The following is a 55932-nucleotide window of genomic DNA, read 5'->3' as shown; positions in this document are numbered from 1 at the left end:
GAGGATCCGGCCGTCGTGGACGAAGAGCACGTCCGGGTCCAGCTCGACCTGCGGATACAGGGCCCGGAAGCGGTCCACGACCTGCCAGTGGGTCGTCGCGCGGCGGCCGTCGAGGAGTCCGGCGGCCGCGAGCACGAAGGCGGCCGTGCAGATCGACACGATCCGCGCGTCCGGGCGGATCCGGGCGAGCGCGGCGGCGATCTCGGCGGGCAGGCCCTCGGGGATGCGCGGGGTCGCCATCGAGGCGACCACGACCGTGTCCGCCGTCTCGAGGATCTCAGGACCGTGCTCCACCGCGACCGAGAAGTCGGCGTTGGTGCGCACCGGGCGGCCGTCGACCGTGCAGGTCAGCACCTCGTAGCGGCCGTCGGCGGCGCCGAAGATACGGCTGGGGATGCCCAGCTCGAAGGGGTAGACGCCGTCGAGCGCCAGGACCACGACCCGTTCCACATGCTGCATGGCACGATTCTATCGAAGGTTGGCCATCGTGCCATTTTCTTGTCGTGCGGGACCCGGCAGGCTCAATGACCATGAGCACTGTGAACACCATGCGCGTCATCACCCAGCACGTCCTCGGCGGTCCCGAGGTCCTCGAAGTCGCCGAGGTCGAACGGCCCGCGCCGCGCGCCAACGAGATCCTGATCAAGGTGCGGGCCGCCGGCCTCAACCCCACCGACTGGAAGCATCGCGCCACCGGCGGATTCCTCGGCGAGCCGCCGTTCGTCCTGGGCTGGGACGTCTCCGGCGTCGTCGAAGCCGTCGGTGTGGGCGTAGCCCGCTTCAAGGCCGGCGACGAGGTCTTCGGGATGCTGTCCTACCCGTGGGGCCACGGCTCGCACGCCGAGTACGTCGCCGCTCCGGCCCGCGCCCTCGTCCACAAGCCGGCCGCGGTCGACCACGTCCGGGCGGGCGCACTCCCCCTGGTCGCGCTGACCGCGTGGCAGGCGCTGGTCGAGAACGCCGATGTCCAGCCGGGCCAGCGGGTGCTGGTCCACGCGGCGGCCGGCGGGGTCGGGCATGTGGCCGTGCAGATCGCCAAGGCGCGCGGCGCCCATGTGATCGGCACGGCGAGCGCGGGCAAGCACGACTTCCTGCGCGAGCTGGGTGTCGACGAGGCGATCGACTACCGGGAGACCGACTTCGCCGAGGCCGTGAAGGACGTGGACGTGGTCCTGGACACGCTCGGCGGCGAGACCGGACTCAAGTCCCTGCGGGTGCTGCGGCCGGGCGGGGTCGTGGTGTCGATCATTCCGATCGGCAAGGACGACTTCCACGAGGAGGCCGAGCGGCTCGGTGTGCGGGCGGTCCGCATGCTGGTCGACGCCGACCGCGCGGACATGGAGGCCATCGCGGAACTCGTCGAGGCGGGGAAGCTGCGCGCGACGATCGCCGGGGCGTTCCCGCTGGCCGAGGCCGCCGAGGCACACAGGCTCGGCGGCACCGGCCGTACTGCGGGCAAGCTGGTGCTGACGGTCGACTGAGCAGGGGCCGATGCGTCAGAACGTGAGCACGGGCTTGATGGCCTTGCCCGCGCTCATGTCCCGTACCGCCTGGTCGATGTCCGCGAACGGATAGGTCGTGATCAGGCGGTGCAGCGGGAGCCGCCCCTCCTTCACCAGCCGCACGAGCGCGGGAATGAAACTCTGCGTCTCGCTGTCGCCGAGGGTGAGGCCCTCGATGCGCTTCCCGGGAATCAACCCGTTGACGTCCAGGGCGACTTCGCTGCCGAACGGCGGCGCTCCTACGACGACCAGGGTGCCCCGGGCGGCGAGGGCGTCGGCGCCCTGGCGGAGGACGGCGACACTGCCGGTGGTCTCGACGATGCCGTCGGCACCCTGTCCGTCGGTCAGTACCGCGAGGGTCTCGCCGAGGTCGGCCTCGCCCGCGTCGACGGTGTGGGTGGCACCCAACTCCTTTGCCAGCAGCAGGCGTTCGGTCACCTTGTCGACGGCGATGATCCGGGTGGCGGGGGTGAGGGCGGCGGCCATCACGGCGGACAGGCCGACCGCCCCGGCACCGAGTACCACGACCGTGTCGCCGAGCCGGGGCTTGAGGACGTTCCAGACGGCGCCGACCCCCGTCTGGACTCCGCACCCCAGCGGGGCGATCGACTCCAGCGGCACGTCCGGGTCGACCTTGACGAGGCTGCGCTCGTCGACCAACGCCCGCTCCGCGAACGACGATTGGCCGAAGAAGTGTCCGCCGAGGGGCTGTCCGTCCCGGCTGATGGTGCTGCTGCCGTCGGCGCGGCGACCGCCGATGAGGTTCAGCGGGAGCCAGGTCGCGCAGTAGGCGGGGTGTCCGCCCTGGCAGTTGCGGCAGTCCCCGCAGGATGTGAAGGACAGCACGACATGGTCGCCGGGTGCGACACCGGTGACGGCGGAGCCGACCTCCTCGACGACACCGGCGCCCTCGTGACCGAGAACTCCGGGGAGCGGGAAGGGCAGTCCGCCGCTCGCCACCCCAAGATCCGTGTGGCACAGGCCTGTTGCGACGACGCGGACGAGCGCCTCGTGCGGACCCGGCTCGGCCAGTTCGACGTCGGCGAGCGTGAAGGGTGCGCCGCCCGACTCGACGACGGCCGCGCGCGTGGTGGTGGACATCGTACGAACTCCTCTGTGTGCATGGTCGGTCGAGCGAGATGTGCGAGACACGGGCGGGGTCAGTCGAGCGAGACGACGACGGACTTGGTCCGGGTGTAGGCGGCGAGGCCCTCGGGGCCGTACTCGCGGCCGAAGCCGGAGTCCTTGACGCCCCCGAAGGGGACGTTGGGGTCGAGCATCGCCCAGTCGTTGATCCAGACGATGCCCGCCTGGAGCCGGTCCGCGATGCGGTGGGCGCGGGCGAGGTTGCCGGTCTGGACGCCCGAAGCCAGGCCGTAGGGCGTGGAGTTGGCGAGTTCGACGGCCTCGTCCTCGGTGTCGAAGGGCTGGACGGTGAGGACCGGGCCGAAGATCTCCTCCTGGATCACCCGGGAGTCGTTGGCGAGGTCGGCGATGACCGTGGGCTTGTAGTAGTAGCCGCCGTCGAGGTCGAGGCGTTCGCCGCCGCAGACGATGCGGGCACCCTCCTTGCGGGCGAGGTCGACGTACTCCTCGACCTTGCGCAGGTGCTTCTCCCCCGCCATCGGGCCGACGACGGTCTCGGGCAGCCGGGGGTCGCCGAGCGGAACGCCGGGGACGGCGTCGGCGAGGATGTTGAGGAGGGTGCTGTAGACGGGGCGGGCGACCAGGAGGCGGGGGCCGCCCATGCAGAACTGGCCGGTGTTGAAGACGAAGCCCTTGATGACCGCGCCGACGGCCTTCTCCAGGTCGGCGTCCTCGAAGACGATGTGGGCCGCGTTGCCGCCCAGTTCCATGGTGACCGGCTTGAGGTTCTCGCCGGCGACGCTCGCCGCGTGCCGGCCGACGGCGGTGGAGCCGGTGAAGGCGATCTTGTCGACGCCCGCGTGCCTCAGCAGGGCCTCTCCGGCGACCGGGCCGGAGCCGGTGACCACGTTGACGACGCCGTCCGGGACGCCCGCGCGCTGGAGCAGTCCGGCCATGTAGAGGGCGCTGAGCGGGGTCTCGTCGGCGGGCTTGTGGACCACGGTGTTGCCGGCCGCGAGGGCGGGGGCGAGCTTCGAACCGGCAAGGATCAGGGGGAAGTTGAAGGGGGTGATCGCGGCGACCACGCCCAGCGGCTCGCGCTTGGTGTAGGCGAGCGCGTTGAGCGGGGTGTCGCGGGTCGAGCCGTCCAGGGAGAAGGCCAGGGCGGCGTAGTGCTCGTAGTCGTTGGCGGCGTTCGTGATGTCGACGGCGTGGCACAGAGTGATGGGCTTGCCTACGTCGAGGCTCTCCAGGTGGGCGAGTTCGTCGGCGTTCTCGCGGATGAGTTCGGCGACGCGGTGCAGGATCCGGCCGCGTTCGCGACCGCTGAGGCCGGACCAGCGGCCACTGTCGAAGGCCTCGCGGGCGGCACGGACGGCCGCGTCCACGTCGGCGGGGCCGGCCTCGGCGACGGTGGTGACGACCCGGCCCCGGGACGGGTCGACCACCTCGGTGCGCGCTCCGTCGGCGGCCTCGCGCCACTGCCCCCCGACGAACAGGCGGCCGGGTTCGATCTCGAAGGCGGTCATCGCCACTCCTCAGCATCGTTGCCAAGATTTCAACCAACAGGATTCCTGTTGGTTTCTCGTCTGGTCCGCAGTCTCATTACAGACAGGTTTCCTGTCAATGCTCTAGGGTGAATCCATGGCTGAATCCCTGGTTGGCGCCCAAGCGACGAAGACACTCCCGTCCCTGCTGTACATGGTCAAGCAGGTGGAGCTGGTCGTCCGCTCGCGCCTGGACGAGCTGGTCAGGCCCTATGGCGTCACCGCACTCCAGTACACCGCGCTCACGGTCCTGGAGCGACACGACGGCCTGTCGGCGGCGCAGCTGGCCCGCGATTCCTTCGTCACCGCGCAGTCCATCGCCGACCTCGTGCGCTCACTGGAGGGCCGCGGGCTGATCCGCCGCGAGCGCAATCCGCGCAACCGGCGCGAGCTGCTGATCCTGCTGACCGGCGAGGGGCGCGAGCTGCTGGCGGGGTGCGCGGGGCCGGTGCGGGAGCTGGAGGAGCGGATGGTGCGCGAGCTCACAGCGCACCAGAGCGAGCAGTTCCGCCAGGCACTTTCCAAGGCCTGGCACGCGCTGTCGTAGTGCTACCCGGAACATCTCAGAAAGCTCTGGCTCGATTCGAAGACATATGTCAATCGAACATGCTCAAATTCACTCCATCGAGGGTAACTTGCAGGGCGGGGAACGGTTTTGTGCTCAACCCCGCTTCACCGAGGGCCGGTTGGAGGGGATGTGGTCGTGCAGCAGGAACCCGCGCCGCTCACCCGGCATCTGCGTATCCACCAGGACCGTGGGTTCACGGTCCTGGAGTTCCGCGGGGAGATCGACATCGTCGCGGCGATGGAGATCCTCCCGTCCCTGGACCGGGTGACGGGGCGGCCGGGTGCACGGATCGTGATCGATCTGAGGCAGGTCGAGTTCTTCGACTGCTCGGGGTTGCGCCTGCTGTACCGGGCGCGGCAGCGGATGCTGGAGCGGGAGGGCAGGCTGTATCTCGTCTGCACGCACCCGCTGACCCTGCGCATCCTGCGGGTCACCGGTCTGAGCCGGCTGCTGCCGCCGCAGCCGACGCTGGACGCGGCCCTGGAGCAGGCGGAGGCCACGCCTACCTGAGGATGCGGGTGACCTGACCCGCCCCCACCGTCCGGCCGCCCTCGCGGATCGCGAACTTCAGCCCCTCCTCCATCGCGATGGGTTGGATCAGCTCGACGTGCATGGTCGTGTTGTCGCCCGGCATGACCATCTCGGTGCCCTTCGGCAGCGTCACCACACCGGTCACGTCCGTCGTGCGGAAGTAGAACTGCGGCCGGTAGTTGTGGAAGAAGGGCGTGTGCCGACCGCCCTCGTCCTTGGACAGGATGTAGGCGCGGGCCTCGAACTCCACGTGCGGGGTGACCGATCCGGGCTTGATGACGACCTGGCCGCGCTCGACGTCCTCGCGCTTCACGCCGCGCAGCAGCAGTCCGACGTTCTCGCCGGCCCGGCCCTCGTCGAGGAGTTTGCGGAACATCTCGATGCCGGTGACGGTGGTCTTCGTCTTCTGCTCGTGGATGCCGATGATCTCGACCTCGTTGTTGACCTTCAGCACCCCGCGCTCGATCCGGCCGGTGACGACCGTGCCGCGCCCGGTGATGGTGAAGACGTCCTCGATCGGCAGCAGGAACGGCCGGTCCACGTCCCGCACCGGCTGCGGTACGAACTCGTCGACGGCGTCGAGGAGTTCGAGCACCGAGGCGGTCCACTCGGGGTCCCCTTCGAGGGCCTTGAGCGCGGACACCTTCACCACCGGGAGGTCGTCGCCGGGGAACTCGTACTCGGTGAGCAGTTCCCGCACCTCCAGCTCGACCAGTTCCAGGATCTCCTCGTCGTCGACCATGTCCGTCTTGTTGAGGGCGACGACGATGTACGGCACGCCGACCTGCCTGGCCAGCAGGACGTGTTCCTTGGTCTGCGGCATGGGCCCGTCGGTGGCCGCGACGACCAGGATCGCGCCGTCCATCTGGGCGGCGCCGGTGATCATGTTCTTGATGTAGTCGGCGTGCCCGGGGCAGTCGACGTGTGCGTAGTGCCGGCGTTCGGTCTGGTACTCGACATGGGCGATGGAGATCGTGATGCCGCGCTGTCGCTCCTCGGGCGCCTTGTCGATCTGGTCGAACGGCGTGAAGGGATTGAGGTCGGGGAACCGGTCGTGGAGCACTTTCGTGATGGCCGCCGTGAGAGTGGTCTTGCCGTGGTCGATGTGACCGATGGTGCCGACGTTCACATGGGGTTTCGTCCGCTCGAACTTCGCCTTCGCCACGGCGAGTCCTCCTGATCACCTCGGTGCTGCCGAGCGTTGCTCCGTCCCCTCATGTCTATTCGTTCGGCGGCGCGTCGAACAGGGCGCTGACGGACTCACCGTTGTGAATGCGGCGTACGGCCTCCGCGAGCGCCGGGGCGATGGAGAGGATGCGCAGCTTCTCGGTGCGCTCCTCCTCGGGCACCGGCACCGTGTTGGTGCAGACGATCTCCAGGACGTCGGGCTGCTCCCCGATCCGCTTCAGCGCGCCGGCCGCGAACAGGCCGTGGGTACAGGCCACTCGGATCGAGCGGGGTCCCAAGTCCCGCAGCCGGTCGAGGAGTTCGAGGACGGTGCTGCCCTTGGCGATCTCGTCGTCCAGGACGATGACGTCCCGGTCGGCGATGTCACCGATCACTGAGCTGATGACCACCCGGTCGTCGGCGTACCGCTGTTTGGCGCCGGCCGCCACCTGGGCGCCGATCAGCCGGGCGAACGCGGCGGCCTCCTTGGCGTTGCCGAGGTCCGGGGAGACGACGGTGGTGCGGGAGAGGTCGTACTGCCGGAAGTGCGCGGCGAGTTCGCGCAGCGCGTGCAGATGGTCGACCGGCACCGAGAAGAAGCCGTGCACCTGGGGCGAGTGCAGGGTCATGGCCAGGACGCGGCTCGCGCCCGCCGCGACCATCAGGTCGGCGACCAGCCGTCCGCCGAGCGAGATGCGCGGGGCGTCCTTCTTGTCGGAGCGGGCGTAGGAGTAGTGCGGCATGACGACGGTGATCCGTCCGGCGGAGGCGCCGCGCGCCGCGTCGCACATCAACAGCAGCTCCACCAGGTTCTCCTGAACCGGTTTGACGAGCGGCTGGATCAGAAAGACGTCCCGTTCCCGGCAGTTGGCCTGGAGCTGTACCTCCAGGCAGTCGTTGGCGAACCGGCTGACCCGGGTCGGGCTGAGCGGTACACCGAGATGCGCGCAGACCTCCTTCGCCAACTCGGGGTGGGCACTCCCGCTGAACACGGCGATGTCTCGCACGATCTGCTCCTCGCATGATCATTCCCGGCCGTGCCTCATGCTACTGACCCCGAAAACCGGTTGCGGACGCCCGGCCGCCGCACGTCATGATGGCCGCGTCCGTGCCCTCTCCCGTCAGGAACCCTCACATGCGCCGACTCCTCGGAATCCACCGGCCTTCCCACTGGACGACGGTTCTCGAGGACTCGACCACGCATGCACACCCTGAACATCGGAATTCTGGCCCACGTCGACGCCGGTAAGACCAGCCTCACCGAGCGGCTGCTGTTCGACCACGGCGCGATCGACCGGCTCGGCAGCGTCGACACCGGTGACACCCGTACGGACGACGGCGCGATCGAGCGACAGCGCGGGATCACCATCCGTTCGGCCGTCGCCGCCTTCACGTCCGGCGACACCCAGATCAACCTGATCGACACTCCCGGCCACGCGGACTTCGTCGCCGAGGTCGAGCGCGCCCTGGAGGTCCTCGACGGCGCGGTGCTGCTGCTGTCCGCCGTGGAGGGCGTCCAGGCGCAGACCCGCGTCCTGCTGCGGACCCTGCGGCGGCTGCGGCTGCCCACGCTCGTCTTCGTCAACAAGATCGACCGGGCGGGCGCCCGCGCCGACGACCTCGTCGCGGACATCCGGCGCCGGCTGACCCCGCACGTCGTGCCGCTGGCGGACGTGGCGGGCCTCGGCACGCCCGGCGCCCGCGTGCTGCCCCGCCCGCCCGGCGACCCGGACCTGGCCGAGGCACTGGCCGACGTCGACCCGTCCGTCCTCGCGGCGGTCGTCGACGGCCCGCACCCCACCCCGGACGACCTGAGCAAGGCCCTCGCCGCCCGCACCGCCGACGGCTCGATCCACCCGCTCCTCTTCGGCTCGGCCCTCGGCGGCCAGGGAATCCCCGAACTCGTCGCACGACTAGTCCAGTTGATCCCGCCCGCCGCTGCCCTCCCGGGCACCCCTCGCGGCACGGTGTTCGCGGTCCGCCCCGGTCCCGGCCGCGAACGGACGGCGTATCTGCGGCTCTACGACGGTGAGGTGGTCCCGCAGCAGCGGCTCACGTTCCGTCGGCACGGGGCGGACGGCCGGGCCGTCGAGGTCTCCGGACGGGTCACGCGGCTTGATGTGATCGGCCGGTCCGGCCCGCTGACCGCCGGGAACATCGGCGCGCTGACCGGTCCGAGGGACATCCGGGTCGGTGACCGGCTCGGTGAACTCACCGAGCGGGCACCGCAGTTCGCGCCGCCGACGCTGGAGACGGTCGTACGGGCGCGGCGGCCCGAGCAGGCGGCGGCGCTGCGCTCGGCGCTGCTGGCGCTGGCCGACCAGGACCCGCTGCTGCACGCGCGGCCCGCCGCCTCCGGGGCGACCGTGCTGCTCCTGTACGGCGAGGTCCAGAAGGAAGTGCTCGCGGCGACCCTCGTCCAGGACTTCGGCGTCGAGGCCGACTTCGAGCCGAGCCGGGTGCGGTTCCTGGAACGCCCGGCCGGGACCGGCGAGGCCTGCGACGAACTGCCGTGGCACGACGGCACCCGCTACTGGGCGACGATCGGGCTGCGCGTCGAACCGGGAGAGCGCGGCTCGGGCGGGGTCTTCGCGTACGAGACCGAACTCGGCGCGCTCCCCCGCGCGTTCCACCAGGCCGTCGAGGACACGGTCCACTCGACCCTGCTCGGCGGGCTGCACGGCGCGCCGGTGACGGACTACCGGGTCACGCTCACCCGGTCCGGTTTCGTCGGCCCGCTCAGCACGGCCGGCGATTTCCGGGGTCTCACCCCGATCGTGCTGCGCCGGGCGCTGCGGCTGGCGCGGACGCGGCTGTACGAACCGTATGTCGCGTTCGAGACGGAGGTCCCGCAGGACGCGCTCGCGCCGGTGACCTCGCGACTCGCGTCCTGTCGCGCCGAGTTCACGGGGACGACCGGGGGCGTCGGCTCCTGGCTGATCACCGGGGAGCTGCCGGCCCGGCGGGTGCGGGACGTGGAGTCGGCCCTGCCCGGGCTCACGCACGGTGAGGGGGTGTGGTGGTCGCGTCCGTCCGGCGACCGTGAACTGCGGTCGCCCTGAGGCGTGTTGGGGGCGTCCGCGACCAGTGTCACAACATGGATCGGACCGTGATCCGGATAGGTCACGGGACGCATGGGGCGGGGCGGCCGGGAAATGCTGTCTGCGCGGCCGACCAGGGCTTCTGGCAGGCCGAACAGTGACTTTTCACGCCTGTGCGCCCTCTGCGCCCCCGTCAGCGCGACCGTTCCACCAACGCGTCGGTCTGACAGGGCATTTGGGGGGCATGCGGATACCGAGGAAGGGAGGGCCGTCCCCATGACGACTTCCATCAGCCGTATACCCCGGCGCATGCCGGGCTGGGCGAAGGTGCTCACCGCCGTCGTCGTTGTGATCGCCGTGCTGTTCGCCGGGCTCCGGCTTGCCGTGCTGCCGGGACTGCGGGACATCTTCGGCACCGAGACCCACTACCGTTCGGGTCCGGCCCTGCTCAAGTCCATCCAGGACATGAGCCGTTACGACGCGGCCTCCGGCAACTTCCAGGTCGTCGTGGATCTGGAGAAGGACGCCAAGTTCCTGCCCCAGGCGATCCGCGGCACCCGCACGCTGTACGTCGGCGCGGGCACCGTGGAGGGTTATGTCGACCTGGGCAAGCTCGGCAAGCAGGACGTGACGGTCAACGGCGACCGCACCTCGGCCAGCATCAAGCTGCCGCACGCGACGCTCGGCAAGCCGGCGCTGGACCCGGACCACTCGTACACGGTCTCCAAGCAGCGCGGTCTGCTGGACCGCCTGGGCGACATCTTCTCCGACAACCCCAACAGCGAGCAGGCCGTGCAGAAACTCGCCTCCAAGCACATCGCCGAGGCGGCGAAGACCAGCGGTCTGACCACCCGCGCCGAGACCAACACCACCAACATGCTCAAGGGCCTGCTCGGCTCGCTGGGCTTCACGACCGTGACCATCTCCTACGCGTCCTGAGCAGCCGCCGGAGACCCGTGTGCGGGGTACGTCCACCGCGCACGGGTTCCGTCCGCCCGCCACGGCATCCTCCGCCGAATCGGGGGTAACCGCCCTGCGACACAGGGCAGTTGAAGACCGGAGGACCTCACGCATGGGCCGTACCGCCGCACGTCTGCGCCGCACCAGGACCGAGCCGAAGACCGAGGCCGGGCCGAAAGCGGCCCGCGCCCCGCGACAGTCGAAGCCCGCACCTCCCCAGCGCTACCGACTCCCCCTCCCGCTCCGTCTGTTGTCGATGCTGATCGGCTTCGCCTTCATGGTGGCGTTCGCCGTCGTGCTGGCCAAGCTGACCCTGGAGCCGTCCCCCGCGTCGAAGGCGCTCGTGCACACCAATCTGCACCCCGGCCGCTCCCTGAAGGCCTATCTCGACCAGCCGGCCATGCGGGACGCCGTGAAGCAGATCGGCGGGAACATCGTGCTCGGCATCCCGTTCGGCGTGCTGGTGCCCGTGTTCGCACCACGGGCGCGCGGCATCCTGAAGGTGCTGCTGCTGACGGCGACCGTGATGCTCCTGGTGGAGTTCGCGCAGGGCGCGCTGATCACCGGGCGGGCCTTCGACATCGACGACGTCATCCTCAACACCACTGGGGCGCTGGTGGGTTGGCTGCTGCTGGGGCGGCGGCTGGGCCGGACGGTGCACGCGCGGAAGCCCGCCACGAAGGCGGCAAGGACGTCAAAGGCAGCGAAGGCGTCCAAAGCGCCGAAGGCCACTTCGTAACGATCGACTACTGGCCCGTAACATTCAACTACTGGTCCGTACCAAGGTATTGACGCTCCCCTTATCTCACTTCTTAAATCAAGAGGCGACGCTTTCACCCCCCACCTCAGTCGGCGTGTCGGTCCCCACGTCCGCCGCACAGAAGGGAATGCCGTGGCCTCCCCACGATTCCTCCGCAGATGTCTGTTCGCCGCCCTGTCCGCCGCGTTGGTCGCGTCCGCCGCGATCGGTCCGGCGCAGGCGGCCTCCACGTCGGACGCCCAGGCCGACGCCGTCACGTTCTCCGACACCTTCGACGGAGCGGCCGGCAGTGCCGTCAACTCCTCGAAGTGGACGCAGGAGACCGGCGACAACGTCAACAACCACGAGCGCGAGTACTACACGTCCGGCACCAACAACGCGGCCCTGGACGGCCAGGGCCACCTGGTGATCACGGCCAAGAAGGAAAACCCCGCCAACTACCAGTGCTGGTACGGCACTTGCCAGTACACCTCGGCCCGGCTGAACACCTCCGGGAAGTTCAGCGCGCAGTACGGTCACGTCGAGGCCCGGATGCAGATCCCGCGCGGGCAGGGCATGTGGCCCGCGTTCTGGATGCTCGGCACCGACATCGGCTCGGTCGGCTGGCCCAACTCGGGCGAGATCGACGTGATGGAGAACGTCGGCTTCGAGCCCTCCACGGTCCACGGCACGATCCACGGCCCCGGCTACTCCGGCGCCAACGGGATAGGCGCCGCCTACACGCTGGCGAACGGCGCCGCCTTCGCGGACGCCTTCCACACGTTCGCCGTCGACTGGGCGCCCAACTCGATCAAGTGGTCGGTCGACGGTGTCGTCTACGAGACCCGTACGCCCGCCGACGTGGGCGGCAACACCTGGGCGTTCAACAAGCCGTTCTTCCTGATCCTCAACCTGGCGGTCGGCGGCGACTGGCCGGGCGACCCGAACAGCGCCACGGCCTTCCCGGCCAAGCTGGTGGTGGACTCGGTGTCGGTCACCACGAGCGACACGGCCACCGGGGTGGCCATCAAGGGCCTCGCCGGCAAGTGCGTCGACGTCAACGGCGCGAACTCCGCCAACGGGACCGCCGTACAGCTCTACGACTGCAACGGCTCCGCCGCCCAGCAGTGGACCGTGGGCTCCGACGGCACGATCCGCGCCCTCGGCAAGTGCCTGGACGTGAACGCCGGCGGCACCGCCGACGGCACGAAGGTCCAGCTCTACGACTGCAACGGCAGCGCCGCTCAGCAGTGGGCCGTCAGCTCGGCGAACGACATCGTCAACCCGCAGGCCAACAAGTGCCTGGACGTCACCGGCAACAACTCGGCCAACGGCACGCCTCTGCAGATCTGGACCTGCTCGGGCGGCGCCAACCAGAAGTGGACGGTCGGCTGATTCCGTAGGGGCTAGTGCGGCAGCCAGGTGAATTTGTCTCCGCCGACCCAGCGGACCACGTCCGGGTCGTCCAGGTCGCGGACCGTGATGCCGCACACGGCCGCGACCTGGAGGACGTCGGTGATCCCTTGGGCCTCGCAGACCATCTCCCCGTCGATCTCCACGATGCGGAACGGCGGGGTGCCGGGCTGCACCTTGAGCACCATGATCCGCGGGGTCGAGATGTGCGGGCTGGCGATTTCGGTCATGCAATAGAGCCTAGAACGCATCACGCGGTCGCGAGCGGTCCAAGGTTCCTGGCCGGGGGCCCCTCGCGGGAGGAGGCTCGATGGATCCCGTGCAGGCACTGGACCGGATCGCCTTCCTGCTGGAACGCTCCCTGGCCCCGACGTACCGGGTACGCGCCTTCCGTACGGCGGCCAGGATCCTGGCGGCGCTCCCCGAGGGCGAGGTCGCCGAACGCGCGGCGGCCGGGACGCTGGAATCCCTCAAGGGCATCGGCCCGAAGACCGCACAGGTGGCCCGCGAGGCCCTGGACGGACGGGTCCCCGCCTATCTGGAGCAACTGGAGGCCGAGGCCCCCGCCCCGGCCGGCCCCGGCGGCGAAGAGCTCCGGGCCCTGCTGCGCGGGGACTGCCACCTCCACTCCGACTGGTCGGACGGCGGCAGCCCGATCGAGGAGATGGGCCGTACGGCGGCCCGGCTCGGCCACGAGTGGGCCGTACTGACCGACCACTCGCCCCGGCTGACCGTGGCCCGCGGACTCTCCCCCGAGCGGCTGCGCGAGCAGCTGGACGTGGTGGCCGCGCTGAACGAGACCTGGGCGCCCTTCCGGCTGCTCACCGGCATCGAGTGCGACATCCTCGACGACGGCTCGCTGGACCAGGAACCGGAGCTGCTGGAGCGGCTCGACGTGGTGGTGGTCTCCGTCCATTCCAAGCTGCGCATGGAGTCCCGCGCCATGACCCGCCGCATGGTGGCAGCCGTACGGAATCCACACGCGGACATCCTCGGGCACTGCACCGGGCGGCTGCTCATCGGGCGGGACGGGGGTGCCGCGCGGCCGGAGTCGGCGTTCGACGCGGACGAGGTGTTCGCCGCGTGCGCCGAGTCGGGTACGGCCGTGGAGATCAACAGCCGTCCGGAGCGGCTCGACCCGCCGAGGCGGCTGCTGCGGAAGGCCGTGGACGCGGGGGTGCTGTTCTCGGTCGACACCGACGCGCACGCGCCCGGTCAGCTCGACTGGCAGATCAACGGCTGCGCGCGGGCGGAGGAGTGCGGGGTGCCCGCCGAACGGGTGCTGACGACCTGGTCCGCGGACGAGCTACTGGACTGGACCACTGGCAAGTGATGCACATCACCGCGTACGGCGACGCCCACAGGAACACTCGCCGGTAGTTCGCCGTTGAACAGACCGTGGGTGCGGAGGGAACAGTGTCCCCGGGCCTCAACCTCCGCCCACAGGGAAGATCGTTCGGCTGAAGCCCTGTGGAGCCTTTCGCCGCGAGGCGACCGCCTTCCGTGCCCACCACTTGGCCGCCCCGGCCGTGATTCCCCCGTCGCGGTCGGGGCTTCCCCATGTCCGGCCTCGCGCGGCTTCTCCGCTTGACTTCGAGCGCACTTCAATTCGTAGCGTTCCAGGTATGACCACTGCACAGCACAAGATCGGTTCCGGCTTCGACGCGCAGAGCACCGCCGACGACGTCCTGGAGGGCCTCGACCTCGGCGGGAAGCTCGCGATCCTCACCGGCGGCTACTCGGGCCTCGGCCTGGAGGCCACCCGCGCGCTCACCAGGGCGGGCGCCCGCGTGGTCGTCCCCGCGCGACGCCCCGACGCCGCCCGGGAGGCCGTGGCCGGGCTGCCCGGCGTCGAGGTGGACGAGCTGGACCTCGCCGACCTGAAGAGCGTGCGCGGCTTCGCCGAGCGGTTTCTCGCCTCCGGCCGGACCGTCGACTACATGATCGACAACGCCGGGATCATGGCCTGCCCCGAGACCCGGGTCGGGCCCGGCTGGGAGGCGCAGTTCGCCACCAACCACCTCGGCCACTTCGCCCTCGTCAACCGGCTGTGGCCGGCCATCGAGCCGGGCGGTGCCCGCGTGGTCTCGGTGTCCTCGCGCGCCCACCACTTCTCCGGGATGCGCTGGGACGACGTCCAGTGGACCCACGGCTACGACAAGTGGGAGGCGTACGGCCAGGCGAAGACCGCGAACGTCCTCTTCGCCGTCCACCTCGACAGGCTCGCCGCCGACCGTGGGGTACGGGCCTTCTCGCTCCACCCCGGCGGCATCATCACCCCGCTGCAGCGCCACATCCCCAAGGCGGAGATGGTCGAGCGCGGCTGGATCGACGAGCAGGGCAACGTGCTGAACCCCGCGGGCTTCAAGACCCCGCAGCAGGGCGCGGCCACCGAGGTCTGGGCCGCGACCTCGCCCCAGCTGGCCGACATGGGCGGCGTCTACCTCGAGGACTGCGACATCGCCGAACCCGCCCCCGACGGCGACGAGCGCTCCGGCGTCAAGTCCTGGGCGATCGATCCGGAGCAGGCGGCACGTCTCTGGAAGCTGTCTGCTGACCTAACTGGTGTGAACGCTTTCGCGGGTTAGTCCCGAGCACACCGTTCCTCAAGTGGTCTCCTTCGGTCCGTACAGGGCGGCGGGCGCACCGCTCGTCAGCGCCCAGTAGCGATCCCCGTACGACCAGTGCCACCACTCCGTGGGGTAGTTGACGAGTCCGGCCGCGCCGAGGGCCTTGCCCAGGACGGCGCGGTTGGCCTTGGCCTCTGCGGTGATGTTGTCGGCCTCGGTGTAGCAAGCTCCGTCGCTCTGCTCCGGGTTGGCGTTCATCGGGGTACCCAGATCGAGTTCACGGCCGTCGGTGTCGGCGAGGGTCAGGTCGACGGCCGCGCCGGCGGTGTGCGGGGCGATCTCGGGCGGGGACACATAGCGGCTGGCGGCGGTCCGGATCCGGTCGGCGGACCAGTCCGGGTGGGCGGTGCGCAGTTCGGCGCCGTAACTCTCGAAGTAGCGGCGTTGGAGGGCCGGTGGCCGGTAGCCCTCGACGAACAGCAGGCGCAGGCCGTCGGGCAGCAGGGTTTCCGCCTTCAGGAGGCGGTCCAACACGCCCCGGCGCAGGAGGAGTTCGGCGCCGCTGTCGGAGTCCTTGTTCTTGCGGTCGTCGACCAGCAGTACGCCGCTCACGTCGACGAGGGGCTCCCCGCACTCCTCGACGGGGACGGCGGCGACCCGCGCGTCGGACATCAGGATGATCTCGCTCATGGGGGTGATCATCCCCCGACCGGCGGTCGTCTCAGTGAGGTGCCCGCTCCTCCAGCGCCGTACGCCAGGCCGGCGGTGGGCCCTCCGGTTCGGGCTCGGCTCGGCGGCCGCCTCGGGCGAAGAAGTCGGCGAGGGGGAGGATCGCGGCGCCGACGGTGACCGCGTCGGGGCCGAGGCGGCCCAGGTCGATGGTCACGCGGCCGGCGGGGTGGCGCAGCGCGTAGGCGGTGGCGTGATGGCGTACGGCGGGGAGGAAACGTGAGCCGAGCTGGAGTCCGGCCCAGCCGCCGATGAGGATGCGTTCGGGCTGGAAGAGGTTGATCAGGTCGGAGAGGCCGGCGCCGAGGTATTCGGCGGTCTCCTCCAGGACGGCGAGCGCGACGGGGTCCGCCTCGGCGCCGTCCGCCGGGTAGGCGGCGACCAGCAGCGCGGTCATCGCCGTTTCCTCGTCGGTGCCCTCGGGCGGGCGTCCGCCCTGCTCGCGCCAGCGGTCGAGGAGCGACTCGGCGCCCGCGTACGCCTCCAGGCAGCCGAGGGCTCCGCAACGGCAGCGGCGCCCGCGGACCCGTACGGTCAGATGGCCCCACTCGACGGCCCGGCCGTTCTCCACCTCGGGGGTCACGAGGCAGGCGCCGACGCCGGAGCCGAAGAGGACGACGATCGCGTTGCGCGCGCCGCGCCCGCCGCCGAACCACATCTCGGCCTGGCCGAGGGTCTTGGCCCCGTTGTCGATGAAGTACGGGACGGCGTCGGGGAGTTGGGAGGTGGAGCGGAGGAGTTCTTCCAGGGGGACCGCGTCCCAGCCGATGGTCTGGCCGTGGACCACCGCGCCGTGGTCCGGGGTGTGTTCGACTATCCCGGGGACGCCGATGCCGACGCCGAGGAGCTGCCCGGGCGCGATGTCGGCGGCGGCGAGGACTTCGGCTATGCCGTCGCGGATGTGGCCGACGATGACCTCGACCTCGTACCGCTGCTGCTCCAACGGGCGTTCGGCGCGGGCGAGTTCGGTGAGGGTGAGATCGAACAGCTCGACGCGGACCCGGGTCTCGCCGACATCGACGCCGATCATGTGGCCACTGTGCGGGGCGACTTGGAGGAGGGTGCGGGGACGGCCGCCGTCGGAGTCGACGCTGCCGGCCTCCTCGACCAGGCCGTCGGTGACGAGGTCCGCGACGACATTGCTGACCGAGCCGGAGCTGAGTCCGGTCGCCGGGCCCAGTTCGAAGCGGCTGAGGGGTCCGTCGAAGTACAGCCGTTGCAGCACGGCCGTGCGGTTGGCCCGCCTGAGGTCGCGTACCGTGCGCCCGTTCCGCCCCGCCATGTGGCTCCCTCCGAACCCTGCACCCTCTTAATTCACGCCCTGAACTAAGGGGCGGTGGAATGCACACTACGTGGTGGAAGCCGTCCCGTCGATCTCGCCGAGGGCGGCGAGCAGCTCGGGGCCGACCCGCTCGCGCCGCCAGCGGTTCTCCTCCGCGTTGAACTCCCTGGGGACCGCCTCGGCGAGCATGATCAGGTAGAGGTAGCTGCGGTAGAGGGCGTAGCGGAGTCCGGCCGACCGGTCGAACTCTGCCCGGCCGCCCGCTTCCCGGTAGCCCGCGAGGAACGCGTCGTCCTTCCTGATGTCGCCGAGCAGCGCCAAGGAGACGAAGTCGGCGAGGGGGTCGCCCCAGAACATGCGCTCGCCGTCGATGAGACCGCCGATGCGGGGTGCTCCGTTCGTGCGGTCGACCAGGATGTTGCCCTGCCAGAGGTCGAAGTGGACGGCGCGGGGGACGGTGATCTCGTCCAGGGCCGCGTAGGCGGAGCGGGCCGTGCGGGCGATGTCGTCGGCGGGCAGCGGCAGCCAGGCCCGGTAGCGGCGGGCGTCGTCGAGGACGGCGTCGTAGAGCGTGGTGAACGCGGTCCGCCAGTCGGGGGCGAGGGGGCCGAGGGCGCCGGAGGGGTAGCCGAAGCCGGGGCCGGTGATCTCGTGCAGACGGGCCAGCCGGCGCCCCAACTCCGTGCGCAGGACGGGTACTTCGGTGTCCGTGAGGGAGTCGTCCCAGGGCTCGCCCGGGCAGAGCGTCATGAGCAGGGTGTCGCCGTCCAGGACCATCACGCGCGGTGCCGCCACCCCGGCCTTCGCGGCGGCGCCGTAGAAGTCGGCCTCGGAGACGAGGAGTTGGCGCTCGTGGGCGAGGCCGGGGGCGGTGGGTGCGGTCTTGAGGACGTAGCGGGTGCCGTCGGTGAGGGTGAGTTCCTCGACGGTGTTGTAGGTGCCGCCGCCCATCGGGCGGAGGTGGGTGAGGCGGTCCGGCGGGATGCCCGCCGAGCCGAGGATCTTCCGGGCCCGCTCCCAGGAGTCCGTCACCGTGCGCCCACCTCTCCCGTTCGGTCAGCCTGCGGCGTACACGTCCTCGACGTAACGCCCGTCCGCCATCAGTCCGTTGAACCACCGCTCGGCGGCCGGTTCGTCGGCGCCGGGCGTGCGGTCCCGGTACAGGGTACGGAACGCCTCCCGCACCCCCGGTGCCATGCGCGCTCCGTCCCCGCACACGAACACCCGGGCACCCGCGTCCAGCAGGGCCCACACCTCGTCCGCCTCGGCGGCGATCCGGTGCTGGACGAAGGTCGCTCCGCCCTCCGGGGCGGCGCTGAAGGCCGGGCGCAGCGAGACGGCTCCGGCGCGCTCGGCGGCGCGGAGTTCGTCGGCGTGGAGGTAGTCGGCGTCGGGGGCGTCGCAGCCGAAGTAGCAGAGGGCGGAGTCGAGTTGGGCCCCGGAGGCGAGGGCGGCCGTACGGTCGGCGATGGTGCCGCGGAACGGGGCGAGGCCGGTGCCCGCCGCGATCATCACGACCGGGGTGGAGTCGTCGATGCGGAAGGCCTCGCGGCACGGCTGGACGCGGGCGTACACGGTGTCGCCCGGTGCGAGGGTGGCGAGGTGGCCGGAACCGGTCCCCCGGTACACGCCCTTGCCCGAGCGGGCCGGGGCCTCCAGCAGGGAGACCATCAGGTCCGCGTGGCCGGGGTCGACGGCGGGCGAGGACGAGATCGAGTAGTGGCGGGGGCGCAGCGGGGTGAGGAGGTCGAGGAGCGTGGGCCAGTCAAGGGCGCCGCGCAACGCCGGGTGGTCCTCGACGAGTTCGACGAAGGTGCGCGGGTCGTCGGTGAGGGCGGCCAGGGCGGTGCGCTCGGGCGGGCAGGGGTTGGCGGCGGCGAGCGCGACCAGTTGGGCGGCGGTCGGCCGGTCCTGCAGCTCGACGTAACGCGTGAGCAGTTGACGTACCGTCACGGGCCGGTCGACCGCGAGGCCGTCGCGGCGCGGGCGGGCCGGGCGGATGTCGAGGACGGTGTCGAGGTCGACGCCGAGTGCGGTGGCGGCGCGTTCGACGAGGGCGGGGGCGTTCGCGGGCAGGACGGTGAGGTGGTCGGCGGTCCGGTAGCCGGTGCCGTCCGGCAGGGCCACGCGGACGAAGCGCTTGCGGCGGGGGTGGCCGGGCGCGGTGAGGTCGCGGGCCTCGGTGACGGTCATCGGGACGAGGCCGTGCCGTTCGACGAGGGCGTCCAGGTGACCGCCGGTGAGGGTGCGGACCTCGTAGCCGGTGGCCGGTTCGACGGGGCCCGAGTCCGCGGCGTCGGGATCGCCGTATTCCGACAGAAGGGCCGTGCGCAGCCGTACCGTGAACTCCCTTACCGCGCCGGTGAGATCGCCGGAGGCGTCGGCCGCAGCGCGGTCGGTCAGGCGGGTGGCGCCGAGTTCGGCGAGGCGGGCGTCGATGCGGGTCGGCATGTGCTGGTAGGTGGCGGCCCAGTTGCGGTCGCCGACGCCGAGGACGGCGTAGGTCACGCCGGTGAGGTCGTGGTGCTCCTCCAGCCGGGCGGCGAAGGCGAGGGCGTCGTCGGTGGGGCGGCCGTTGTAGGAGGCGGCGGCGATGACGACGGGGCGGTCGGTGGGCAGGCCGTCGGCGTAGGCGTCCAGCGGCGCGACTTCGACGGAGCAGCCCAACACCGCAGCCCCATCGGCGAGTTGGGCGGCGAACTCGCGGCAGGTGCCGTAGTTGCTGCCGTGCAGGAAGAGGGCGCGGGTGCCGGGGCGGACACGGGTGGAGAGACCGGTCTCGACCACGGGAGCCGTGGCGGCCTCGACGGCGCCCGGCAGCGGTGGGTGCACCCGGTCGGCGGAGGTGCGCGGGGTGAGCGTCAGCGTGAAGCCGTCGGGCTTGAGGGTGAGGGTCTCCTTCACCGTGAGCCGGTAGTCCGCGTGGTCGTGGAGGCGGTAGCGGTGGACCAGCATCGCGAGCAGCATGGTCGCCTCGTGCAGCGCGAACTGCCGCCCGATACAGGCGCGTTCACCGGTGCCGAACGGCTTGAAGGCGTGCACGGAACGCGCCGCCTCCGCCTCGGGCGTGAAGCGCGAGGGGTCGAACAGCTCGGGGTTGTCGCCCCAGCCGGGCTGCCGGTGCAGCATCGGGGCGATCACGGTGACGGCCTGCCCGGCGCTGAGCGGGATGCGTCCGCCGAGCACCGTGTCCTCGAGCGCGTGCCGGCTGAACGCGGCGGCGGTGGGCCACAGCCGTAGCGCCTCGTTGAGCACCTGGCGGGTGTAGGTGAGCCGGCCGACCTCGTCGTAGGTCGGCTCCGGGTCCGCCGTGTCGCCCCACAGCAAGTCCACCTCGCGCTGCACGAGTTGGAGCACCGCGGGGTGCTTGGCCAGGTAGTACAGCGCGAAGGACATGGCGCCGGAGGTCGTCTCGTGGCCCGCGATCAGGAAGGTGATCACCTGGTTGCGGATGTTGGCGGTGTCGAGCTTCGTGCCGTCGTCCGGGTGTTCGGCGCTGAGCATGAGCCCGAGCAGATCCTGGGCCTCGCCCTGGTCGGCACCGGCGCGGGCGGCGATGACGTCGTCGACGACCTGGGCGAGGTGGTCGGCGTCGGCCCGGAAGGCGGCGTCGGCCGCCGAGTAGTCGTTGCCCGGCACGCGGGCCAGCCGGGTCATGCTCCACTCCAGGCAGCGGACCATCGACTCGACGAAGGGGTGCGGCTCGGCGCGCTCGAACGACCCGAAGTCGTAGTCGAATCCGGCGAGTCCGATGGTGTCGAGGGTCATCCGGGTCATGTCGTCGGGCACGTTCACCGGCTGTCCGTCGCGCGCGCCCCGGTCCCAGGCCCCGATGAGCCGGCGGGCCACCTTCAGCATCACGGGGTGGTAGGTGCGCATGGAGCCGAGCGCGAAGGCGGGCATCAGGATGTCGTGCGCCTTGGCCCAGTTGGGCTCGTCGTTGTACGCCGTGAAGAGTCCGTCGGCGGCGAAGGCCCGCACGTTCTCCAGGGCGGGCCCGACGTGCTTGGCGAACCGCCGCTCGTCGGCGAGGTCGGTCACCAGGTCGAGATCGCTGACGAACAACGTGTCCCGCCCGTGCAACCGCCGTACGAACACGGGCCCGTGACGGCGCATCAGGTCCATGATCTGCTGCATCGGGGTGCTGCCGGGGCCGGTCGCGGTGATGTCGACGACGGGGACGTTCAGGAGGGTGCCGGTGGGGGGCATGACGCGACAACTGCCTTTCGCGGTACGGAAGTACTGCGTTCCAGCGTGCTCGCCCCGGCCCGGCGGACCGCGCCACGGGACTACATGATCCTGTAGCGGGAACCACCGGTGGCGGCTTGCGCCGAGAACTCCGCCCGGCTATTGAGTGCGCGTACTCATGCGCGCCCCGCGACCGGCCCGGCAGGGTGTGGTCATGACGCGAGCCGTGCCCGAACATCCGCCCCGGTACCGCAGATGGCCGTGGTCCAGCAGGACGTCCGCCCGTTCGGACATCGCCGTCTCCGTCCTCCTGTTCCTCGGCGAACTCGCCACCCTCGTCTGGGCGACGTTCAGCCACGGCATGACGGTCTGGGCCGCGCAGGGCGACCAGCGCGAGATCGACGCGGAGACACTCGCGAACATCGCCTGGATGGAACACTTCTTCTACGTCGTGCTCGCTCTGGCGGTACTCTCGGCGCTGTCCCGCGCACCGTGGTCGCTGGTGGCGAACCTCCTGATCGCCCTGCTGGTGGCCGCCCTGTTCACGGGCGCTCAGCACGACTACGACGAAGCCCATCCGGACCCCACGCCCACACCGGGCGTCCACTACACGCCCTGCCTCAGCGGCAGCGGGACCTGCCACTGAACCTCCCTCGTCTCTCATGGTTGTGTAGTGCCGGTGGACTGGAATCGCAGGGAGGGCGTCGTGTGGCGCAACCGTGCCCTGATGCTCTTCGACCGGGTCGCGGTGCCGGTCGCGGTGTGCGATGTGTACGGCATGGTGCAGGCGGCCAATCCCGCGATGGCGGCCGAGTGCGGTACGACACCGGGCCGGCTGCGCGGCCAGGACGTGCTCGACCTGTTCCGGCCGCAGGAGTCGGACCAGGTGGAGCGGATCGCGCAGGCGCTGCGGCTGCGGCACCGCTCGCGGTACCAGGTGTCGGTGCGCTGGCGGGCCCCGGACGGCACCGAGCGCCATGGGGAGCTGACGGCCGACCCGGTCAGTGACACCGTGGAGGACACTCCGGCGCTGCTGGTGATGCTGCGCGTACAGGGCGAGGCCGCGCCCGCCGAGCCGGTCCCCGCGCGGGTCACCCTCATCGAGGCCCGCATCCTGGCGCTGCTCGCCGGCGGCGCCACCAGCGCCCGAGCGGCCCGCGAGACGGGTCTCACGACCGACGGCGTGACCTATCACCTACGGCGCCTGTCGGCCCGCTGGGGCGCGGCGAACCGTACCGAACTGGTCGCCCGCGCCTATGCGTTGGGCGTGCTCGCCATCGGCGTATGGCCACCGGTGGCAGCGGGCCGGATCACCGGAATCCGGTGAGGACCGCTCACCTGTCCCGCGGCGAACCTTGGCGCACGACAAGGAGGCGGTCTCGTGAGCGGACGTGTGGCGGTAGTGGTCGGTGCGGGTGGCGAACTGGGTTTCGCCACCTCGGTGGTTCTCGCGGACGCGGGGTTCAGCGTGACGGCGGTCGACCGCACGGCCAAGACACTGGAGGCGTTGCCCGACGGCATCCGCCGGGAGGTGGGTGACGCGACCGACCGGGCCGTGGCCAAGGATCTCGTCGACCGGATCGCCGCCGAGTCGGGTCCTCCCGAGGTGCTGGTGAACACGCTCGGGGCGTTCCGCCCGGGAGACGCGCTCAGTGCGACCCCCGAGGACCTGCGCCTCATGCTGGACGTCAACCTCGCCGCCGCGCTGTGGCTGAGCCAGGCCGTGACGCCGTACATGCGGGAGCGCGGCGGGGGCGCCATCGTGCACGTGTCCGCCCGGCCGGCGTCCGAACCGACCCCAGGGACGGCCGCGTACAGCCTCGGCAAGGCGGCGCTCAACCACCTCGTCCGCGTCCTCGACCTGGAACTGCGCCCGGACGGCATCCGCGTGAACGCGGTGGCGCCCCAACTCCTCGACACCGCAAGGAACCGGGCGGTGTTCCCGCCGCAGGCGCTCGCGCACGCCGTCCGGCCGGAGGCGATCGCGGACGTCATCGCCTTCCTGGCCGGCGACCTCGCGGAGCACATCAGCGGAGCGATCGTGCCGGCCTACGGCGCCTGAGACCCACGTCCTTCTCGTACGGCATCACCTCCCCCGCGTCATCGACCGACTGGAGCAGATCACCATGTCCTCGACGAACCGCCGCTCTTTCCTCGCCACCGGTGCGGCGCTGGCAGCCGTCCCCACCGTGGCCGCGCTCGCCGGCCCGGCATCGGCCGCCACCTCCACCGACCTGCCCGACTACGCGCCCATCCCGCCCTCCGCGCTCGGCCCCGCCGTCAACGCGCAGGGCTACTACGTCGGCCGGATCGAGAAGAACTTGTACTGGGTGACCGACGGCACCTACCAGGCGGCGTTCCTGACGACCCGTGAGGGTGTCGTGCTCTTCGACGCGCCGCCGACCATCGGGCACAACCTCCAGCGCGCGATCGACGAGATCGCCGCCGCCAACGGCGTCTCCAACAGAGTGACCCATCTGGTCTACTCCCACCACCACGCCGACCACCTCGGCGCCTCGTCGCTGTTCGGCAAGAACGTGGTGCGGATCGGCCACGCCGAGACCAGGAAACTGCTGGCCCGTGACAACGACCCGGCCCGGCCGGTCCCGGACATCACCTTCGAGAAGAGCCACACGCTGCGGGTCGGCGGCGAGCGCGTCGAACTGGCCTGGCACGGCACGAACCACACCCCCGACAACGTCTACATCCACCTGCCCGCCCACAGGACCCTGATGCTCGTCGACGTCCTGCTGCCCGGCTGGGTCCCCTTCGACAGCTTCAACCTCAACGAGGACGTCCCCGGCTCCATCGCCGCCCCGGCCAAGGCCATGAGCTACCCGTGGAAGCACTTCGTCGGCGGCCACATCGGCAGGCTCGGCAACCGCCAGGACATGGTCGTCTACCAGCAGTACGTGGACGACATCATCACCAATGTCAAGAAGGCGCTCACGGCGGTCGACCCGACGCCGTTCTTCGTGAAGTACGGCAACAACTCGTGGGCCGCGGTCAAGGAGTACCAGGCGGCCCAGGTCGCCTACGCCTCCGCGCCGGTCATCAAGAAGTACACCGGCGTCCTCGCGGCCGCCGACGTCTACACGGCCAGTACGACGTTCATCATCCTCGAATCCCTCCGCCTCGACCTCGGCGTGGACTCGCAGGTCCATGCGTGAGTGATCCCGCTCGGCCCGCCCCGGACACCGCGGCGGGCCGAGCCCGGGGTCAGGAGTGCAGGGCCTCGCCCAGTGCGCCGAGGACGCCGAGCTGGGTGAGGATCACCGTGCCCGACGGATAGCAGTCGAAGCGTTTGATCTTCCCGTCCACCAGCTCGAACACATCGCAGCAGGGGGCGTCCATCCGGTTCCCGGTCGGCTGGAGCGTCCCGTCGCCGAGGCTCAGCGGGCCGTTGTGGGTGCCCTGGAGCGCCAGTTGTACGACGACGACGTCCCCGCTGACGTAGACCTGGTAGAGCTCGCGGTGCATGTCGGGGAAGGCGCGCCCGTAGTTCTCCACGGGGAAGGCACGGTCCCGGCCGCGGTAGGTGACGCCGACCGACTCGTCGGTGAACGTCCCGTCCTCGGTGAAGGCGTCGAGCCAGCCCTCGATGTCCTTGACCTCGGCCGTCTGGTAGGCCTTCCGGACGATCTCTTCGTTGTTCATGCGGGTTCCTCCTCGGGCTTGTGCTGCTCGGTGTCGGGAAAGTGCCGTCTCAACTCCGCGCGGGCCTCGTCGTCGATGCCGACGTCGGCGGCGGCGAGGTTCTCGGCCAGATGCGCTCGGGTACGGGTTCCGGGGATCAGCAGGACGTTCGGCGCGAGGTCGAGCAGCCCGCCGAGGGCGATCCGCGCGGGGGTGACGCCGAGCCGGGCGGCCTGGGCGACGACGGCCGGGTTCGCGAGGATCCGGTGCCGCACCTGACCGGGCCAGCCGAGCGGGCAGTACGGGACGAAGGCGATGCCCCGCCGCTCGCATTCCCTGAGGACGTCCATGGAGCGCTGGTCGGCCAGGTTGAAGAGGTTCTGCACACAGACGATCTCCGTCTGCGCGACGGCTCTCAGCAGCTGTCGTAGGGAGACATGACTGAGGCCGACGCCCTCGATGAGCCCCTCTTCGCGGGCCTGGACCAGCGTCGCCACCTGGGCGTCGAACCGGCCGTCCGGTGTCTCGGACGGGTCCACCATCCGCAGGTTGACCGCCGCGAGGCGGCTCACGCCGAGTGCGGTCAGGTTCTCCTCGATGCCCTGCCGGAGCAGGGACGGCCGGTCACTGCTGCGGGCGCCGACCTTGCTCACGATCGCCAGTCCGTCCGGGTAGGGATGCAACGCCTCCCGGACGAGTTCGTTCACCGTGCCCGCTCCGTAGAACTGCGCGGTGTCGATGTGGTCCACCCCGGCGTCGACCACCGCGCGCAGCACCCGCAGCGCCTCGTCGCGGTCGCGCGGTGGCCCGAAGACCCCGTCGCCGGAGAGCTGCATCGCGCCGTAGCCGACCCGGTGCACCCGTCTCGGTCCCAGGGGAAAGGTCCCGCCCAGCTGCTCTCTCACACCGTCTCCTGTCGGCTCACCCATGTGCCTCGCCCTTCGCGCGGGTGGCCAGGATCGCCGCCGTGGGGGTGACCGGTCGTCGCCGGGATGCGGTGATTCGCATCGACTACGCTGGCCGCGTGACCAGAGGACATGGCGTCATGCCCGACCTGCCGGCCACCGCGGGCACCGCCCGCGTCCCGGGCCGGGGCCGCCCGGGTCTCATCGACCGCCGCGACCTGATCGCCGCCCTGGACCGCGCGTCCGAGCAGCGGGTGACGATGATCTCCGCGCCCGCCGGCAGCGGAAAGACCTCACTGCTGCGCGCGTGGGCCGACCGGCCGGGACGGGACCGCCGTATCGCGTTCCTGTCGGTACGGCCGGGTCAGCAGGACGCGCAGCTGTTCTGGTCCGCCCTGCTGGAGGCCGTCCGTGGCGCGACGGGCGCCACCGAGCCACTGCCCACGGCGCCCGGTTTCGACGGGGGCGCGATGGTGGACAAGGTGCTGTCCGAGATCGCCGCGTCCGGCAGCACCCTCTATCTCGTCATCGACGACCTGCACGAGCTCGGCTCCGCGGAGGCCGCCGGACAGCTCGCGGCCCTGCTGACGGCGCTCCCCCGAGGCGTCCACGCGATCGTCGCGACCCGGCACGACCCGCCGCTGCATCTCCACCGGCTGCGCCTGACCGGGGAGTTGGCCGAGATCCGCGCCGCGCAGCTGCGGTTCAGCGAGGCCGAGACCCGTGATCTCCTCGCCGCGTCCGGAGTCTCGCTGCCCGACGACGTGGCCGGTCTGCTGCACCGGCGGGCCGAGGGCTGGGCGGCCGGGCTGCGGCTCGCGGTGCTCTCGCTGGCCGGGCACCCGGACCCCGAGCGGTTCGTCGCCGAGTTCTCCGGCAGCCACCGTACGGTCGCCGAATACCTGATGGCGGAGATGCTGGAGCGCCAACCGCCCCATGTACAGCGGTTGTTGCTGCGCACCTCCCTGCCCGACCGGATCAACGGCGAGCTGGCCGATCTGCTCACCGGCGCGACCGGCTCGGAGCGCGTCCTGCTGGAGCTGGAGGACGCCAACGCGTTCGTGGTGTCGCTCGACCCCGAGCGCACCTGGTTCCGCTACCACCACATGTTCGCCGACCTGCTCCGGCTGGAACTGCGCCGCACCGTCCCGGAGGCCATCCCGGAACTGCACCGGCTGGCCGCGCGCTGGTTCGCCGAACACTCCCGGGCCGTGGATGCCGTACGACATCTGCAGGCCGCCGGGGACTGGTCCGAGGCGGCGCGGCTGCTCACCGACCACACGGTCAGCCTGACGCTCGACGGGCAGGCCGGGAGTGTGGTGGCGCTGCTGCGCGCGTTCCCGGCGTGCATCGGCGAGGACTCCCCGGAACTGGCCCTGGTGTACGCCAACGCCGATCTGCACCAGCACCGGCTGGAGGAGGCGCGGGCGCATCTCGAGATCGCCGGGGCGTACGCCGAGACGACTCCGCCGGACCGGCGGTCGCGGCTGCGGACGGCGATCGCGTCCCTGGATCTGCTGCTGGCCCGGCTGCGCGGGCACTTCGACGCCGTGTTCGAGCAGACCGACGCGCTGCCCTCGCCCGCCGAGGGCCGCTCCAACACCGAGATCGCGCTCGCCAGTGACCTGCGGGCCCTCGCGCTGCTGAACCTGGGAGTCACCGAGGCCTGGTCGCTGCGGCTCGACGACAGCGAGCGTCACCTCCTGGAGGGCGCCGCGCTCGCCCGGGACATCGGCCGCCCCTATCTCGAGGTGGCCTGCCGCGCCCATCTGGGCTTCGCCTCCGGCAGCCGTTCCCTCGCGCTGGTCCGGCAGCGCTCCGAGGAAGCCGTGGCGCTGGCCGCCCGCTGCGGGTGGGACGCCGCGGCGGTGATCGCGCCCGCCCAGGCCACCCTGGCCGGGACGCTGATCTGCACGGGCGAGTTCGACCGGGGCGAGCAGTGGCTCGACCGCGCCCGGCACGTCACCCGGTCCGAGGGCGAACCCGGCGTACGTCTACTGGTCCATCTGACCTCCGCGATGCTGTCCGCCGCGCGCGGTCAACTCCCGGAAACGCTGGCCGAGTTGACCGCCGCCGAGCAGGTGCAGGCGCACATGGTGAGCCGGCACGGGCTGTCGTCCCGGGTGACCGCCTGGACGATCGCCACCCGAGCCCGCCTCGGGACGGTCGACCGCGCACGCGCGGACCTCGACGCCCTCGACGACCGGCAGTCCGCCGCCGCCGAGATCCGCAACGCCGACGCGGTGCTCCACCTCGCCGAGCGGGACCCGGCCGGTGCCCGCCGCGCACTGCGCCCGGTCCTGGACGGCACCGCTCCCGTCGCCTCCTTCCTCACCCCGATCGAGGCCCGGCTCCTGGACGCGCTCGCCTGCCGCGACCTCGGCGACGGGCAGGCGGCGGGAGCGGCCGTGGAGGAGGCCCTGAACCTCGCCGAGCCGGACCGGACGATCCTGCCCTTCGTGACGACCGGCGCCTGGGAACTGCTGGACGCCCTGCCGCGCACCACCTCGCACGCCGCGCTGGTCTCCGACATCCTCGACACCGTCCGCGGCGACACCCCGGACCGGTCGGCGCCCCCGGGTCCGGCCGAGGACCTCAGCCCGAGCGAACTGCGCGTCCTGCGCTATCTGCCGACGAACCTCACCCGCCCCGAGATCGCCGCCGAACTGTCGGTCTCGCTCAACACCGTCAACACCCACATCCGGCGGATCTACGCCAAGCTCGGCGCCGGGGACCGGTCCTCGGCGGTGCACCGCGGCCGTGAACTGAGGCTGCTGTCGAACGGCCGCGGCTGAGCGCCCGCACGATCACCGGATTCCGGCGACGCGGGTTCACCCGACCCTGAGGACCATGGGGGCATGGGTGATGACCCCGTCATGTACGAGATCCGGGTCGGCTGCCATCTCGGCCCCACCCTGCTGACGGCGTTCCCCGCGTTCGAGCCGGAGCAGCAGGGTACCGAGACGGTGCTCACCGGGCTGCTGCCGGACACCGCGGCGCTCTTCGGCGTCCTCGCCCAGGTCGAGGCCCTGGGACTCGACCTCCTGGAAGTGCGCAAGGTACGGCCCGCACCGGCCGAGCGGAGTGCGCCGGCCGATCCACCCCCGTCGAACGGAGACGCTCCGTGAGCACCGAGCAGCAACAGACCATCGACGCGTTCCTCCGCCAGTCGCCCTTCCCCCTCGACGCCGATGTCGAGGAGCTGCGGCGGCTGCTGCACGCGGCGACGTCGGCGCAGCCGCTGCCTCCCGAGGTGAAGGCGGTACCGACCACGCTGGGCGGTGTCCCCGTCGTCGAAGTCACGGTCGACGGCGTCGAACCCCGCCATGTCGTCCTGTACTTCCACGGCGGTGTCTACCTCCTGGGGGACGCCCTCAGCTCGGCCGGTCTGGCCGCGCAGGTCGGCGGGCGGACCGCCGCCAAGGCCTACTCCGTCGAGTACCGGCTCGCCCCCGAACACCCGTATCCGGCGGCGGTGGACGACGCGTTGGCGGTCTACGAAGCCCTGCTGGCCGATGGTGTCGATCCCTCGGACATCGTCTTCTCGGGCGAGTCGGCGGGCGGTGGACTCGCTGTCGCCACCCTGGTCAACGCCCGCGACCACGGACTGCCCCTGCCGGCCGCGGCCTTCGTCATGTCTCCGTACGTCGACCTCACCCTCTCCGGGGCGTCCATCGACACCAAGGAGGCGGCCGACCCGCTGTTCTCCCGGGAACTCCTCGAACCCCTCGTCGCCGGCTACACGGCGGGACAGGACCCCGCGCTCGGCCTGATCAGCCCGATCTTCGCCGACCTCTCCGGCCTACCGCCCCTCCTCGTCCAGGTCGGCAGCCACGAGGTCCTCCTCGACGACGCCGTACGCCTCGCCGCGCGGGCCGCCGCCGCGGACGTGGAGGTCACCCTCGACGTCACCCCCGGGGTACCGCACGTCTTCCAGGCCTACGGTCCGATCCTCGACGAGGCCGGCGCCGCGCTGGACCGGGCCGGACAGTTCCTGACCGCACAGCTCGGAGCCTGAAGTCCGCGTCACCCCCGTCCAGTTCAGCCCGTCCACGCCACCGGCCGACCGCGGCCGTCCACCGCCGTCCCCGCTCCCGCCGGCGCCCCGAAGCGGGCCAGGGTGTGCCAGACCATCTTCAGGTCCTGGAGTTCATGGCGTCCGGTGCGGGCCGCGTCGCCGATGATCCGGGGGTCGAGCACGCCCTTCTCTGCGATACGGGCGCCGAGTTCGGCGTACTCCTGCCCTCGGTAGTCCGCGTGCCGCCTCAACTCGCCCACGGTGAGCCGGTATCCGGGGTGCCATTCGACCGGGCAGGGCAGGCGGCGGGCGGCGGTCTCGACGGGGGTTCCTCGGTAACTGGCGTCCAGGACAAGGGCCTCGGCGTCCCGGGCGAGATCGACTCCGCCGTGCACCTGTGCCTCGATGTAGTCGTTGAGGGCGTCCTGCTCGTCGGCCTCGGCGAGCGCGATCAGCGACATGCCGGCGGCGACGCCGAAGTCGGTCGGTTCGGCGGCGCTGTCGGGGTAGCAGAAGGTGGCCCGGGCGAGGGCCGCGCCGTTCAGCCGGAGGTGCGAGGAGCCGAACCTCGGTGCTGCGCCGACCAGTTGGCGCCGGAAGTTCAGCGCGCCGTACACCGGTCGCTCGGCGGCGGGCGCCCCGTCGTAGGCCCCGGCGAAGATCCGGCTCTCCCAGCGCCAGCGGTCGCCGCCGGGGTGGGCGGTGAGGCCGCCGTTGCTGGTGCCGGTCACGAACTGCGAGTGGTACGTGCCGTCCTGGGCCAGCGCGTCGAGGATCGGTCGTCCTGCCGCCATGCGGTCGGGGTGGAAGTTGAGGGTGATACGCAGTCGCGGGTCGACGGCCGGGCCCGACGACCTGGCCGCGACATGGCGCAGCGCCCGCGTCTGGCGTGCCCCGACATCCCCGAAATCCATTGGCTCCCCCACCGCTCACCTCACTACCCTGGACCAAAACCTAGACCCTCTAGGTTTCGGACACCGCCCCAGGAGACTCCCCCATGAGATCACTCACCGAGCACGACATCCGCAACTCATTTGTCAACTGCTCGAAGGGCGAGGCGAAGCGGCTGGCGGTCCCCCGCGATCTCGACAGCCGCCCCTGGGACGACCTGGACTTCCTGGGCTGGCGGGATCCGGGGGCGCCGGACCGCAGTTATCTGGTTGCCGAGCAGGCGGACGGGCCGGTCGGGGTCACCCTTCGGTTCCCGTCCGCGCAGCGCGGCTTTCTGCACCGGAGCATGTGTTCGCTGTGCGTGACGACCCACCCGGGCGGCGGGGTCTCCCTGATGACCGCGCGCAAGGCGGGCCCGGCCGGCCGTGAGGGCAACTCGGTCGGCCTGTACATGTGCACCGACCTCGCCTGTTCCCTCTATGTGCGCGGCAGGAAGATCCCCGAGTCGGGCATCCGCATCGAGGAGAGCCTGACCGTGGAGCAGCAGATCGAGCGGACGGTGGGCAATCTGACCGCGTTCCTCGACAAGCTGTACGTCTGACGTCAGTCCCCGAGTTGCACGTCCGGCGTCACTCCCCCGGTACCGCGATGACGATCTTGCCCCGGTTGTCGCGGCGCTCCAGCCGCTCGTGGGCGGCACGCGCCTCCGCCAGGGGTATGACGGTCTCGATCGGCACGCGGTAGGTGCCGGCGGCGACCCGCTCGGCCAGTTCACGCAGGTCGGGGCGGGGGTCGTAGCCGCCGTGGACCTGGAGGTTGGTGAGCTGGAAGCCGAGGATCGACGCGTTCTTCGGGTAGAAGTCGCGGGTGTCGACGGTGCCGGCCTCCAGGGCGACATTGGCGAGGGCGACGACCCGGCCGCCGTGTCCGATCTCGCGCAGGCTGCGGCCGAAGGCCCGGCCGCCGACGGTGTCGAGGACGACGTCCGCGCCGCGCCCGTCGGTCAGTCGCAGCACCTCGTCGACCTCGGCGTCCTCCGGGTGTGCCGAGGTGTCGATGGTCGCATGGGCGCCGAACTCCCCTGCCCAGGCGGCCTTTTCGGGTGATCCGGCGAGTGCGACGACCCGGGCTCCGGTCTCGGCCGCGATCTGTACGGCCGCGCTGCCGACCCCGCTCGCGGCGGCCTTCACGACCACCGTGTCCTCCTTGGTGACCCGGGCGAGATGGCGCAGGCAGTACCAGGCCGACAGCCAGGCGACGGGCAGCGCGGCGGCGTGCGTGAGCTCGATCCCGTCGGGCAGGGCGGTCACCTGGGTCTCGGGCACGGCCGCCAACTCGGCATAGAAACCAGGTGAGTTCACACCGTCGAGGGCCACGACCCGCTGGCCGACCGAGAATCCGGTGACGCCCTCCCCCACCGCGGCGACGGTACCGGCGCCTTCCACGCCCGGGATCAGCGGCGGGCGCCCGGCCCGGTGGTAGTTGCCGGACCTGATCAGGGCGTCCGCGCGATTCACGCCCGCCGCGGCGACCCGCACCAGTACCTGCCCCGGACCCGCGACCGGGTCGGGCACCTCGACCGGCACCAGCACCTCGGGCCCGCCGAACTCGTCGATCCGTACCGCACGCATACCGCCACCCACTCCCTGTCGCGGCCACCGAACCCGGCCGACACCACTTGAACTGGTGTCACCATGCGACACCGGACGAACTGGTGTCAAGGCATGCCTGCGTTCCTCGCGCACACCGCATGAACCGGTGTGCGCGAGGTACGCTCGCTGTCATGACCACCCCGCCCGTCTTCCCGTTCATCGGCGGACGCCCGTGCCTGAACTTCGTGGCGACGCTCGGCAAACGGCACGCCACTCCCGTCGAACGGCTCCCCGATCCGGCCGCCCTGGCCGCCTGGATCACGGAGGCGGAACTGTCGACGGACACCGAACCGGTGCGGGTCACGGCCCGGGAGCTGACCGACGCGCGCACCCTCCGCGAGGCGCTCTACCGGGTCCTACGGGACGCGATGGCCGGGCGGAAACCGGCGGCAGCCGATGTCGAGCGGGTCAACGAGGCCGCCGCGCGCCCGGATCTCGCACCCCAACTGGGCGAGCGGCGCTGGAAGTCGGCGCATCCGGCGCGCGCGGCGCTGGCGACCGTCGCCCGGGACGGCGTCCTGCTGGTCGGCGGTCCGCTGCTGGAGCGGGTCAAGGAGTGCGAGAACCCGGAGTGTTCGCTGCTGTTCCTGGACGACTCCCAGGCCCGCCGCCGCCGTTGGTGCTCGATGGACCGCTGCGGCAACCTCGCGAAGATCGCGGGCTATCGGTCGCGCAGTCGGGCGGCCGTGGCCAAGTGAATCCGGGTCAGGACGCGGCAGGCGTCCAGTGCGGGTCGCGGCCGAGGAAGGCGAGCAGTGACTCGGCCCGGTCGTAGTCGGCCATCACCTCGCGGGCGGGTGCGAACACCCGGTAGGCATCCCGGAGTTGGTCGACGAGCCGGTCCGCGGCCGGCCAGATTCCTTCCGCCAGGTCCGGCGTCAGTGGCCGGTTCTGGCCGGTGGCCACCGCGATGTCCCAGGCGTGCACGGCCGCGTCCATGGCGGCCGTCGCCGCGGCGAACGGGAGGGGCATCGGGCCGAGCGGGGTCGGCACCTGGTCGGCGTCGGCGGGCAGTTGGGCATAACCCTCGGCCACCGCGCGGAGCACCTTGTCGAGTTCGGCGACCGGGTCTCCGTCCAGTGCGTCGGCGGGGTGGAAGGGGTCGGAGCCGGGCCGGTCGCCGGTGAGGGCGAGGCCGTAGGCCTGCTGGTCGATGCGCGCGTGGTTGAGGACCTGGCGTACCGTCCACTCGGTGCACGGCGTGGGTGCCGACCAGGCGCTCCCGGGCACGGCGGCGATCACCTCGCGCAGGTAGTCGTGCGAGCGGGTCAGTACCTCGATGCCCTGGGTGTTCGTCATGACTGTCGGCCTCCCCTTCGTCCCGTCCGGTGAGGACAATCTAGGAGGCCATGCGGACAGATACGGTCCGCAATGGGTACGTTCAGCGCATCCGCGAGGAGGGAATAGGCCAAGGATGCGAGATGTCCGGGAGTGGACCGCGCCACTGGTGCGGTTCGTGGGGCGGCACCGGGACCCGGTGCTCGTCCAGACGCTGCGGTCGGCGACCGCCGCGACGATCGCCTATGTCGTCGCCCTGCGTCTGAGCCCGGAGCCCGCGCCGCTGACCGCTCCCCTGACCGCGCTCCTCGTCGTCCAGGTCACGCTCTACGCCACCCTCACCAACGGCATCCGCCGGGTCAACGCCGTGGTCGCGGGCGTGCTCGTCGCCATCGCGTTCAGTCTGCTCGTCGGGCTGACCTGGTGGAGCCTGGCGCTGCTGATCGTGGCCTCGCTGGTCGTCGGGCGGCTGGTCAAAGTTGATGAGTACGTGCCCGAGGTGGCGATCAGCGCGATGCTGGTCCTCGGGGTCACCACGGTCGGGAACACGGCCTGGGCGCGGGTGGTGGAGACCCTGATCGGCGCGGTCGTGGGGTTCGCCTGCAATCTGCTGCTGGCTCCCCCGGTGTGGGTGGACGAGGCCGGCGAGTCCATCGAGGGCCTGGCCCGCCGGCTGCGGCGGCTGATGCGGCGCATGGGCGAGGAGGCGGCGGGCCGCACCCCCGTCGACCACGCCACCGCGCGGCTGCACGAGGCCCGCCGGCTCGACCACGACATCGTCGAGGTCGACGCGGCCCTCCGGCAGGCCGAGGACAGCCTGCGGCTCAATCCGCGCGTACGGGAGGGGCTGCTGCACCGGGTCGTGCTGCGGACCGGTCTGGACACCCTGGAGATCTGCACGGTCGTGCTCCGCGTCCTCGCGCGCACCTTCACCGACCTGGCGAAACAGCGCGACCCCGAGCCGCTGTTCGCACCGCCGACGGGCGCCGCCGTAGAACAGCTGCTGTCCGAGATCGGGGACGCCGTGGTCAGTTTCGCGGTGCTGGTGACCACCGATGTGAGTGTGAGCGCCGAGTCGGCGGAGTCGCGACTCACCGCCGAGCTGCACACGGCCGCCGCGACCCGCGACAAGCTGGCGCAACTGCTCCTGGAGGAGGTCCAGCGCGACGCGGCCCAGTGGCAGCTGCTGGGCGCCATGCTGACCGAGGTCAACCGCATGCTGGACGAACTGGACACCGAACACCGCTCGCGCCGGCTGCTGGAGGAACTCGACCGGTGCGCCGGTGAGCAGCGCACACGCCTGCCGTGGCTGATCTGGCTGCGGGAACGGGTCGGCGTGCCGGAGCGGCTGCGCAGGAACCGGGGCACGGGCGCCGAACGTTCTAGGTGACGGAGTCACCTGGGGGCGGACCGCCTCCGGCAGCACGGCGACGGGGGCGGACGCATGACCGACAGCACCGTACGGATCGACGGGAACACCTTGCGGCTGCCCGGTGGGGTGGCGGTGCGGTTCATCCGCACCCTGCGCCTGCCCGAGACGGGGACGCATCCGCTGCCGCCGGGGCTCGGCGAGTTCCCGGTCCGGCGGGTCGCGGACTTCCCGGACACGGTGCCTGCGGAGTGGCGCGCGCGGGGCGGCGTGATGCTGCCGGTGTATCTGCGTGAGGCGATGTGGCTGAGCTTCGCGGGCACGGCCGAGCCCGCCGCCCTCCAGGTCGGGGTGGGCAAGGTGTGCGCGGTCTCCGGGAAGCCGTGGAGCGACCGGCTCTCCCGCGACCCGCAGAACTACGTCGTCCTTCCACGCCAGCCCTGGCTCGACGGCATCAACTCCGGCAAGGGCACGGTCCGTCAGTTCGTGGCGGTCCCGCTCGGCCTGGGCGCGACCGTCGAGGGACAGGTGACGGGCGAGGAGGTGTGGGGCGGCGTCCAGCTCCAGTCCTTCCCGCTCACCGAGCGGGAGTTGACCAAGTGGCGCGAGGACGAGCGGCGCCGGTCCGAGCGGGCGCGCGCGATCACCATGCCGGTCGGGGGTTACGGCGCGCCTCCCATGCCGATGGCCGCATCGGCCGCCCCCATGCGCAGCGCTCCGGGCGCCTCACCTCGGATGGGTCTCGGTGTCGGCGGTTCGATGCGCCAGGAGGTCTACGAGGACGACCGCCCGCTGACGGCCTGGGCGAAGGAGCCCGCCGGGCGGGTCTTCGTGCACCTCGTGACACCTCCGGAGTGGCGCCGTATCACCGGCGAGGAGCCGCCGCCGTCGCCGGTGGACCGGGCCGCGTACACCCGGGCGGGGCTCCCCTGGTTCGACTACTACGACCAGGACGCCGAGGACCTCGCCCCCACCGACACCCTGGAGGCAGTGAAACCGGTGGGCGACTGGCTCGGCGACGACCACGAACCCTGGCAGCAGCCCACGCCCGGCCAGGTGCAGCCCCTCAAGGACGCCAAGGGCAAGCCGGTGGAGGACGGCGACTGGTAGACCACACACCCATTGCACCCTCCGCAACGCGCGTTGCCGGTCTTGCGCTCGACGGGCCGTCCACGCCAAGGTTGCTGTGACGACCGAGGTGAGCGACGACCTGAGGGTGTGGGCATGAGCAGTGGTGCGGACGCGGCACAGGGCGGTTGGAGTCGACGCCGTTTCCTGGGTGCCCTGGGCGGAACCGCGGCCGTGGTCGCGGTTCCCGCACCGGCCTCGGCCCCGGCCGGCCCCGAGTCCACTCCCGTGGCGACCCCGGCACCGGCCCCCAGCGCCCGCCGCACCGGCAAGGCCGCCGGCCCCCGCCCCCTCTACCTCGGCACCTACACCTCGGTCGACGGCGGCGGCACGGGCATCGGCCTGGCCACCTACGACCCGGCGACCGGGCAGATCACGGGCGCCGGAACGCTCACCGGAGTCGCCGACCCGTCGTACCTCGCCGTGCACCCCGACGGCCGCACGCTGTACGCGGTCGACGAGCAGACGTCCGGCGCGGTGACCGCCGTACGCCTGGCGGACCGCAAGGTGCTCGGCTCGCGGAGCACCGGGGGCGCGGGCCCGTGTCATCTGTCGGTGCATCCCACCGGGCGCTGGCTGCTCAGCGCCAACTACACGTCCGGCAGTGTGGCCGTGCACCCCATCGGTACGTCGGGCGCGCTCGGCGAACGCACCGCTCTGGTCAAGCACTCCAGTCCGCAGCCGGGCCCGGGGCAGGACGGCCCGCACGCCCACCAGTTCGTCACCAGCCCCGACGGCGGCCATGTCCTCGCCGTCGACCTGGGCACCGACACGGTCTACACCTACCGCCTGGACACCACGAAGGGCACGCTCACCGAGGTCTCGCAGGCGCACACGCGCGCGGGTGCGGGCCCGCGCCACCTCACGTTCCACCCCGGCGGCCGGTACGCCTACCTGGCCAACGAGGTCGACGACACCGTCGCGGTCTGCACCTACGACCCGGCCACGGGCGCCCTGTCGATCGGTGACCCGCAGTCCAGCGGGAGCACGGGCGACACGACCAACTACCCGGCGCAGATCCTGGTGACGCCGAACGGTTCGTACGCCTATCTCGCCAACCGGGGCGACAACACCCTGGCGCGGTACGCCGTCGAGGCGGACGGCGCCCGGCTCCGGCTGCTCGACACCGTGCCGGTGAGCGGTGACTTCCCCCGGCAGATCGCCTTCTCGCCGGACGGGACACTGCTGTTCACGGCGAACCAGAGGTCGAGCACGGTGAGTGTGTTCCTCGTGGACGGCGCGACCGGTCAACTGCGGCTCGCGGGCGCGCCGTTCGCGTCACCGGTCGCCGTCTGTGCGCTGCCGCTGTAGGGGACGCGGGCAGGACGCGGCGCTGGCCCGGGTGAGCAGCACATGCATCCGTTCGGTGAGGTCGGCGACCGTGTCGGCGGGCGCGTGAAACGGCAGTCGTACGTCGCCGTGGGCGCGGGCGCGCTCGATGCGCAGGGTCAGTCCGTGCCGGTCGACGGCGAGGGGCTGGACGCGGACCGCGCCGTGCAGGCTGTCGGGCTCGACGAGTCGGGTGAGCCGCTCGACCGCGTCGGAGTGGCAGTCGGCGAGGTGGGTCAGCAGCTGGGCCTCGGCGAGGGCCAGTGGGTCGGGTTCGGCGGCGGCGAACTCGTCGAGGTCGATGACCACCGCGCCGGTCGCCGGACGCAGCACCACACGCGTGGGGCTGAACACCAGTTGCCCGTCCTCGGGGACGAACCAGCCGGCGAGCCACACCCGGGCCCGGATACGGTTGCGCACGGGGACGGGCGCGACATCCGCGAACTCGAGGACCGCGGACGGCTCGCCGCGCGGTGCGCAGATCGCGGCGGCCAACAGGGCACTGTCCTCGGGCACTTGAAGGAGTACCCGGCCGTCGTCGTCCACGCTGTGCGCGCCGACGAACTCCTCGCGACCGCCCTCCGCGGTCACCGCGCAGGACCATGCGGCGGCGAGCACCGAGCGGGCCCGCTCGGCCGCGGCAGGCACGGCCGTCCACGTCTGGCTGTCACCCATCCCTGAACCTCCTTAGGTAAGCCTTGCCTAACCTATCGAAGATCGGGGCGCGCGCCAACCACGCCACGTAAAGCCACGTAAATTCCAGGACAGCTCTTCAGGGCGAGAGAACGCCCAACAGGGCCCGCGCGCACAGATCGCGCACCTGCTCGCGGCTCAACTCCGGTCCCCGCAGCCACTCCAGACAGACGGCGGTCGTGAAGGCCAGCCACCCGCGCACCGCGAGTTTCGTGTCGGGCCGCTCCTCCACGGCAGGACCGAACTCGGGATCGGCGGCGAGCGCGGCCAGGATCTGCCGCTCCTGCGCCGCCAACGCCCGCTGGTAGACCCGCCGTACGGTCTGGTCCCCGGCCGCGTCGGCGCGGTGGAAGGCGCGGTAGCCGTGCGCGTGGGCGTGCACGTACTCGAGGTAGGTGTCGAGAGCGGCGGCGAGCTGTTCGCGGGCCGGTACGCCCGGTACGGCCGCCGTCATCCGGAGCATCCGCTCGCTCTCGCGCTCGACGACGGCCGCGAAGAAGTCCCGCTTGGTCGGAAAGTAGTGGTAGAGCAGCCCTCGGGAGACCCCGGCGATCTCGGCGACCTGCTCGATCCACACCTCGTCGTAGGGGCTCTCCGAGAACAACCGCGCGCCCACCGTGAGGAGTTGCTCCCGACGCTCACCGGTGCTGAGCCGGCGGCGTGTGCGCTCTCCCTGATTGGCGGCCATTCCCGCACTTTACTTGACGTCGGTTCAACAGCGGGATCACACTGGAACACGCTATTGAACCCACGTACAACAGGCTGAACCCGCGAGTGGATCAAGGGAGATCGCGTCATGGCGGAGACGACGACGGTGACGCCGACCGCACTGCCGAAGGGATTCCGGGGCGCCGAGCAGGGCTGGCCGCAGCTCGACCGCATCCCGCATCCCCCGCGCCGGCTCCCGTTCCTCGGTGACGTCATCGGCGCCGACCGGCGCACCCCGCTCCAGGATTCGCTGCGCTACGCCCGCCAGTTGGGCCCGATCTTCCGCCGGAAGGCCTTCGGCAAGGAGTTCGTGTTCGTGTGGGGCGCCGACCTGGTGGCCGACATGGCGGACGAGTCGCGGTTCGCCAAGCACGTCGGCCTCGGCATCGCCAATCTGCGGCCGGTCGCCGGGGACGGGCTGTTCACGGCGTACAACCACGAGCCCAACTGGCAGCTGGCGCACGACGTCCTGGCCCCCGGCTTCAGCCGCGAGGCGATGGCGGGCTACCACCCGATGATGCTGGCCGTGGCGGAACGCCTGACGGACCACTGGGACCGCGAGCTGGCCGCCGGACGGTCGGTGGACGTGCCCGGCGACATGACCAAGCTGACCCTGGAGACGATCGCGCGCACCGGCTTCGGCCATGACTTCGGCTCCTTCGAGCGCGACCGCCCGCACCCCTTCGTCACATCGATGGTGGGCACCCTCAGCTACGCGCAGCGCCTCAACTCCGTGCCCGCGCCGCTGGCCCCGCTGCTCCTGCGCACCGCGACCCGGCGCAACGAGGCCGACATCGCCTACCTCAACCGCACGGTCGACGACATGGTGCGCACCCGCCGCACGACGAGCGGCGGTGACGGCGACCTGCTCGACCGGATGCTGGAGACGACCCACCCGGAGACCGGCGAGCGGCTCTCCGCCGAGAACGTCCGCCGCCAGGTCATCACCTTCCTGGTCGCCGGCCATGAGACGACCTCGGGTTCCCTGTCCTTCGCGCTGCACTACCTCGCCCGCCACCCCGAGGTCGCGGCCCGCGCCCGCGCCGAGATCGACCAGGTCTGGGGCGACGTCGAGGTGCCGGGCTACGAGCAGGTCGCCAAGCTGCGCTACGTCCGCCGGGTGCTCGACGAGTCGCTGCGGCTGTGGCCGACGGCGCCCGCCTACGCCCGCGAGGCCACCCGCGACACCGAGCTCGCCGGGGACCACCCGGTGCGGCGGGGCGCCTGGGCGCTGATCCTGACGCCGATGCTGCACCGCGACCCCGAGGTGTGGGGCGCGGACGCCGAGGAGTTCGACCCGGACCGCTTCGACGCCAAGGCCGTCCGCTCCCGCGCCCCGCACACCTTCAAGCCGTTCGGGACCGGGGCGCGGGCATGCATCGGCCGCCAGTTCGCGCTGCACGAGGCGACGCTCGTCCTGGGCCTGCTGCTGCGCCGCTACGAACTGCGCCCCGACCCCACCTACCAACTGCGCGTGGCCGAGCGCCTGACGCTGATGCCCGAGGGCCTACGGCTCCACCTGGACCGGCGTACGCCGTCCGCGCCGGTGACCACACCGGTCGCCGTCCCGGACGACGGCACCTCAGAGGCCCGCTGCCCAGTGCACCGGGCGGACGACTGACCCCGGCAGCCGGGTGCCCGCGCTCCCCCGGGCCGCGCGGAGGGTCTACGGCTCCACCTGGACCCACACACGCCGTCCGGGCCGATGACAGCTCCAGTCGCGGTCCCGGACGACCCCACCTCAGAGCCCCGCTGCCCAGTGCACCGGGCGGACGACTGACCCCGGCAGCCGGGTGCCCGCGCTCCCCCGGGCCGCGTTGACCTGGGGCTGGGTGAGGAAGAACGCGCCGGTCAGATCGGCGTCCGTGAGATCGGCGTCCCGCAGGTCGGCACCGATCAGATCCGCGCCGCGCAGGTCGGCACCGGTGAGATCGGCGGCGATGAGGTAGGCACCGCGCAGGTTGGCCCGGCTGAGATCGGCGCCCTTGAGCCTGGCGCCCATGAGATCGGCACCGCGCCGGTCCTTCTTCTTGCCCTTCGCCCCGGCCCGCATCAGCTCACTGGTCCGCAGCAGCAGCACGTTGACCTCCTGCCGGTGGGCGGCCACATCGAGCGCGCCGAGCTCTTCTGGCGTGCCGCACGTGAGCGCGTCGGTCACGCGCAGCGCCTCGCGCAGCGCGGGGTGGACCGGCGCCGCGGCCGGCAGGGTGAGCGCCTCGGTGAGGTACCAGAGCAGTTCCTGCAGCTGCCGTACGACGGGGAAAACGTCGAACATCCGACGGGACTCCGCCTGCGGGACCGTACGCCAGTCCCGGCCGGCGAAGGTGAGCTGCGAGACCTTCTGCCCGGCGCCGAAGCAGTCGTAGACCGTGCAGCCGGTGAAGCCGGACTGCCGGAGCTTCGCGTGGATGCCGCACCGGTGATCACCCTGAAGGTTCGGGCACGGTGTCCCCGCGGCCTTGTCGATCGCGAAGTCCGTCGCCGCGGCGAAGGGCAGCGCGACACAGCACAGCCCGAAACACCGCTCGCAGTCACCGCGCAGCTCGGCCCGGTCCACTATGTGATCTTCCATGCCGTTCAGCGTACTGACCCGTTCACATCGAGGCGGGCCAGCCGGTCCGGGTCGGACAGGATGTACATCTCGGTGATCCGGCCGTCGGCGATCGTGACGCCCATGACGGAGACGAGCTGTCCTTCGGGGGCGTTGACGACACCCACCGAGCCGTTGACCAGGGCGAGTTGGGCGAGGCGGGCGAACGGGGCGAACATCAGGGCCTGTTCGGCGATCGCGCGCGCTCCGCGCAGCGCCTTGGAGGCCGCCGCGCCCCGCACCAGGGCACCGGAGTCGGCGCGCAGCGCCACGTCCGGGTGCAGGAGTGCGACGAGGGCGTCGAAGTCGCCCTCGCGCGCTGCGGCGAGGAACGCCTCGACGACCTCGCGCTGCCGGCCCAGGTCCGGGGCGGTCGACGGGCTCGCGCCCTGGACCCGGCGGCGGGCCCTGCTGGCCAGTTGGCGGGTCGCGGCGGAGCTGCGTTCCACGATCGGGGCGATGTCGTCGAAGGGCACCGCGAACAGGTCGTGCAGGACGAACGCGAGCCGTTCGGCGGGCTCCAGGGTCTCCAGGACGACGAGAAGGGCGAGGCCTACCGAGTCGGCCTGGAGCACCTCCTCCTCGGGGTCCAGGTCCGTCAGCGGTCTGAGCAGCGGGTCCGGGACGAAGGTCTCGTCGATGGGGTCCTCGCGGCGCGCGGTGCGGGCGCGCAGCAGATCGAGGCAGACCCGGCCGACGACCGTGGTGAGCCAGCCACCGAGGTTCCTGATCTCGTCCGCGTCGGTGCGGCTCAGCTTCAGCCAGGTCTCCTGGACGGCGTCCTCCGCCTCAGGCAGCGAGCCGAGCATGCGGTAGGCCACCGCGCGCAGCCGGCCCCGGTGTTCCTCGAAGCGGTCCGCCAGGAGTTCCGTGTCGTTCATACCGTCCACCCAACACGTCCACCCCCGCCACGGGCATGCCATTTTTCTGCGCCCCATGTCCGTTTGCGGGGCGAGTGGGGCAGGACGACGATGGGGAATCATGGACCCGGTCGGCATCGCGTCCCGCAGACTGCCGCGTGTCGCGGCCCTGGTCCTGGCCGTCCTCGCGACGGCGGTCCTCACCCTCGCGGCCACGGCCCGCTCCACCGTGGTCTCACCCGGCTTCTACCGGTCCGCACTGGACGAGGAGAAGGCCTACGACCGGCTCTACAGCCAGGTGCTGGTCGATCCGCGGACGGCGACGGTCACCCGGGGGCTGCTGGCCCGGCTGCCCGTGCCGGAGGCGCAGGTCACCTCCAACCTCAAGCTGGTGCTGCCGCCGGAGACGGTCCGCGATCTCACCCAGCAGCAGATCAATGCCGTGGTGGGCTATCTGGGAGGCGAACGCGACTCGCTGGTCCTCAAGGTCGATCTGCGGCCGGTGCTGGCCAACCTCAACGACCTCGCGCAGATCTACTTCGGCGATCTCGTCGCCTCGGTCCAGAACCGGACCGAGCCCGACTTCGAGCGCTTCTCGGCCGACCTGTCCACCGCGCTGGGAGCCGTGACCGCGGGGCACATCCCGAACGGGCTGCCCGCCCTCCCGCTGACCGAGGCACAGGCGGAACAGGCGGCCCGGACGCTGGTGAGCGGACTGCCCGCCGCCGACCGGGACGCCCTGCGTCCGGCGGTCGAGGCCGCGCTGCGGGACGGCGATGTCGCGACCGCGCTCGCCACCGTGGCCCCCGCCGCCGTGTCGGAGCACACGCGTACGGCCGCTGCCCAACTGCGGGCGAGCGTGGGTGGCGGCACCTGGAACTTCACGGACACCCTCGACCTGGCCCCGCTCCACCGCGCCCGCACCTACACGGCGGTCGGCCTCGGCCTCACGGAGGCCCTCGCCTCCGCACTCCTGGTCGCCGCGCTCGCGGTGCTGTGGATCGGCGGCGGTTCGACGCCCCCAGGCCGCCGGCTCCTCCCCGTGGGCTGGTCGCTCGCGGCCGGTGGAGTGCTGGCCGGGCTGGTCGCCGTTGTCTTCCGGCTGGTCAGCGGCGGGCAGGTGATCGATCCGCCGGGTTCCTGGCCGCCGAGCCTGGCCCGGCTGGTCGACGACGTCCAGCGCACCGCCCTGGACCGGCTCACGGCCACCGCCCTGACGACCGCCCTGGTCCCCGTCCTGGCCGGTGCCCTCCTGACCGGCGTGGGCTGGGCCCTCCAGGTCCGGCCCCACGTCCCCGCCCTCCCCCGCCTCCGCTGGCTGGCCCTCGCCACGGGCGGCGCCGCCGTCGCCGGCGTCCTGCTGATCCCGTACGCCGTCACGCCCACCGCGTCCCGCACCTGCGAGGGCAGCGCCGACCTGTGCGACCGGTCCTACGACGAGGTCGCCTACCTCACCTCGCACAACGCGATGTCGACCACCGTCGACCGGTTCATCGGCCCGCTCCAAGACCCGGGAATCACCGCCCAGTTGGACGACGGGGTGCGCGCCCTGCAGATCGACACCTACAAGTGGGAGCACCCGGACGAGATCGCCGCGCGGCTCGCCGAGTCCGACTTCACCCCGGAACAGCGGAAGTTCGTCGCCGCTGCCGTCAACAAGGTCAACCCGCCGCGCGAGGGCCTGTGGCTGTGCCACTCGGTGTGCCGGGCCGGCGCCATCGCCCTGGTACCCGCGCTGCGCGAGATCGGCGACTGGATGCGCGCCCATCCGACCGAGGTGATCACCCTGATCGTGCAGGACGCGATCAGCAGCGAGGACACCCAACAGGCCTTCGCACAGGCCGGGTTGAGCGATCTCGTCCACACCCCCGACCCCGATCCCGCGAAGCCGTGGCCGACCCTGGGCGACCTGATCGACAGCGGGCGCCGACTCGTCGTCTTCGCCGAGCAGGCCGACGGTCCGGCGCCCTGGTACCGCAACTTCTACGACTACGGCATGGAGACGCCGTTCGCGTTCCGCACGCCGGACGCGATGAGTTGCGTACCGCATCGCGGTGGCAGCGACAAACGCCTGTTCCTGCTCAACCACTTCATCACCATCGACGGCGGCAGCCGGCTGGACGCGGGCGAGGTCAACGCCCGCCCATTCGTGCTCGACCGCGTCCACCGCTGTGAGCGGGAACGCGGTCGGCCGGTGAACTTCGTCGCCGTGGACTACGCGACCATCGGGGACGCGGGCGGAGCGGTGGCGGAGCTCAACTCCGAGCGCTGAGCCGCCTGTTGTCAAAGGGCGTGCTCAATAGCGTTGCGCCTTCGCCAACTTGGGGGTCAGCACCGGCTCCGGCGGCTTGGTGCTGATGGCGACCGGCTGGGCCTTCGCGCCGGGGGCGAGGTTCTCGGCGCCGACGTAGCGCGTCTCCACCACCTTCCCCGAGGAGTCGAGGAAGTCGACCTGGACGGCGTAGTTCGCCTTCTTGTCGGTCTTGTTGGTGATGGTGACAAGGACGGCGAGGAGCCCGCCGGTCTGGGCGCGCGGTTTGCCGGTCATGGCGACCTCTGACATGGCGTTGCCCTGGCCAGAGACGTTCTTGAGTTCGTTCTGGGCGTCCTTGGCCGCGCGGGCCACCTCGGCCGACACGGAGGCCTCGAAGGAGGACGCAGCGGCCGAGGCGGAGGACGCCGCCGCGGAGGCCCGGGCCTGGGCCGACGCGACCGCCGAGGAGGCGGCCGACTTCAGGGCCGACGGTGTCATGCCGGAGAAGGAGGCCTTGTCCGGGGTCGGGGTTCCCGAGCTGCTGCTGGAGCTGTTGTTGTCGTCGCCGCAGGAGACCAGCGCGACCGTGCTCGCCGCGACGACGGCGAGGACCAGGGCGGCCGGGCGGGCCCGGCGGAGTGACTTGGTATTCATCGAAATGAACCTTATGTCGGAAATTACCGAGTCACATCTCCTCGCCGGGCCCGCCTCCGCCGGCGGACTCAGACCTCGTCGCGCGTGAGGGCCAGCAGCCGGTCCAGGACCCGTGTACCGCCGGCCCGTACGCCGTCGTGCTCGAACTCGTCGGTCACCCAGGTGCGCAGACCTCGGATGGAGCGGGCGGTCTGGAGCGAGTGAGTCGCGTCGACGTACATGTCGTCGTGGTAGACGGCCGCGGCGACCGGGACCTCGTTGGCGGCGAGGCGCGCCGGGTCGTAGAGCGGCCGCCAGTCGGTGCGGGCGGCGAGGAGTTCGGCGGTCTCGCGGAGCGGGCGCAGCGCGGGGTCGCAGTCGAACATCCACGGGTGGATCGTCTCGCCGGTGAAGAGGAGGGGGCCGTCGCCCGCGAGGGTCTTGGCGGCGTCGAACTGCGGGAACTCGGTGCGCACGCGCTCGGCCGACCAGGCGGTGGGGCGGGCGTCCTGGGCGTAGCACGCCTCGTGGACGAGGGCGTAGAGGGGGTGTCCGGCGTACGACAGGGAGTTCTGGACCTCTTCCTGGAACGCGTCGGAGAGCTCGAAGCCCTGCGGGGTGCGGACGAAGGCGTTCTCGAGGAGGAAGTGCAGGCGGTGGCTGCCCTCGCTGCCGCCGAGCATGATGCCGAGGGACTGGAAGGCCTCGGCGGTGAGCCGGTAGCCGTTCGGGAGGACCGGCTCGTGGCGCAGCAGGTACTCGGCGATGCGGCGGGCGCGCTCCACGTCCTGCGGGTAGCGGTCGTAGTGGGCGGCGACCTTGCGCTCGATGCGCGGGTAGGCCGCCCGGTAGACGTCGTCGGCGTGCGCGTCGAGGGAGGGCAGGCCGCCGGTGAGGAGGGCCGTGCGCAGGCCTTCGGGGGCGGTGGAGAGGTAGTTCACCGTGCAGAAGCCGCCGAAGCTCTGGCCGAGGACGGTCCAGGGGGCGCCGCCGGTGAGGGCCGGGCGGATGGTCTCGCAGTCCCGGACGATCGAGTCGGCGCGGAAGTGCGTGAGGTGCTCGGCCTGCTCGGCGGGGCCGCCGCGCAGCGGGAGCGTCTGGCGGTTGAGCGGGGTGGAGTGGCCGGTGCCGCGCTGGTCGAGGAGGAGCACGCGGTACTCGTCGAGCGCGCGGCTGAGCCAGGCCTGCCTGCCGACGAAACGATTCGCCCCGAATCCGGGTCCGCCCTGCAGATAGAGCAGCCACGGCAGGTCCTCCCGGTCCGCCTTGTCGCTCGCGACGACCTCACGGGCGTAGAGCTCGATGGTCTCGCCCGTGGGGTCGTCGTGGTCGAGGGGCACGGTGAAGCGTCGGTCGGTGAGGACGACGCCGGGCTGGCGGTAGCTGACGGACAACGCGACTCCTGGTACGGACGAATGACGGGCCGCGTCACAGTCCAGCACATGTGCGTCCGATATCCGACCCCCTGGATCATGAAATCCTACTGACCGGCCGATCAGCGGGCGGCGAGGCTGGAGCGGCGCACCACCAGTTCCGGCTGGAGCACGACCCGCCGGTGCTCGTGCGGGCGGGCCGCTGTCTCCGCCTCGGTCTCCTCCAGGAGCAGCTCGGCGGCCAGGGCGCCCATGGTCACGGCGGGCTGCCGCACCGAGGTGAGCGGTACGGCGGCTGCGGCGGCGAACTCGATGTCGTCGTAACCGACGATCGCGAGGTCGTCCGGGACGCCGACCCCGGCCGCGAACATGGCCTGGAGCACGCCGAGGGCGAGCAGATCGTTGGCGCAGAAGACGGCGGTGGGCCGGTCGGCGAGGCCCAGCAGCCGGGCCCCGGCGTCCCGCCCGGCGGCCACGTCGAGCCGGTCGGTGGGCAGCTCGCGCAGCGTGCCGGGGTCGAGACCGGCCTCCGCGAGCGCGTTCTTGGCACCCGTACGGCGGTCCCGCACCTGGTTGAAGCCGGGTGGGCCGCTGACGTACGCGATGGAGCGGTGCCCGGCGTCGATCAGGTGCCGCACGGCGAGCGCGCCGCCGGCGACGTCGTCGACGGAGACCGAGCACTCGGTGGTGCCCTCGGCCACGCGGTCGACGAGCACGAAGGGGATGCCGTGCCGGCGGAACGACTCGATGTTGCGTCCGGTCGCGTCGGCCGGGGTCAACAGCACGCCCCGCACGCGCTGTTCGGCGAAGAGCGACAGGTACTCGGCCTCCTCGCCGGGGCTCTGCGCGCTGTTGCACACCATCACGCCGAGCCCGGACTCGCGCGCGGCGCGCTCGGCGCCGCGGGCCACGTCCACGAAGAACGGGTTGCCCATGTCGAGGACGAGCAGCCCCATGATCCGGCTCCGGCCCGCGCGCAGCTGACGCGCCGACTCGCTTCGCACATAGCCGAGCCGGTCGATCGCGGACAGCACCCGGGCCCGGGTCTCCGTGGCGACGGTGTCCGGGCGGTTGATGACGTTCGAGACCGTGCCGACGGAGACTCCGGCGGCTCGGGCGACGTCCTTGATACCCACCGGCTGGGCCATCAGGCGGAGACCTCCAGGGTGACGTGGGACGGCGGGAAGGCCTTCACATTACCGTCATGACCTTTGCCGACTCCGGCGGCCGCCCCGCTCACGCGGGCAGGGCGAAGTCGACGACGTGGAGTGCCGAGGGGGTCGTACCGCTCGACTTCTCCTGGTACATGAACGACAGCACATTGTCGGCCTTCACCCGCAGCTCGTCGATGACCACCTCGCCGAACGCGTTCAGGTCGCTCGCGTCGTACAGCAGCGCCCAGTCGGAGTACCCGGAGGCCTTCGAGGCGCCGGCGATACGGCCGTAGGGCAGGACCGCGTAGGCGTTGTCGTACTTGTCCAGGACCAGCTTGGTGCGCTGGCTGGAGTTCAGCGCGATCGGGATCTCGGTCTTCTGCCAGGTCCCGGCGGAGTTCTTGCGGACGTGGAAGGCGCGGCCGTTCGCGGTGCGGTCGGTGACGTAGTTGGTGGTGCACTGGCCGAAGCGCCCCGGGACGTAGCTGATGATCGCGTGCGGGAGCCCGGTGGAGTCGGTGGTCTGGCTCTCCTGGTTCATCAGGGAGTGGTCGGGGTTCAGCGAGTCGACGACGAGTCCGGCGTCCGTGACGGCGACGGTGTCCGAACTACCTGTCGTCCCTACGACAGTTCCGGCGTCGTTGCGCCAACTGCGGCCCCGGTCGGTCGAGTAGACGTAGCCGGTGTCGTGGTTGGTGATGCCGCCGCTGTTGCACATCACGGCGGCGGACTGCTCGCGCCAGGTGAAGAAGGAGTGCAGCCGGCCGTTGACGTCGTAGTCGATGCCGTGGAGGTACATGTTGCGGGCGGTGCTGGAGCCGTGCGTGCTGGTGTAGGTGCCGGTCGAGGCGCTCCACTCCCCCAGCGCGGTCCAGGCCGAACCGTCGTATTCCGCAAGGGCGTTGCGGCCGTTGCCGGAGATCCCGACGCGGTAGCTGAGCTGCAGCTTGCCCTCGGGGGTGGCGATGAACTGGGGGTAGGTGAACTGCGAGGTGAGTGCCACACCGTCCAGCGAGGTCCCTACGGCGCCCAGGACGGCCGAAGTCCAGGCGGTGGACGCCGGGTTGTCGAGGAGACCGGCGACCGACTTGACGTAGAAGAAGCCGTCGCTGTGGGAGTCCATGTTGAGGTGAAGGCGGCCGTCGACCTTGGAGACGCCCATGGAGATGACGTTGTGGGAGTCGTCGCTCTTGAGCTGATGGGAGAGGGTGATGGTCGACCAGGTGCTGGCGCCGAGGGCCCGGCGGGCGACGACGGCGTACTTGGTGGATGTGTACCAGGCCGCGTACTGGTAGCCCTTGTAGGTCAACAGGCCGTTCTTCTGGAACGAGTTGTTGTTGACCAGGCCGTCGTAGGAGACGAAGTAGACGGCCTGGGCGTCGAGTTGGGTGGTGCTCTTCTTGGTGACGGACGGGCCGGGGTCGGCCGCCCGTGCGATGCCCGGCGTTGCCACGGCCGCAAGTATGGCGGTGGTGAGCACGGTGCGTCTTCTCATGAGCGGCTCCTGTGGGGGATCACGCGAGGTGGAAGACCTCGGTGAGGGGTTTCATCGCTTCGTCGGGACGGGCGCCGTCCAGGGACTCGAAGAACGGCGCCATCTCCGCCTGCCAGCGGGAGTTGATGTCGGTGGCTTCCATGCCGGCCTGGGCGGCGGCGAAGTCCTCGGTCTCCAAGTAGCCGACCAGCAGGCCGTCTTCGCGCAGGAAGAGCGAGTAGTTGCGCCAGCCGGTGGCCGAGAGTGCGTCGAGCATCTCGGGCCACACGGCGGCGTGCCGCTCGCGGTACTCGTCGAGGCGGTCCGCCCGGACCTTGAGCAGGAAACACACGCGCTGCATCAACACCCCTTGTTCGAAAGGGACTTCGGGGACTAGAAGTTGAACTGGTCGATGTTCTTCAGGTTGAACACGGTCGGCTTGCCGAGGCTGATCACGCCGTCCTTGCCGATGGTGTACGAGGTCCCGCCGGCCTTGAAGGTCTCGCCCTCCTTGCCGGTGATCTGCCCCGACACCAGCGCCACTGCCGTCTGCGCGGCGAGGGCGCCGAGCTTCGCCGGGTCCCACAGCTCGAAGCCGTCGACGGTGCCGTTCTTGACGTACTTGCGCATGTCGTTGGGGGTGCCGAGGCCGGTCAGCTTGACCTTGCCCTTGTACTTGGAGCTGGACAGGTACTGGGCGGCGGCCTTGATGCCGACGGTGGTCGGGGAGATGATCCCCTTCAGGTTCGGGTACTGCTGGAGGAGGCCCTGGGTCTGCTGGAAGGACTGCTGGGCGTCGTCGTTGCCGTAGGCGACCTTGACCAGCTTGATGTTCTTGTACTTGGGGTCCTTCAGCTCGTCCTTCATGAAGCCGATCCAGGTGTTCTGGTTCGTCGCGGTCTGCGCGGCCGACAGGATCGCGATCTCGCCCTTGTAGCCGATCTGCTGGGCGAGCAGCTGGACCTGGGTGCGGCCGAGGTCCTCGGCGCTGGCCTGCGAGACGAAGGCGTTGCGGCAGTCGGGGTTGGTGTCGGAGTCGTAGGTGACGACCTTGATCTTGTTGCTCATCGCCTGCTTGAGCGCGGTGCAGAGGGCGCCCGGGTCCTGCGCGGAGACGGCGATCGCGTTCACCTGCTGCTGGGTGAGCGTGTTGACGTAACTCACCTGTCCCGCCGTGTCGGTGGCGCTGCTCGGGCCGACCTCCTTGTACTTCTCGCCCAGTTCGGTGAGGGCCTTCTCGCCGCCCTTGTCGGACGTGGTGAAGTACGGGTTGTTGACCTGCTTGGGCAGGAACCCGACGGTGAGCCCCTTCTTGAGGGCCGCATTCGGGTCCGCCTTGCCCCCGGTGACGGCCGACCCGGTGTTCTCGTCCTTCACATCCTTCTTGGTGGTACCGCCGCAGGCGGTGGCGACGAGGGTGAGAGAAGTGACGGCGACGACGGCCGCACAGGCACGACGGAGGGATGCTTTGCGCATGGCAGGGGTTCCTTTGTCAGGAGGGTGAGTGAAGCGCCCCGATAGGGGCGCGGGACTGTATTGATTTGCGGCTACCGCCGCGCGAGCGCGACCAGCCACAGACCGGCCGCAGACGCCAACGACCTATCCAGTGGAACGGGCCGCGGCCCTCGCGATGGCAATCTGGCGTGCGACCCGAGGGCCGAGCACCGAAACGACAAGCAACACACCAGTGACGACGATCTGCGACTGCGCGGAAACATTGAGAAGGCTCATCACGTTCTGCAACGCCCCGAGCAGAAAGACACCCGCGATCGCCCCGCCCAACGTCCCCTTCCCGCCGTCGAAGTCGATCCCACCGAGCAACACCGCGGCCACTACGGACAGTTCGAGCCCGGTCGCGTTGTCGTAGCGAGCACTGGCGTAGTGCAGCGCCCAGAAGATCCCGGTGAGCGAGGCCATCAGCCCGGTCACCGTGAACAGGATCAACTTCTGCCGCTTGACCCGGATCCCGGCAAACCGCGCCGCCTCCTCGTTCGCCCCGATCGCGAACAACGACCTCCCGAACGGCGTGGCATGCAGAGCTACGACGGCGATGGCGAGCAGCACCAGGAAGGGCAGGAAGGCCCGCGGAAGGAACGTGTTGCCGAGCCGTCCCGCCGCGAAGTCCAGGTACTGCGTGGGGAAGTCGGTCACCGCGTCGGACCCGAGCACGATCTGCGCGATACCCCGGTACGCGGCCAGCGTGCCGATCGTGACGGCGAGGGACGGCAGTCCGAGCCGGGTGACGAGCAGCCCGTTGACGAGACCGCAGACCAGGCCCAGCAGCAGGCAGATCGGGATGATCGTCTCGATCGCCATGCCGTCGTTCCACAGCTTGCCCATCACCGCGCCGGACAGACCGGCCGTTGAGGCGACCGACAGATCGATCTCGCCGGCGACGACCAACAGGGTCATCGGGAGCGCGATCAGGGCGATGGGAAGGGTGTTGCCGATCAGGAACGACAGGTTCAGCGCGTTGCCGAAGCCGTCGACGGAGGTGAAGGAGAACAGCAGCAGGACGACGAGGAGGGCGCCGACGACCGTGTCCCAGCGGATCGCGCGCGTCAACGACTCAGGCATGGCGGGCGTTCCTCTTCTTCAGTGCGGTGGCCACACGCAGGGCGACGATCCGGTCGACGGCGATGGCGAGGATGAGCAGGATGCCGTTGATGGCGAGCACCCAGACGGAGCTGACGCCGAGGGCGGGCAGCACACTGTTGATGGAGGTCAGCAGGAGCGCGCCGAGGGCCGCGCCGTAGACGCTGCCGGAGCCGCCGGTGAAGACCACACCACCGACAACCACCGCGCTGACGACGGTGAGTTCGTAGCCGGTGCCGGTGCCGGAGTCGACGTTGCCGAAGCGGGCCAGGTACATCGCGCCGGCGAGCCCGGCGAGCCCGCCGCAGAAGGTGTAGGCGGCGAGGATCCGCTTGCGCACGGGGATGCCGGCGAGCCTCGCGGCCTCGGGGTTGGAGCCGAGGGCGTACAACTCCCGTCCGCTGCCGAAGTGTTTGAGGTAGTAGGCGGTGACGATCAGCACGCCGAGCGCGATCAGCGCCAGCCAGGGCACCGCCGACAGGCCGCCGGAGCCGAAGTCGACGAATCCGCCCGGGAGATCGGCTGCCGTGATCTGCCGCGAGCCGACCCAGATGGAGTCGACGCCCCGGATGATGTAGAGCGTGCCGAGCGTGACGACGAGGGCGGGTACCTGTCCGAGACTCACCAACAGCCCGTTGACCAGGCCCAGTCCGACACCGAGGAGCACTGCCAGCAGGATCGCGATGACAGCGTTGCCGCCGCTGTGGAGGTAGTCGCCGGTGGCGAAGGCGGTGATGCCGAGGGTCGAGCCGACCGACAGGTCGACGTTGCGGGTGATGACCACCAGCGACTGGCCGGTGGCGACCAGGACCAGGATGGTCGCGTTGAGCAGCAGGTCCTTGATGCCCTGCTCGGACAGGAACTCGCTGTTGCCCGCCTGGGTGATGCCGATCATCACCAAAAAGACGACCAGGATGGCGAGTTCACGCATCTTGAAGACCCGGTCGACCAGCCGGGTGCCGCTCGACTCGGGGGCCTCGGCGGCGGGCGCGGGGTTGGGCGCGGTGACCGTCATACGGCGGCCCTCCCGAAGGACTCGATCGTCATGAAGGCCGGGCTCATGCGGCGGCCCTCCCGGTGGCTGCGGCCATCACGGATTCCTCGGTGGCTTCGGAACGGGGGATCTCTGCGGTGAGCCGGCCCTCGTGCATCACCAGCACGCGGTCGGCCATGCCGAGGATCTCGGGCAGATCGGAGGAGATCATCAGGACGGCGACCCCGTCGGCTGCCAACTCGCTGAGCAGCCGGTGCACTTCGGCCTTGGTGCCGACATCGATGCCACGGGTCGGCTCGTCGACGATCAGCACCTTGGGGCCGGTGGCGAGCCACTTGGCGAGGACGACCTTCTGCTGGTTGCCGCCGGAGAGCGTGTTGACGGTGTCGGCGATCCGCGCGTACTTGACGTGCAGCTTCACCGCCCAGTCGAGGGAACGGCTGCGCTCGGCGCCCCGGTCGACGAGACCGGCCTTGACGGTCGTACGCAGGCCGGTCAGACCGATGTTGCGTTCGATCGACATGTCCATCACCAGGCCCTGGGCGCGCCGGTCCTCGGGGACCAGGGCGAGGCCCGCGGCCATCGCGGTGGAGGGGGCGCCGTTCGTCAGCGCCTTCCCGCCGACCTCGACACCGCCGGCGTCCCACCGGTCGATACCGAAGACGGCTCGCGCCACTTCGGTACGGCCGGCGCCGACGAGCCCGGCGAGACCGACGATCTCCCCGCGCCGTACGTCGAAGGAGACGTCGGTGAAGACGCCCTCGCGGGTCAACCTCTTGACACGCAGGGCGACTTCACCGGGTTCGACATCCTGCTTGGGGTACAGCTCGTCGAGATCGCGGCCCACCATGCGGCGTACGAGATCGTCCTCGGCCATTCCCTCGACCGGCTCGCTGGAGATCCAGGCGCCGTCGCGGAGGGTGGTGACCTGCTGGCAGATCTGGAAGATCTCCTCCAGGCGGTGCGAGATGAACAGGACGGCCGCACCCTGTTCGCGCAGAGTACGGACGACGCCGAAGAGGCGGGCCACCTCGCTGCCGGTGAGGGCGGCCGTCGGCTCGTCCATGATCAGGACCCGGGCGTCGAAGGAGAGCGCCTTGGCGATCTCCACGATCTGCTGGTCCGCGATGGACAGGCCGCGCGCCGGGCGGTCGGGGTCCAGCTCCACGCCCAGCCGCTTCATCAGTTCGGCGGTCGCCGCGTGCGTGGCCTTGTGGTCGATCCGGCCCAGCGCGCGGCGGGGCTGGCGGCCCATGAAGATGTTCTCGGCGATCGAGAGGTCGGGAAAGAGAGTCGGTTCCTGGTAGATCACGGCGATCCCTGCGTCGCGGGCGTCACCGGGGCCGTGGAAGAGGACGGGTTCGCCGTCGAGCAGCACCTGGCCGGCGTCGGGCCGGTGCACACCGGCGAGGGTCTTGATGAGAGTGGACTTGCCCGCGCCGTTCTCTCCGGCGAGTGCGTGCACCTCACCGGGGAACAGTTCGAGGGACACGTCCCGCAGGGCGCGTACCGCGCCGAAGGACTTGGAGATGCCCTTGAGCGCGAGCACCGGGGCCGGACCCGCGTCTGACGGGTGGGTCATGAGGGGCTCCTCGACGACGTCGGCGGTGAGCCGCCACGACGTCGTGAAAGGTTTCAACTTGGTTGCCGGGACGTTAGGCGTGCCAGCCTTGTCACGTCAATGGGTCCGCATCGAAAAACTTTCGATAGCCAAAGGTCACATTGAAGTCACGGAGCACAGGCTTCGCCGTAGGGCTTGACACCCCTTCGGGAGGCTCATAACTTCGCTCTCTGAATCGTTTCATACATACATCGTTTCGTCGCATGTCACAGGAGCCCACAAGTGACCGATCTCGCCGCGGTGAAGGCCGCGCTCAGGACCCAGGCAGTCGAGACGCCGTCGTGGGCGTACGGGAACTCGGGGACCCGGTTCAAGGTGTTCGCCCAGGAGGGTGTCCCGCGGACCCCGCAGGAGAAACTGGAGGACGCGGCCAAGGTCCACGAGTTCACGGGCGTGGCGCCGACGGTGGCCCTGCACATCCCCTGGGACCGGGTCGACGACTTCGGGGCGCTGGCCAAGTTCGCCGACGACCACGGGCTGAAGCTCGGCGCGATCAACTCCAACACCTTCCAGGACGACGACTACCGGCTCGGCAGCGTCTGCCATCCGGACGCGGCGGTGCGGCGCAAGGCGCTCGACCATCTGCTGGAGTGCGTCGACATCATGGACGCGACGGGCTCCGCCGACCTGAAGCTCTGGTTCGCGGACGGGACGAACTATCCCGGGCAGGACGATCTGAGCGCGCGCCAGGATCGGTTGGCGGAGGCGCTCGCGGCGGTGTACGCGCGGCTCGGGGACGGGCAGCGGATGCTGCTGGAGTACAAGTTCTTCGAGCCGGCGTTCTATGCGACCGATGTTCCCGACTGGGGGACCGCTTACGCGCACTGTCTGAAGCTCGGGCCCAAGGCACAGGTCGTGGTCGACACCGGGCATCACGCTCCCGGCACCAATATCGAGTTCATCGTCGCGACGCTGCTCCGGGAGGGGAAGCTCGGGGCCTTCGACTTCAACTCGCGGTTCTATGCGGACGACGATCTGATGGTGGGGGCGGCGGATCCCTTCCAGTTGTTCCGGATCATGTACGAGGTGATCCGGGGCGGGGGGTTCACCGCCGATGTGGCCTTCATGCTCGATCAGTGCCACAACATCGAGGCGAAGATTCCGGCGATCATTCGGTCGGTGATGAATGTGCAGGAAGCGACGGCGAAGGCGTTGCTGGTGGATCCCGTCGCGTTGGCTGCTGCGCAGCGGGCCGGGGATGTGCTGGAGGCCAATGCCGTGGTGATGGACGCGTACAACACGGATGTACGGCCTCTGCTGGCGGAGCTGCGGGAGGAGCAGGGGCTTGCCCCTGACCCCATTGCGGCGTATCGCGCCAGTGGGTGGCAGGAGCGGATTGTTGCTGAGCGGGTTGGGGGGCAGCAGGCGGGGTGGGGTGCGTAAGCGTCTGCCCGGATCTGTTGTCTGCGGGGTGCGGGCCGTATGTGGCTGGTCGCGCTCACGCGGCGGTAGCC

The 55932-nt window shown here is 70.9% G+C and carries 52 protein-coding genes (1 of these 52 only partly in view); 24 read left to right on the top strand and 28 right to left on the bottom strand.

Going from position 1 to position 55932, the window contains the following annotated elements; all coding sequences use genetic code 11:
- Positions 1-459: the 5' portion of a GlxA family transcriptional regulator gene (locus SSP08S_RS15415; protein ID WP_019068516.1), read on the bottom strand. It extends 489 nt beyond the left edge of the window; 459 of the gene's 948 nt are visible here — the first part of the coding sequence; it begins with the start codon at positions 457-459; its stop codon lies off the left edge, out of view.
- A gap of 71 nt (positions 460-530) precedes the next feature.
- On the opposite strand from SSP08S_RS15415, the gene SSP08S_RS15410 reads away from it, so the two are divergent.
- A complete protein-coding gene (locus tag SSP08S_RS15410; protein ID WP_043259476.1) occupies positions 531-1481 on the top strand; it encodes an NADP-dependent oxidoreductase in 951 nt (316 codons plus the stop codon).
- A 15-nt stretch (positions 1482-1496) separates the two neighbouring features.
- Here SSP08S_RS15410 and SSP08S_RS15405 read toward each other — a convergent pair whose 3' ends face one another.
- On the bottom strand, positions 1497-2603 hold the full coding sequence (locus tag SSP08S_RS15405; RefSeq protein ID WP_019068514.1) for an NAD(P)-dependent alcohol dehydrogenase: 1107 nt from the start codon (positions 2601-2603) through the stop codon (positions 1497-1499).
- Between the two features lie 59 nt (positions 2604-2662).
- The gene (locus SSP08S_RS15400; RefSeq protein WP_019068513.1) at positions 2663-4117 is read right to left on the bottom strand and encodes an aldehyde dehydrogenase family protein; all 1455 of its coding nucleotides are present in this window, start codon (positions 4115-4117) and stop codon (positions 2663-2665) included.
- Positions 4118-4232: 115 nt separating this feature from the next.
- Between SSP08S_RS15400 and SSP08S_RS15395 the strand changes: the two genes are divergently transcribed.
- Complete coding sequence (locus tag SSP08S_RS15395) at positions 4233-4682, top strand: MarR family winged helix-turn-helix transcriptional regulator (protein ID WP_019068512.1); 450 nt, start codon at positions 4233-4235, stop codon at positions 4680-4682.
- Between the two features lie 150 nt (positions 4683-4832).
- Positions 4833-5213, top strand: a complete 381-nt coding sequence (locus tag SSP08S_RS15390; RefSeq protein ID WP_019068511.1) for an anti-sigma factor antagonist — start codon at positions 4833-4835, stop codon at positions 5211-5213.
- Here SSP08S_RS15390 and tuf read toward each other — a convergent pair.
- Both tuf and SSP08S_RS15380 read right to left on the bottom strand, forming a co-directional pair.
- The gene (gene tuf / locus SSP08S_RS15385; protein ID WP_019068510.1) at positions 5206-6399 is read right to left on the bottom strand and encodes an elongation factor Tu; all 1194 of its coding nucleotides are present in this window, start codon (positions 6397-6399) and stop codon (positions 5206-5208) included. The genes SSP08S_RS15390 and tuf overlap by 8 nt on opposite strands.
- Positions 6400-6454: 55 nt before the next feature.
- Positions 6455-7408, bottom strand: coding sequence for a ribose-phosphate diphosphokinase (locus SSP08S_RS15380; RefSeq protein WP_019068509.1), 954 nt, complete (start codon positions 7406-7408; stop codon positions 6455-6457).
- 195 nt (positions 7409-7603) lie between these two features.
- Here SSP08S_RS15380 and otr(A) point away from each other — a divergent pair, with 195 nt between their 5' ends.
- From otr(A) to SSP08S_RS15360, 4 genes are all read left to right on the top strand, one after another.
- A complete protein-coding gene (gene otr(A), locus SSP08S_RS15375) occupies positions 7604-9463 on the top strand; it encodes a tetracycline resistance ribosomal protection protein Otr(A) (protein ID WP_019068508.1) in 1860 nt (619 codons plus the stop codon).
- A gap of 255 nt (positions 9464-9718) precedes the next feature.
- A complete protein-coding gene (locus SSP08S_RS15370) occupies positions 9719-10381 on the top strand; it encodes a DUF4230 domain-containing protein (RefSeq protein ID WP_019068507.1) in 663 nt (220 codons plus the stop codon).
- 133 nt (positions 10382-10514) lie between these two features.
- Positions 10515-11141 carry a VanZ family protein gene (locus tag SSP08S_RS15365; RefSeq protein WP_019068506.1) on the top strand — a complete coding sequence of 209 codons (627 nt, stop codon included), beginning with the start codon at positions 10515-10517 and terminating at the stop codon, positions 11139-11141.
- A 153-nt stretch (positions 11142-11294) separates the two neighbouring features.
- Entirely contained in the window at positions 11295-12536 is a 1242-nt protein-coding gene (locus SSP08S_RS15360; protein ID WP_019068505.1) for a glycoside hydrolase family 16 protein, read from the top strand.
- A gap of 11 nt (positions 12537-12547) precedes the next feature.
- On the opposite strand, the gene SSP08S_RS15355 is transcribed toward SSP08S_RS15360, so the two are convergent.
- A complete protein-coding gene (locus tag SSP08S_RS15355) occupies positions 12548-12784 on the bottom strand; it encodes a hypothetical protein (protein WP_019068504.1) in 237 nt (78 codons plus the stop codon).
- Positions 12785-12864: 80 nt separating this feature from the next.
- Here SSP08S_RS15355 and SSP08S_RS15350 point away from each other — a divergent pair, with 80 nt between their 5' ends.
- Together SSP08S_RS15350 and SSP08S_RS15345 are read left to right on the top strand one after the other, a co-directional pair.
- The gene (locus SSP08S_RS15350) at positions 12865-13887 is read left to right on the top strand and encodes a PHP domain-containing protein (protein WP_019068503.1); all 1023 of its coding nucleotides are present in this window, start codon (positions 12865-12867) and stop codon (positions 13885-13887) included.
- Between the two features lie 292 nt (positions 13888-14179).
- Positions 14180-15142 carry an SDR family NAD(P)-dependent oxidoreductase gene (locus SSP08S_RS15345; protein WP_019068502.1) on the top strand — a complete coding sequence of 321 codons (963 nt, stop codon included), beginning with the start codon at positions 14180-14182 and terminating at the stop codon, positions 15140-15142.
- A gap of 18 nt (positions 15143-15160) precedes the next feature.
- Here the strand turns inward: SSP08S_RS15345 and SSP08S_RS15340 are convergent, their stop codons facing one another.
- The 4 genes from SSP08S_RS15340 to SSP08S_RS15325 form a co-directional block, all read right to left on the bottom strand.
- Positions 15161-15814, bottom strand: a complete 654-nt coding sequence (locus SSP08S_RS15340) for a M15 family metallopeptidase (RefSeq protein ID WP_026178513.1) — start codon at positions 15812-15814, stop codon at positions 15161-15163.
- A gap of 31 nt (positions 15815-15845) precedes the next feature.
- On the bottom strand, positions 15846-17135 hold the full coding sequence (locus SSP08S_RS15335) for an ROK family transcriptional regulator (RefSeq protein ID WP_019068500.1): 1290 nt from the start codon (positions 17133-17135) through the stop codon (positions 15846-15848).
- Positions 17136-17201: 66 nt separating this feature from the next.
- Positions 17202-18167: a phosphotransferase family protein gene (locus SSP08S_RS15330; RefSeq protein WP_019068499.1), complete on the bottom strand. Its 966-nt coding sequence runs from the start codon at positions 18165-18167 to the stop codon at positions 17202-17204.
- Between the two features lie 24 nt (positions 18168-18191).
- The gene (locus tag SSP08S_RS15325) at positions 18192-21344 is read right to left on the bottom strand and encodes a bifunctional cytochrome P450/NADPH--P450 reductase (protein ID WP_019068498.1); all 3153 of its coding nucleotides are present in this window, start codon (positions 21342-21344) and stop codon (positions 18192-18194) included.
- Between the two features lie 193 nt (positions 21345-21537).
- Here SSP08S_RS15325 and SSP08S_RS15320 point away from each other — a divergent pair, with 193 nt between their 5' ends.
- The 4 genes from SSP08S_RS15320 (at position 21538) to SSP08S_RS15305 (ending at position 24493) form a co-directional block, all read left to right on the top strand.
- Positions 21538-21969, top strand: coding sequence for a DUF6234 family protein (locus tag SSP08S_RS15320; RefSeq protein WP_102133347.1), 432 nt, complete (start codon positions 21538-21540; stop codon positions 21967-21969).
- An 81-nt stretch (positions 21970-22050) separates the two neighbouring features.
- A complete protein-coding gene (locus SSP08S_RS15315; protein ID WP_439654576.1) occupies positions 22051-22650 on the top strand; it encodes a PAS domain S-box protein in 600 nt (199 codons plus the stop codon).
- A 54-nt stretch (positions 22651-22704) separates the two neighbouring features.
- Positions 22705-23385, top strand: a complete 681-nt coding sequence (locus SSP08S_RS15310) for an SDR family NAD(P)-dependent oxidoreductase (RefSeq protein WP_026178511.1) — start codon at positions 22705-22707, stop codon at positions 23383-23385.
- Between the two features lie 64 nt (positions 23386-23449).
- Positions 23450-24493 carry an MBL fold metallo-hydrolase gene (locus SSP08S_RS15305; RefSeq protein WP_019068494.1) on the top strand — a complete coding sequence of 348 codons (1044 nt, stop codon included), beginning with the start codon at positions 23450-23452 and terminating at the stop codon, positions 24491-24493.
- A gap of 49 nt (positions 24494-24542) precedes the next feature.
- On the opposite strand, the gene SSP08S_RS15300 is transcribed toward SSP08S_RS15305, so the two are convergent.
- Positions 24543-24980, bottom strand: a complete 438-nt coding sequence (locus SSP08S_RS15300; protein ID WP_019068493.1) for a nuclear transport factor 2 family protein — start codon at positions 24978-24980, stop codon at positions 24543-24545.
- Entirely contained in the window at positions 24977-25864 is an 888-nt protein-coding gene (locus SSP08S_RS55345; RefSeq protein ID WP_245607888.1) for an aldo/keto reductase, read from the bottom strand. Before SSP08S_RS55345 ends, SSP08S_RS15300 begins: the two co-directional genes overlap by 4 nt.
- A 119-nt stretch (positions 25865-25983) precedes the next feature.
- On the opposite strand from SSP08S_RS55345, the gene SSP08S_RS15290 reads away from it, so the two are divergent.
- The 3 genes from SSP08S_RS15290 to SSP08S_RS15280 all read left to right on the top strand — a co-directional run bounded on the left by SSP08S_RS15290 (position 25984) and on the right by SSP08S_RS15280 (position 29882).
- Complete coding sequence (locus SSP08S_RS15290; protein WP_245607887.1) at positions 25984-28659, top strand: winged helix-turn-helix domain-containing protein; 2676 nt, start codon at positions 25984-25986, stop codon at positions 28657-28659.
- Between the two features lie 63 nt (positions 28660-28722).
- The gene (locus SSP08S_RS15285; RefSeq protein ID WP_019068490.1) at positions 28723-28992 is read left to right on the top strand and encodes a DUF8691 family protein; all 270 of its coding nucleotides are present in this window, start codon (positions 28723-28725) and stop codon (positions 28990-28992) included.
- Complete coding sequence (locus SSP08S_RS15280; protein ID WP_019068489.1) at positions 28989-29882, top strand: alpha/beta hydrolase; 894 nt, start codon at positions 28989-28991, stop codon at positions 29880-29882. The genes SSP08S_RS15285 and SSP08S_RS15280 overlap by 4 nt, the downstream gene beginning before the upstream one ends.
- A 23-nt stretch (positions 29883-29905) precedes the next feature.
- Here the strand turns inward: SSP08S_RS15280 and SSP08S_RS15275 are convergent, their stop codons facing one another.
- Positions 29906-30796: a DUF3626 domain-containing protein gene (locus tag SSP08S_RS15275; RefSeq protein WP_019068488.1), complete on the bottom strand. Its 891-nt coding sequence runs from the start codon at positions 30794-30796 to the stop codon at positions 29906-29908.
- An 83-nt stretch (positions 30797-30879) separates the two neighbouring features.
- Between SSP08S_RS15275 and SSP08S_RS15270 the strand changes: the two genes are divergently transcribed.
- Positions 30880-31374 carry an FBP domain-containing protein gene (locus SSP08S_RS15270; RefSeq protein WP_019068487.1) on the top strand — a complete coding sequence of 165 codons (495 nt, stop codon included), beginning with the start codon at positions 30880-30882 and terminating at the stop codon, positions 31372-31374.
- Between the two features lie 28 nt (positions 31375-31402).
- On the opposite strand, the gene SSP08S_RS15265 is transcribed toward SSP08S_RS15270, so the two are convergent.
- Positions 31403-32404, bottom strand: a complete 1002-nt coding sequence (locus SSP08S_RS15265; protein ID WP_019068486.1) for a quinone oxidoreductase family protein — start codon at positions 32402-32404, stop codon at positions 31403-31405.
- Positions 32405-32556: 152 nt separating this feature from the next.
- On the opposite strand from SSP08S_RS15265, the gene SSP08S_RS15260 reads away from it, so the two are divergent.
- Positions 32557-33123 (top strand): CGNR zinc finger domain-containing protein, encoded by a 567-nt coding sequence (locus SSP08S_RS15260; RefSeq protein WP_019068485.1) that lies wholly within the window; start codon positions 32557-32559, stop codon positions 33121-33123.
- Positions 33124-33130: 7 nt separating this feature from the next.
- Here the strand turns inward: SSP08S_RS15260 and SSP08S_RS15255 are convergent, their stop codons facing one another.
- Positions 33131-33724, bottom strand: coding sequence for a TIGR03086 family metal-binding protein (locus SSP08S_RS15255; protein WP_019068484.1), 594 nt, complete (start codon positions 33722-33724; stop codon positions 33131-33133).
- 115 nt (positions 33725-33839) lie between these two features.
- Between SSP08S_RS15255 and SSP08S_RS15250 the strand changes: the two genes are divergently transcribed.
- From SSP08S_RS15250 to SSP08S_RS15240, 3 genes are all read left to right on the top strand, one after another.
- Positions 33840-35093, top strand: a complete 1254-nt coding sequence (locus SSP08S_RS15250; RefSeq protein WP_019068483.1) for an FUSC family protein — start codon at positions 33840-33842, stop codon at positions 35091-35093.
- A 54-nt stretch (positions 35094-35147) separates the two neighbouring features.
- Positions 35148-36182, top strand: a complete 1035-nt coding sequence (locus tag SSP08S_RS15245) for a hypothetical protein (protein WP_019068482.1) — start codon at positions 35148-35150, stop codon at positions 36180-36182.
- A gap of 114 nt (positions 36183-36296) precedes the next feature.
- Entirely contained in the window at positions 36297-37511 is a 1215-nt protein-coding gene (locus SSP08S_RS15240; protein ID WP_026178509.1) for a lactonase family protein, read from the top strand.
- Here SSP08S_RS15240 and SSP08S_RS15235 read toward each other — a convergent pair.
- Together SSP08S_RS15235 and SSP08S_RS15230 are read right to left on the bottom strand one after the other, a co-directional pair.
- A complete protein-coding gene (locus SSP08S_RS15235; protein WP_019068480.1) occupies positions 37479-38204 on the bottom strand; it encodes a DUF2470 domain-containing protein in 726 nt (241 codons plus the stop codon). The two genes, SSP08S_RS15240 and SSP08S_RS15235, sit on opposite strands and share 33 nt — an antisense overlap.
- Before the next feature lie 97 nt (positions 38205-38301).
- Positions 38302-38910 carry a TetR/AcrR family transcriptional regulator gene (locus SSP08S_RS15230; RefSeq protein ID WP_019068479.1) on the bottom strand — a complete coding sequence of 203 codons (609 nt, stop codon included), beginning with the start codon at positions 38908-38910 and terminating at the stop codon, positions 38302-38304.
- Positions 38911-39018: 108 nt separating this feature from the next.
- Here SSP08S_RS15230 and SSP08S_RS15225 point away from each other — a divergent pair, with 108 nt between their 5' ends.
- Positions 39019-40551, top strand: a complete 1533-nt coding sequence (locus tag SSP08S_RS15225) for a cytochrome P450 (protein ID WP_019068478.1) — start codon at positions 39019-39021, stop codon at positions 40549-40551.
- Positions 40552-40671: 120 nt separating this feature from the next.
- Here SSP08S_RS15225 and SSP08S_RS15220 read toward each other — a convergent pair whose 3' ends face one another.
- Positions 40672-41502 carry a pentapeptide repeat-containing protein gene (locus tag SSP08S_RS15220; RefSeq protein ID WP_026178508.1) on the bottom strand — a complete coding sequence of 277 codons (831 nt, stop codon included), beginning with the start codon at positions 41500-41502 and terminating at the stop codon, positions 40672-40674.
- Positions 41503-41507: 5 nt separating this feature from the next.
- Entirely contained in the window at positions 41508-42401 is an 894-nt protein-coding gene (gene sigJ, locus SSP08S_RS15215) for an RNA polymerase sigma factor SigJ (RefSeq protein ID WP_019068476.1), read from the bottom strand.
- A gap of 100 nt (positions 42402-42501) precedes the next feature.
- On the opposite strand from sigJ, the gene SSP08S_RS15210 reads away from it, so the two are divergent.
- On the top strand, positions 42502-44652 hold the full coding sequence (locus tag SSP08S_RS15210; protein ID WP_019068475.1) for a PI-PLC domain-containing protein: 2151 nt from the start codon (positions 42502-42504) through the stop codon (positions 44650-44652).
- A gap of 24 nt (positions 44653-44676) precedes the next feature.
- Here the strand turns inward: SSP08S_RS15210 and SSP08S_RS15205 are convergent, their stop codons facing one another.
- The 9 genes from SSP08S_RS15205 to SSP08S_RS15165 form a co-directional block, all read right to left on the bottom strand.
- Entirely contained in the window at positions 44677-45288 is a 612-nt protein-coding gene (locus SSP08S_RS15205) for an FxLYD domain-containing protein (protein ID WP_019068474.1), read from the bottom strand.
- Positions 45289-45356: 68 nt separating this feature from the next.
- Entirely contained in the window at positions 45357-46661 is a 1305-nt protein-coding gene (locus tag SSP08S_RS15200) for an alpha/beta fold hydrolase (protein WP_019068473.1), read from the bottom strand.
- 101 nt (positions 46662-46762) lie between these two features.
- Positions 46763-47788 carry a LacI family DNA-binding transcriptional regulator gene (locus tag SSP08S_RS15195; protein WP_019068472.1) on the bottom strand — a complete coding sequence of 342 codons (1026 nt, stop codon included), beginning with the start codon at positions 47786-47788 and terminating at the stop codon, positions 46763-46765.
- A gap of 88 nt (positions 47789-47876) precedes the next feature.
- Complete coding sequence (locus tag SSP08S_RS15190) at positions 47877-49289, bottom strand: BNR repeat-containing protein (RefSeq protein WP_019068471.1); 1413 nt, start codon at positions 49287-49289, stop codon at positions 47877-47879.
- Between the two features lie 19 nt (positions 49290-49308).
- A complete protein-coding gene (locus SSP08S_RS15185) occupies positions 49309-49629 on the bottom strand; it encodes an L-rhamnose mutarotase (protein ID WP_026178507.1) in 321 nt (106 codons plus the stop codon).
- A 32-nt stretch (positions 49630-49661) separates the two neighbouring features.
- Positions 49662-50744: a rhamnose ABC transporter substrate-binding protein gene (gene rhaS / locus SSP08S_RS15180; RefSeq protein WP_019068469.1), complete on the bottom strand. Its 1083-nt coding sequence runs from the start codon at positions 50742-50744 to the stop codon at positions 49662-49664.
- A gap of 123 nt (positions 50745-50867) precedes the next feature.
- Entirely contained in the window at positions 50868-51845 is a 978-nt protein-coding gene (locus tag SSP08S_RS15175) for an ABC transporter permease (protein ID WP_019068468.1), read from the bottom strand.
- The gene (locus SSP08S_RS15170) at positions 51838-52878 is read right to left on the bottom strand and encodes an ABC transporter permease (protein WP_019068467.1); all 1041 of its coding nucleotides are present in this window, start codon (positions 52876-52878) and stop codon (positions 51838-51840) included. The genes SSP08S_RS15175 and SSP08S_RS15170 overlap by 8 nt, the downstream gene beginning before the upstream one ends.
- Before the next feature lie 43 nt (positions 52879-52921).
- Positions 52922-54439: a sugar ABC transporter ATP-binding protein gene (locus tag SSP08S_RS15165; RefSeq protein WP_019068466.1), complete on the bottom strand. Its 1518-nt coding sequence runs from the start codon at positions 54437-54439 to the stop codon at positions 52922-52924.
- A 261-nt stretch (positions 54440-54700) separates the two neighbouring features.
- Here SSP08S_RS15165 and rhaI point away from each other — a divergent pair, with 261 nt between their 5' ends.
- Positions 54701-55861, top strand: coding sequence for an L-rhamnose isomerase (rhaI, locus tag SSP08S_RS15160; protein WP_019068465.1), 1161 nt, complete (start codon positions 54701-54703; stop codon positions 55859-55861).
- The last annotated feature ends 71 nt before the right edge of the window (positions 55862-55932 follow it).

The sequence above is a fragment of the Streptomyces hokutonensis genome, from assembly GCF_000376565.1.
GTDB lineage: Bacteria > Actinomycetota > Actinomycetes > Streptomycetales > Streptomycetaceae > Streptomyces > Streptomyces hokutonensis.
This window is presented reverse-complemented; position numbering and strand designations above follow the sequence as displayed.

Excerpts from the sequence above, each read along its gene's own strand:
- SSP08S_RS15410 (WP_043259476.1), top strand. The coding sequence starts at position 531 with ATGAGCACTGTGAACACCATGCGCGTCATCACCCAGCACGTCCTCGGC.
- SSP08S_RS15405 (WP_019068514.1), bottom strand. The coding sequence starts at position 2,603 with ATGTCCACCACCACGCGCGCGGCCGTCGTCGAGTCGGGCGGCGCACCC.
- SSP08S_RS15400 (WP_019068513.1), bottom strand. The coding sequence starts at position 4,117 with ATGACCGCCTTCGAGATCGAACCCGGCCGCCTGTTCGTCGGGGGGCAG.
- SSP08S_RS15395 (WP_019068512.1), top strand. The coding sequence starts at position 4,233 with ATGGCTGAATCCCTGGTTGGCGCCCAAGCGACGAAGACACTCCCGTCC.
- SSP08S_RS15370 (WP_019068507.1), top strand. The coding sequence starts at position 9,719 with ATGACGACTTCCATCAGCCGTATACCCCGGCGCATGCCGGGCTGGGCG.
- SSP08S_RS15365 (WP_019068506.1), top strand. The coding sequence starts at position 10,515 with ATGGGCCGTACCGCCGCACGTCTGCGCCGCACCAGGACCGAGCCGAAG.
- SSP08S_RS15355 (WP_019068504.1), bottom strand. The coding sequence starts at position 12,784 with ATGACCGAAATCGCCAGCCCGCACATCTCGACCCCGCGGATCATGGTG.
- SSP08S_RS15350 (WP_019068503.1), top strand. The coding sequence starts at position 12,865 with ATGGATCCCGTGCAGGCACTGGACCGGATCGCCTTCCTGCTGGAACGC.
- SSP08S_RS15345 (WP_019068502.1), top strand. The coding sequence starts at position 14,180 with ATGACCACTGCACAGCACAAGATCGGTTCCGGCTTCGACGCGCAGAGC.
- SSP08S_RS15340 (WP_026178513.1), bottom strand. The coding sequence starts at position 15,814 with ATGAGCGAGATCATCCTGATGTCCGACGCGCGGGTCGCCGCCGTCCCC.
- SSP08S_RS15335 (WP_019068500.1), bottom strand. The coding sequence starts at position 17,135 with ATGGCGGGGCGGAACGGGCGCACGGTACGCGACCTCAGGCGGGCCAAC.
- SSP08S_RS15325 (WP_019068498.1), bottom strand. The coding sequence starts at position 21,344 with ATGCCCCCCACCGGCACCCTCCTGAACGTCCCCGTCGTCGACATCACC.
- SSP08S_RS15320 (WP_102133347.1), top strand. The coding sequence starts at position 21,538 with ATGACGCGAGCCGTGCCCGAACATCCGCCCCGGTACCGCAGATGGCCG.
- SSP08S_RS15315 (WP_439654576.1), top strand. The coding sequence starts at position 22,051 with ATGCTCTTCGACCGGGTCGCGGTGCCGGTCGCGGTGTGCGATGTGTAC.
- SSP08S_RS15305 (WP_019068494.1), top strand. The coding sequence starts at position 23,450 with ATGTCCTCGACGAACCGCCGCTCTTTCCTCGCCACCGGTGCGGCGCTG.
- SSP08S_RS15300 (WP_019068493.1), bottom strand. The coding sequence starts at position 24,980 with ATGAACAACGAAGAGATCGTCCGGAAGGCCTACCAGACGGCCGAGGTC.
- SSP08S_RS15285 (WP_019068490.1), top strand. The coding sequence starts at position 28,723 with ATGGGTGATGACCCCGTCATGTACGAGATCCGGGTCGGCTGCCATCTC.
- SSP08S_RS15275 (WP_019068488.1), bottom strand. The coding sequence starts at position 30,796 with ATGGATTTCGGGGATGTCGGGGCACGCCAGACGCGGGCGCTGCGCCAT.
- SSP08S_RS15270 (WP_019068487.1), top strand. The coding sequence starts at position 30,880 with ATGAGATCACTCACCGAGCACGACATCCGCAACTCATTTGTCAACTGC.
- SSP08S_RS15265 (WP_019068486.1), bottom strand. The coding sequence starts at position 32,404 with ATGCGTGCGGTACGGATCGACGAGTTCGGCGGGCCCGAGGTGCTGGTG.
- SSP08S_RS15260 (WP_019068485.1), top strand. The coding sequence starts at position 32,557 with ATGACCACCCCGCCCGTCTTCCCGTTCATCGGCGGACGCCCGTGCCTG.
- SSP08S_RS15255 (WP_019068484.1), bottom strand. The coding sequence starts at position 33,724 with ATGACGAACACCCAGGGCATCGAGGTACTGACCCGCTCGCACGACTAC.
- SSP08S_RS15250 (WP_019068483.1), top strand. The coding sequence starts at position 33,840 with ATGCGAGATGTCCGGGAGTGGACCGCGCCACTGGTGCGGTTCGTGGGG.
- SSP08S_RS15245 (WP_019068482.1), top strand. The coding sequence starts at position 35,148 with ATGACCGACAGCACCGTACGGATCGACGGGAACACCTTGCGGCTGCCC.
- SSP08S_RS15240 (WP_026178509.1), top strand. The coding sequence starts at position 36,297 with ATGAGCAGTGGTGCGGACGCGGCACAGGGCGGTTGGAGTCGACGCCGT.
- SSP08S_RS15235 (WP_019068480.1), bottom strand. The coding sequence starts at position 38,204 with ATGGGTGACAGCCAGACGTGGACGGCCGTGCCTGCCGCGGCCGAGCGG.
- SSP08S_RS15230 (WP_019068479.1), bottom strand. The coding sequence starts at position 38,910 with ATGGCCGCCAATCAGGGAGAGCGCACACGCCGCCGGCTCAGCACCGGT.
- SSP08S_RS15225 (WP_019068478.1), top strand. The coding sequence starts at position 39,019 with ATGGCGGAGACGACGACGGTGACGCCGACCGCACTGCCGAAGGGATTC.
- SSP08S_RS15220 (WP_026178508.1), bottom strand. The coding sequence starts at position 41,502 with ATGGAAGATCACATAGTGGACCGGGCCGAGCTGCGCGGTGACTGCGAG.
- sigJ (WP_019068476.1), bottom strand. The coding sequence starts at position 42,401 with ATGAACGACACGGAACTCCTGGCGGACCGCTTCGAGGAACACCGGGGC.
- SSP08S_RS15210 (WP_019068475.1), top strand. The coding sequence starts at position 42,502 with ATGGACCCGGTCGGCATCGCGTCCCGCAGACTGCCGCGTGTCGCGGCC.
- SSP08S_RS15205 (WP_019068474.1), bottom strand. The coding sequence starts at position 45,288 with ATGAATACCAAGTCACTCCGCCGGGCCCGCCCGGCCGCCCTGGTCCTC.
- SSP08S_RS15195 (WP_019068472.1), bottom strand. The coding sequence starts at position 47,788 with ATGGCCCAGCCGGTGGGTATCAAGGACGTCGCCCGAGCCGCCGGAGTC.
- SSP08S_RS15190 (WP_019068471.1), bottom strand. The coding sequence starts at position 49,289 with ATGAGAAGACGCACCGTGCTCACCACCGCCATACTTGCGGCCGTGGCA.
- SSP08S_RS15185 (WP_026178507.1), bottom strand. The coding sequence starts at position 49,629 with ATGCAGCGCGTGTGTTTCCTGCTCAAGGTCCGGGCGGACCGCCTCGAC.
- rhaS (WP_019068469.1), bottom strand. The coding sequence starts at position 50,744 with ATGCGCAAAGCATCCCTCCGTCGTGCCTGTGCGGCCGTCGTCGCCGTC.
- SSP08S_RS15175 (WP_019068468.1), bottom strand. The coding sequence starts at position 51,845 with ATGCCTGAGTCGTTGACGCGCGCGATCCGCTGGGACACGGTCGTCGGC.
- SSP08S_RS15170 (WP_019068467.1), bottom strand. The coding sequence starts at position 52,878 with ATGACGGTCACCGCGCCCAACCCCGCGCCCGCCGCCGAGGCCCCCGAG.
- SSP08S_RS15165 (WP_019068466.1), bottom strand. The coding sequence starts at position 54,439 with ATGACCCACCCGTCAGACGCGGGTCCGGCCCCGGTGCTCGCGCTCAAG.